This is a genomic window from Brevundimonas sp. (assembly GCF_029946145.1).
Taxonomy (GTDB): domain Bacteria; phylum Pseudomonadota; class Alphaproteobacteria; order Caulobacterales; family Caulobacteraceae; genus Brevundimonas.
Map to the genome: position 1 here is coordinate 1 of NZ_JAQSDY010000028.1, position 55,908 is coordinate 55,908.

General features: G+C 68.4%; 54 protein-coding genes (1 of these 54 only partly in view). 36 read left to right on the forward strand and 18 right to left on the reverse strand.

The genetic code is table 11. The annotated features are described in order from the left end of the window. Positions 1-162: 162 nt before the first annotated feature. Together fixJ and PSV23_RS14970 are read right to left on the reverse strand one after the other, a co-directional pair. A complete protein-coding gene (gene fixJ, locus PSV23_RS14965; RefSeq protein WP_300470496.1) occupies positions 163-768 on the reverse strand; it encodes a response regulator FixJ in 606 nt (201 codons plus the stop codon). Beyond that, on the reverse strand, positions 758-2,278 hold the full coding sequence (locus PSV23_RS14970) for a PAS domain S-box protein (protein WP_300470498.1): 1,521 nt from the start codon (positions 2,276-2,278) through the stop codon (positions 758-760). Before PSV23_RS14970 ends, fixJ begins: the two co-directional genes overlap by 11 nt. Positions 2,279-2,392: 114 nt before the next feature. Here PSV23_RS14970 and PSV23_RS14975 point away from each other — a divergent pair, with 114 nt between their 5' ends. The 7 genes from PSV23_RS14975 (at position 2,393) to nirK (ending at position 11,722) form a co-directional block, all read left to right on the forward strand. After that, positions 2,393-3,082, forward strand: a complete 690-nt coding sequence (locus PSV23_RS14975) for an alternative oxidase (RefSeq protein ID WP_300470500.1) — start codon at positions 2,393-2,395, stop codon at positions 3,080-3,082. Between the two features lie 27 nt (positions 3,083-3,109). Continuing rightward, positions 3,110-4,474 (forward strand): oxygen-independent coproporphyrinogen III oxidase, encoded by a 1,365-nt coding sequence (hemN, locus tag PSV23_RS14980; RefSeq protein ID WP_300470502.1) that lies wholly within the window; start codon positions 3,110-3,112, stop codon positions 4,472-4,474. Positions 4,475-4,604: 130 nt separating this feature from the next. Further along, positions 4,605-6,887: a nitric-oxide reductase large subunit gene (locus PSV23_RS14985; RefSeq protein WP_300470505.1), complete on the forward strand. Its 2,283-nt coding sequence runs from the start codon at positions 4,605-4,607 to the stop codon at positions 6,885-6,887. Between the two features lie 74 nt (positions 6,888-6,961). Continuing rightward, positions 6,962-8,143 (forward strand): NnrS family protein, encoded by a 1,182-nt coding sequence (locus PSV23_RS14990; RefSeq protein ID WP_300470507.1) that lies wholly within the window; start codon positions 6,962-6,964, stop codon positions 8,141-8,143. Beyond that, positions 8,140-8,649, forward strand: a complete 510-nt coding sequence (locus tag PSV23_RS14995) for a YbaN family protein (protein WP_300470509.1) — start codon at positions 8,140-8,142, stop codon at positions 8,647-8,649. The genes PSV23_RS14990 and PSV23_RS14995 overlap by 4 nt, the downstream gene beginning before the upstream one ends. Positions 8,650-8,682: 33 nt before the next feature. Then, complete coding sequence (locus PSV23_RS15000) at positions 8,683-10,455, forward strand: pyridoxal-dependent decarboxylase (protein WP_300470532.1); 1,773 nt, start codon at positions 8,683-8,685, stop codon at positions 10,453-10,455. Between the two features lie 229 nt (positions 10,456-10,684). After that, positions 10,685-11,722 (forward strand): copper-containing nitrite reductase, encoded by a 1,038-nt coding sequence (gene nirK / locus PSV23_RS15005; RefSeq protein ID WP_300470534.1) that lies wholly within the window; start codon positions 10,685-10,687, stop codon positions 11,720-11,722. Positions 11,723-11,805: 83 nt separating this feature from the next. On the opposite strand, the gene PSV23_RS15010 is transcribed toward nirK, so the two are convergent. Continuing rightward, on the reverse strand, positions 11,806-14,046 hold the full coding sequence (locus PSV23_RS15010; protein ID WP_300470535.1) for an adenosylcobalamin-dependent ribonucleoside-diphosphate reductase: 2,241 nt from the start codon (positions 14,044-14,046) through the stop codon (positions 11,806-11,808). A 286-nt stretch (positions 14,047-14,332) separates the two neighbouring features. On the opposite strand from PSV23_RS15010, the gene PSV23_RS15015 reads away from it, so the two are divergent. Further along, on the forward strand, positions 14,333-14,779 hold the full coding sequence (locus PSV23_RS15015) for a pseudoazurin (RefSeq protein WP_300470537.1): 447 nt from the start codon (positions 14,333-14,335) through the stop codon (positions 14,777-14,779). Between the two features lie 66 nt (positions 14,780-14,845). Here PSV23_RS15015 and PSV23_RS15020 read toward each other — a convergent pair whose 3' ends face one another. Continuing rightward, positions 14,846-15,547 (reverse strand): Crp/Fnr family transcriptional regulator, encoded by a 702-nt coding sequence (locus PSV23_RS15020; protein WP_300470539.1) that lies wholly within the window; start codon positions 15,545-15,547, stop codon positions 14,846-14,848. A 156-nt stretch (positions 15,548-15,703) separates the two neighbouring features. Between PSV23_RS15020 and PSV23_RS15025 the strand changes: the two genes are divergently transcribed. Together PSV23_RS15025 and PSV23_RS15030 are read left to right on the forward strand one after the other, a co-directional pair. Next, positions 15,704-16,390: a helix-turn-helix domain-containing protein gene (locus PSV23_RS15025; RefSeq protein WP_300470541.1), complete on the forward strand. Its 687-nt coding sequence runs from the start codon at positions 15,704-15,706 to the stop codon at positions 16,388-16,390. Beyond that, positions 16,387-16,779, forward strand: coding sequence for a response regulator transcription factor (locus PSV23_RS15030; RefSeq protein ID WP_300470543.1), 393 nt, complete (start codon positions 16,387-16,389; stop codon positions 16,777-16,779). Before PSV23_RS15025 ends, PSV23_RS15030 begins: the two co-directional genes overlap by 4 nt. A 19-nt stretch (positions 16,780-16,798) precedes the next feature. Here the strand turns inward: PSV23_RS15030 and PSV23_RS15035 are convergent, their stop codons facing one another. Beyond that, positions 16,799-17,095: a hypothetical protein gene (locus PSV23_RS15035; RefSeq protein ID WP_300470545.1), complete on the reverse strand. Its 297-nt coding sequence runs from the start codon at positions 17,093-17,095 to the stop codon at positions 16,799-16,801. A 114-nt stretch (positions 17,096-17,209) separates the two neighbouring features. Between PSV23_RS15035 and ccoN the strand changes: the two genes are divergently transcribed. From ccoN to PSV23_RS15090, 11 genes are all read left to right on the forward strand, one after another. Further along, positions 17,210-18,871, forward strand: a complete 1,662-nt coding sequence (gene ccoN / locus PSV23_RS15040) for a cytochrome-c oxidase, cbb3-type subunit I (RefSeq protein ID WP_370461091.1) — start codon at positions 17,210-17,212, stop codon at positions 18,869-18,871. 10 nt (positions 18,872-18,881) lie between these two features. After that, entirely contained in the window at positions 18,882-19,619 is a 738-nt protein-coding gene (ccoO, locus tag PSV23_RS15045) for a cytochrome-c oxidase, cbb3-type subunit II (protein ID WP_300470547.1), read from the forward strand. Next, the gene (locus PSV23_RS15050) at positions 19,616-19,789 is read left to right on the forward strand and encodes a cbb3-type cytochrome c oxidase subunit 3 (RefSeq protein ID WP_300470549.1); all 174 of its coding nucleotides are present in this window, start codon (positions 19,616-19,618) and stop codon (positions 19,787-19,789) included. The genes ccoO and PSV23_RS15050 overlap by 4 nt, the downstream gene beginning before the upstream one ends. Beyond that, a complete protein-coding gene (ccoP, locus tag PSV23_RS15055; RefSeq protein WP_300470552.1) occupies positions 19,782-20,681 on the forward strand; it encodes a cytochrome-c oxidase, cbb3-type subunit III in 900 nt (299 codons plus the stop codon). Before PSV23_RS15050 ends, ccoP begins: the two co-directional genes overlap by 8 nt. Then, positions 20,678-22,168: a cytochrome c oxidase accessory protein CcoG gene (gene ccoG / locus PSV23_RS15060; protein ID WP_300470554.1), complete on the forward strand. Its 1,491-nt coding sequence runs from the start codon at positions 20,678-20,680 to the stop codon at positions 22,166-22,168. Before ccoP ends, ccoG begins: the two co-directional genes overlap by 4 nt. Further along, positions 22,165-22,653, forward strand: a complete 489-nt coding sequence (locus PSV23_RS15065) for a FixH family protein (RefSeq protein WP_300470557.1) — start codon at positions 22,165-22,167, stop codon at positions 22,651-22,653. The genes ccoG and PSV23_RS15065 overlap by 4 nt, the downstream gene beginning before the upstream one ends. Positions 22,654-22,679: 26 nt before the next feature. Beyond that, a complete protein-coding gene (locus tag PSV23_RS15070; protein ID WP_300470806.1) occupies positions 22,680-24,818 on the forward strand; it encodes a heavy metal translocating P-type ATPase in 2,139 nt (712 codons plus the stop codon). Beyond that, the gene (gene ccoS, locus PSV23_RS15075) at positions 24,815-24,982 is read left to right on the forward strand and encodes a cbb3-type cytochrome oxidase assembly protein CcoS (protein WP_300470559.1); all 168 of its coding nucleotides are present in this window, start codon (positions 24,815-24,817) and stop codon (positions 24,980-24,982) included. Before PSV23_RS15070 ends, ccoS begins: the two co-directional genes overlap by 4 nt. A gap of 85 nt (positions 24,983-25,067) precedes the next feature. Then, positions 25,068-25,721 carry a YdeI family protein gene (locus PSV23_RS15080; protein WP_300470561.1) on the forward strand — a complete coding sequence of 218 codons (654 nt, stop codon included), beginning with the start codon at positions 25,068-25,070 and terminating at the stop codon, positions 25,719-25,721. Between the two features lies 1 nt (position 25,722). Next, positions 25,723-26,313, forward strand: a complete 591-nt coding sequence (locus PSV23_RS15085; RefSeq protein WP_300470563.1) for a 2'-5' RNA ligase family protein — start codon at positions 25,723-25,725, stop codon at positions 26,311-26,313. Between the two features lie 85 nt (positions 26,314-26,398). Further along, a complete protein-coding gene (locus PSV23_RS15090; RefSeq protein WP_300470565.1) occupies positions 26,399-27,799 on the forward strand; it encodes a dicarboxylate/amino acid:cation symporter in 1,401 nt (466 codons plus the stop codon). Here the strand turns inward: PSV23_RS15090 and PSV23_RS15095 are convergent. Next, positions 27,796-28,287, reverse strand: a complete 492-nt coding sequence (locus PSV23_RS15095) for a VOC family protein (RefSeq protein WP_300470567.1) — start codon at positions 28,285-28,287, stop codon at positions 27,796-27,798. The two genes, PSV23_RS15090 and PSV23_RS15095, sit on opposite strands and share 4 nt — an antisense overlap. A 105-nt stretch (positions 28,288-28,392) precedes the next feature. Between PSV23_RS15095 and PSV23_RS15100 the strand changes: the two genes are divergently transcribed. Both PSV23_RS15100 and PSV23_RS15105 read left to right on the forward strand, forming a co-directional pair. After that, positions 28,393-28,743: an arsenate reductase gene (locus tag PSV23_RS15100; RefSeq protein WP_300470808.1), complete on the forward strand. Its 351-nt coding sequence runs from the start codon at positions 28,393-28,395 to the stop codon at positions 28,741-28,743. Positions 28,744-28,951: 208 nt separating this feature from the next. Continuing rightward, positions 28,952-29,428: a DUF2726 domain-containing protein gene (locus PSV23_RS15105; protein WP_300470569.1), complete on the forward strand. Its 477-nt coding sequence runs from the start codon at positions 28,952-28,954 to the stop codon at positions 29,426-29,428. A 20-nt stretch (positions 29,429-29,448) separates the two neighbouring features. Here PSV23_RS15105 and PSV23_RS15110 read toward each other — a convergent pair whose 3' ends face one another. Beyond that, positions 29,449-31,728 carry a glycoside hydrolase family 3 N-terminal domain-containing protein gene (locus PSV23_RS15110; protein ID WP_300470572.1) on the reverse strand — a complete coding sequence of 760 codons (2,280 nt, stop codon included), beginning with the start codon at positions 31,726-31,728 and terminating at the stop codon, positions 29,449-29,451. A gap of 85 nt (positions 31,729-31,813) precedes the next feature. Beyond that, positions 31,814-32,053 (reverse strand): DUF2188 domain-containing protein, encoded by a 240-nt coding sequence (locus PSV23_RS15115; RefSeq protein ID WP_300470574.1) that lies wholly within the window; start codon positions 32,051-32,053, stop codon positions 31,814-31,816. A 372-nt stretch (positions 32,054-32,425) separates the two neighbouring features. Between PSV23_RS15115 and PSV23_RS15120 the strand changes: the two genes are divergently transcribed. The 10 genes from PSV23_RS15120 to der all read left to right on the forward strand — a co-directional run bounded on the left by PSV23_RS15120 (position 32,426) and on the right by der (position 39,910). After that, on the forward strand, positions 32,426-32,647 hold the full coding sequence (locus PSV23_RS15120) for a hypothetical protein (RefSeq protein ID WP_300470576.1): 222 nt from the start codon (positions 32,426-32,428) through the stop codon (positions 32,645-32,647). 21 nt (positions 32,648-32,668) lie between these two features. Then, complete coding sequence (locus tag PSV23_RS15125) at positions 32,669-33,208, forward strand: RNA polymerase sigma factor (protein ID WP_300470579.1); 540 nt, start codon at positions 32,669-32,671, stop codon at positions 33,206-33,208. Further along, complete coding sequence (locus PSV23_RS15130) at positions 33,198-33,494, forward strand: hypothetical protein (RefSeq protein ID WP_300470581.1); 297 nt, start codon at positions 33,198-33,200, stop codon at positions 33,492-33,494. The genes PSV23_RS15125 and PSV23_RS15130 overlap by 11 nt, the downstream gene beginning before the upstream one ends. Before the next feature lie 138 nt (positions 33,495-33,632). Beyond that, positions 33,633-34,040, forward strand: a complete 408-nt coding sequence (locus tag PSV23_RS15135) for a DUF6249 domain-containing protein (RefSeq protein ID WP_300470583.1) — start codon at positions 33,633-33,635, stop codon at positions 34,038-34,040. Between the two features lie 25 nt (positions 34,041-34,065). Then, on the forward strand, positions 34,066-34,626 hold the full coding sequence (locus tag PSV23_RS15140) for a sigma-70 family RNA polymerase sigma factor (RefSeq protein ID WP_300470585.1): 561 nt from the start codon (positions 34,066-34,068) through the stop codon (positions 34,624-34,626). Next, complete coding sequence (locus PSV23_RS15145) at positions 34,616-35,035, forward strand: hypothetical protein (protein ID WP_300470587.1); 420 nt, start codon at positions 34,616-34,618, stop codon at positions 35,033-35,035. Before PSV23_RS15140 ends, PSV23_RS15145 begins: the two co-directional genes overlap by 11 nt. Positions 35,036-35,110: 75 nt before the next feature. Beyond that, complete coding sequence (gene panB / locus PSV23_RS15150; RefSeq protein ID WP_300470590.1) at positions 35,111-35,947, forward strand: 3-methyl-2-oxobutanoate hydroxymethyltransferase; 837 nt, start codon at positions 35,111-35,113, stop codon at positions 35,945-35,947. Between the two features lie 92 nt (positions 35,948-36,039). After that, a complete protein-coding gene (locus PSV23_RS15155; protein ID WP_300470592.1) occupies positions 36,040-36,804 on the forward strand; it encodes a tetratricopeptide repeat protein in 765 nt (254 codons plus the stop codon). A 23-nt stretch (positions 36,805-36,827) separates the two neighbouring features. Next, positions 36,828-38,255 carry a PQQ-like beta-propeller repeat protein gene (locus PSV23_RS15160; protein ID WP_300470594.1) on the forward strand — a complete coding sequence of 476 codons (1,428 nt, stop codon included), beginning with the start codon at positions 36,828-36,830 and terminating at the stop codon, positions 38,253-38,255. 32 nt (positions 38,256-38,287) lie between these two features. Continuing rightward, entirely contained in the window at positions 38,288-39,910 is a 1,623-nt protein-coding gene (gene der / locus PSV23_RS15165) for a ribosome biogenesis GTPase Der (protein WP_300470598.1), read from the forward strand. 5 nt (positions 39,911-39,915) lie between these two features. Here the strand turns inward: der and PSV23_RS15170 are convergent, their stop codons facing one another. The 6 genes from PSV23_RS15170 to radA all read right to left on the reverse strand — a co-directional run bounded on the left by PSV23_RS15170 (position 39,916) and on the right by radA (position 45,396). Next, entirely contained in the window at positions 39,916-40,485 is a 570-nt protein-coding gene (locus PSV23_RS15170) for an ATP-binding protein (protein WP_300470600.1), read from the reverse strand. A 19-nt stretch (positions 40,486-40,504) separates the two neighbouring features. Beyond that, complete coding sequence (locus PSV23_RS15175) at positions 40,505-41,257, reverse strand: SDR family NAD(P)-dependent oxidoreductase (RefSeq protein ID WP_300470603.1); 753 nt, start codon at positions 41,255-41,257, stop codon at positions 40,505-40,507. A gap of 37 nt (positions 41,258-41,294) precedes the next feature. Beyond that, positions 41,295-41,639: a VOC family protein gene (locus PSV23_RS15180; RefSeq protein WP_300470606.1), complete on the reverse strand. Its 345-nt coding sequence runs from the start codon at positions 41,637-41,639 to the stop codon at positions 41,295-41,297. A gap of 30 nt (positions 41,640-41,669) precedes the next feature. After that, positions 41,670-43,184: an amidophosphoribosyltransferase gene (gene purF / locus PSV23_RS15185; protein ID WP_300470609.1), complete on the reverse strand. Its 1,515-nt coding sequence runs from the start codon at positions 43,182-43,184 to the stop codon at positions 41,670-41,672. 27 nt (positions 43,185-43,211) lie between these two features. Then, on the reverse strand, positions 43,212-43,808 hold the full coding sequence (locus tag PSV23_RS15190; RefSeq protein ID WP_300470612.1) for a CvpA family protein: 597 nt from the start codon (positions 43,806-43,808) through the stop codon (positions 43,212-43,214). A 217-nt stretch (positions 43,809-44,025) separates the two neighbouring features. Then, positions 44,026-45,396, reverse strand: coding sequence for a DNA repair protein RadA (gene radA / locus PSV23_RS15195; RefSeq protein ID WP_300470614.1), 1,371 nt, complete (start codon positions 45,394-45,396; stop codon positions 44,026-44,028). A 651-nt stretch (positions 45,397-46,047) separates the two neighbouring features. Between radA and PSV23_RS15200 the strand changes: the two genes are divergently transcribed. Then, positions 46,048-47,328, forward strand: coding sequence for an amidohydrolase family protein (locus tag PSV23_RS15200; protein ID WP_300470615.1), 1,281 nt, complete (start codon positions 46,048-46,050; stop codon positions 47,326-47,328). A 3-nt stretch (positions 47,329-47,331) separates the two neighbouring features. Here the strand turns inward: PSV23_RS15200 and alr are convergent, their stop codons facing one another. The 4 genes from alr to PSV23_RS15220 all read right to left on the reverse strand — a co-directional run bounded on the left by alr (position 47,332) and on the right by PSV23_RS15220 (position 52,539). Then, complete coding sequence (gene alr / locus PSV23_RS15205; protein ID WP_300470617.1) at positions 47,332-48,366, reverse strand: alanine racemase; 1,035 nt, start codon at positions 48,364-48,366, stop codon at positions 47,332-47,334. A 45-nt stretch (positions 48,367-48,411) separates the two neighbouring features. After that, the gene (locus tag PSV23_RS15210) at positions 48,412-49,494 is read right to left on the reverse strand and encodes a sn-glycerol-3-phosphate ABC transporter ATP-binding protein UgpC (protein ID WP_300470619.1); all 1,083 of its coding nucleotides are present in this window, start codon (positions 49,492-49,494) and stop codon (positions 48,412-48,414) included. Positions 49,495-49,595: 101 nt separating this feature from the next. Beyond that, the gene (locus PSV23_RS15215) at positions 49,596-50,090 is read right to left on the reverse strand and encodes a cupin domain-containing protein (RefSeq protein ID WP_300470621.1); all 495 of its coding nucleotides are present in this window, start codon (positions 50,088-50,090) and stop codon (positions 49,596-49,598) included. A gap of 229 nt (positions 50,091-50,319) precedes the next feature. Beyond that, positions 50,320-52,539: a DEAD/DEAH box helicase gene (locus PSV23_RS15220; protein WP_300470624.1), complete on the reverse strand. Its 2,220-nt coding sequence runs from the start codon at positions 52,537-52,539 to the stop codon at positions 50,320-50,322. Between the two features lie 184 nt (positions 52,540-52,723). On the opposite strand from PSV23_RS15220, the gene PSV23_RS15225 reads away from it, so the two are divergent. After that, a complete protein-coding gene (locus tag PSV23_RS15225) occupies positions 52,724-54,748 on the forward strand; it encodes a pre-peptidase C-terminal domain-containing protein (protein ID WP_300470626.1) in 2,025 nt (674 codons plus the stop codon). Positions 54,749-55,009: 261 nt separating this feature from the next. After that, a protein-coding gene (locus tag PSV23_RS15230; protein WP_300470627.1) for a site-specific integrase crosses the window boundary here: on the forward strand, positions 55,010-55,908 show its 5' portion. It continues 628 nt past the right edge of the window; 899 of the gene's 1,527 nt are visible here — the first part of the coding sequence; it begins with the start codon at positions 55,010-55,012; its stop codon lies off the right edge, out of view.

The following is a 55,908-nucleotide window of genomic DNA, read 5'->3' on the forward strand; positions in this document are numbered from 1 at the left end:
CCCTCGCTCTTGACCTGCTCAACGGCGGTCTCGAAGGCAGCCTTGTAGTCGAACATGAGGATGATCCCGCGATGATTGATCCTCCTCCCACTGACGTCCTCGCGAGTCACCTCCGGGAAACCCCTGAGCAACCGCGATACGCCCCCTCCCGGATGGAGCGAACTACTGGGCGAGGATCGTCATCCGGACCAGTTCCGAAAGGCTGCGCGCCTGCATCTTGGTCATGACGTTGGCGCGATAGACCTCGACGGTGCGGGGGCTGATCTCGAGGTCATAGGCGATCACCTTGTTGGCGCGACCGGCGACCAGGCCGTCGAGCACCTGACGCTCCCGCGTGGAGAGGGAGGCGAGGCGAGCCCGCACCTCGGCGTCCTGTCCCTCGCGTTCGACGGCGCCCGCCTGGCCGGCGAGGGCCGAGCGGATCGACGACAGCATGGCCTCGTCGTCGAAGGGCTTTTCGAGGAAGTCCTTGACCCCGGCGCGGACGGCCTCGATGGCCAGCGGCACGTCGGCGTGGCCGGTCATGACGATGACCGGGTGGCGCACTCCCAATTCGGACAGTCGTCGAACCATCTCCAGCCCGTTCATGTCGGGCATGCGAACGTCGGTAATGATGCAGCCCGGCGCCAGGTTTTCCGCCTGGGCGAGCAGGGCTGCAGCCGACTCATAGGTCCTGGACGCCAGGTCCGCGGTGTCCAGCAGGAAAGCCAGCGAATCGCGGACCGCGGGATCATCATCGACGACATGGATGATCGGCTCATTCGCCATCGTAGAGTTCCTCTTCGGCTACAGAACGCAGCGTAAAGCAGAATCGGGTGCCGCCACCCGGATTCGGCTCCACCCATATCCGACCGCCATGCGCCTCGACGATGGTGCGCGAAATAGACAGGCCGACGCCCATGCCCGTCCGCTTGGTGGTGACAAACGGCTGGAACAGCTGATCGGCGATGTCCGGACTGATGCCCGAGCCCGTATCGGCCACGGTGACCTGGGCGTATTCATCCGCCACGGGGTCGAGGCGTATTTCAAGCACCTTGCGCTTTGACTCCTCCATCGCCTCGATCGCATTGCGGATCAGATTCAGCACGACCTGCTGAATCTGGACCTTGTCCGCCAGCACGAGATCGATATGGGGCGCAAAGCGGAACAGCACGCGGATTCCGTGTTCCTTGGCGCCGACCAGGGCCAGGGCGCTGGCTTCCTCGATCAGCTTGGGCAGGCTTTCAACGCGCCGCTCCGCCTCGCCGCGGGCGACGAAGTCGCGCAGGCGGCGGATGATGTCGCCGGCCCGCAGCGCCTGGTCCCCGGCCTTGTGGATGGCGTCGCGCAGCCGGTCCCGGGGGATCGCTTCGGCGTCCAGGAGACGCAGCGAACCCTTGAGATAGTTGGCCATCGCCGAGAGCGGCTGGTTCAGTTCATGCGCCAGGGCCGAGGCCATCTCGCCCATGGCGGTCAGGCGGGAGATGTGCACGAGCTCCGACTGCAGCTCCTGGAGCCGCTGCTCGGTCTGCTGACGTTCGCTGAGGTCCCGGACGAAACCGGTGAAGAAGCGCTGGTCGCCCGAGATCATCTCGCCGACGGACAGCTCCATCGGAAACGTCGAACCATCCTTGCGTTCCCCGACCACGACGCGGCCGACGCCGATGATCCGCCGCTCGCCGGTCGTCAGATAGCGGTCGAGGTAGCCGTCATGCTGTTCGCGATAGGGTTCGGGCATCAGCATCTTCACGTTTCGGCCGATCACCTCTTCGGGAGTCCAGCCAAACAGGCGTTCGGCCGTGGGGCTGAAGGACTGCATGAGGCCGCGCTCGGTGATGACGACCATGGCGTCGGGCACGGTCGCGAGGATGGACTGGAGGTGGGCCTCACGGGCCCGCAGGTCGCGGTTCACCATCACGGCCCGCGACCGCATGTTCTGGAAGGCCTCGCCGCCGGCGGTAATGACCGCCCCCAGCAAGAGGAAGACCACGGCCCCGACAAGGTCGCCGCCATTCAGCGCGCCGGTCGACCAGGTGACGTAGAGGCCGCAGGCGAAGCCGAGCACCGTCGCCACCGCCCCCGGTACGGCGCCGCCGAGCGCCGCGGCCCCGACCACGGCCGGTACGAAGAACAGGAGCGCCAGCCGGTCCTCCAGCCACGGGGTCGCGGCCAGACGAACGGCCATTCCCGCAGCGGCTCCGAGCACCGCCGTCGCCAACCCGTAACCGGTATGTCGGCTCGCCAGCATCCAGCCCCAGGGTGTGCGGGCCTCCAGCGCGTCTGTCGGGGTGGTCGTCATGGTCGCCTCCGCAACACCCCGTAGGTGAAACACCTGAATTTCACCAGACGAGGGCGGCGGCTACTTCACCGCCATCGGGCCGCCGGCCCCCAGTTCACAGTTTCGGAAGCCGCCATGATCGCTCCCCTCGTCGACCTGACCGTCCACCACGCCCCCAAGGGCCCGTCGGACCGTATCGCCTGGGGTTTCGTGAAGGCGCTTCGCTTCTTCGCCGACACCTTCTTCGCCAAACGCTACGGCCACCGCGCCGTGGTGCTGGAAACCGTGGCCGCTGTGCCCGGCATGGTCGGCGCGACGCTGAACCATCTGAAGGCCCTGCGCCGGATGAAGGACGACAACGGCTGGATCCGCACCCTGATGGACGAGGCCGAGAACGAGCGGATGCACCTGATGACCTTCATCGAGGTGGCGCAGCCGACCCTGTTCGAACGCTTCATGGTCATCGCCGTGCAGTGGGTCTTCTATCTGTTCTTCTTCGGCCTCTATCTGGTGTCCGCGAAGACGGCGCACCGGGTGGTCGGCTATTTCGAGGAGGAGGCCGTCCTCAGCTACACCCACTATCTGGCCGAGATCGACGAGGGCCGCAGCCCGAACGTGGCCGCGCCCGCCATCGCCCTGCGCTACTGGAACCTGCCGGCCGACGCGACCCTGCGCGACGTGGTGCTGGTGGTCCGCGCCGACGAGGCTCACCACCGCGACGTCAACCATGGCTTCGCCAACGAACTGTGCGGCGCCGCACCGGTCGCGATCGCTCCCTGCCCGCCGCATGTCGAACTGCAGCCCGCATGGAAAGCGGCGGCGTAACGACACCGACAGACCGAGCCTTTCAGAATGTCGCTCCGCACCCTTCCCCCCGCCTGGCGCTCCCACGCCGAGCGCAACCTGCCCCGCTACACCAGCTATCCGACGGCGGTCGCCTTCGAGACCGCCGCCGGGGAGGCCGAGGCGCGGGGCTGGCTGGCGGCCACCCGCGCGGACCAGACCATCTCCGCCTATGTCCATGTGCCCTTCTGCAAGCGCCTGTGCTGGTATTGCGGGTGCCACACCAGCGTCTTCCACGAGTACGACCGGGTGCGGGCCTTTTTCCAGACCCTGATGCTGGAGGTCGATCTGTGGGCGGACGCCATGGGCCCACACGCCGGCGCCGCCCATCTGCATTTCGGCGGCGGCAGTCCGAACGCCCTGTCGCCCGACGATTTTCGGACCCTGGTCCGGCACATGGCTGATCGCTTCGCCCTGCGCCCGGGCGCGGAAGTCGCGGCGGAACTCGATCCCGGCATGCTGTCAGACGCCTTCATCGACGCGGCGGGGGAGGCGGGGGTGACTCGCGCCAGCCTGGGCGTGCAGACCTTCGATCCGGCCGTCCAGAAAAAGGTCAATCGCATCCAGCCGTTCGAGATGGTCGCCGCCGCCAGCGACCGGCTGCGCAACGCGGGCGTTGCCGCGATCAATTTCGACCTGATGTACGGACTGCCGGGCCAGACGCCGGAGAATGTCGCGGCGTCCACGGAGGCGGCGGTCACCCTTCGGCCCGACCGGGTAGCCGTGTTCGGCTACGCCCATGTGCCCTGGATGAAGAAGCACCAGGTGATGATCCGGGAAGCCGATCTCGCCGATGGCGACGGCCGCTGGGCCCAAGCTGAGGCCGCCGACGAGACCCTGCGCGGGGCGGGTTATGTTCGTATCGGCCTGGACCACTACGCCCTGCCCGACGACCCGTTGGCGATCGCCGCCGAGGCCGGACGGCTGCGCCGCAACTTCCAGGGCTACACCGACGATCCGGCTCCCGTGCTGGTGCCTATCGGCCCGTCTTCGATCGGTCGCTTCGCCGAGGGGTTCGTGCAGAACGCCATCACGACCGACCTGTGGGGCCACGAGGTCGAGGCCGGGCGCCTCCCCGTCGCGCGCCGCCTGGCCGTCGACGCCGGAGACGAGCTGCGCGCCGCCGTGATCGAGCGGCTGATGTGCGACCTCGCGGTCGACGTCGGCGAGGTCTGCCGGGCGCACGGCTTCGCCGACGCAGTGCTGGACAGTTCGATCGTCGCCGCGAGCCGGCTGCAGGCCGACGGCCTGTGCGTTGTCGCCGGCCGGACCATCCGGATCCCCCCCGAGGCCCATCGCGTCATGCGCGTGGTCGCGGCCTGTTTCGACGCCCGTCTGCCGGTCGCCGCGAGCCGGCACGCCCGCGCGGTGTGACCTCGGGGACATCCCGCACTGGGGGAATCCCGGAGTTTGTCGGCGCACAACGTCCCGCCACGCTGATCAACGGAATGCAAGCTCAATTGGCCGGATTCGGGATCTCCCGCGCGGCCGCAAGGATATCGCGATGACAACCAAAAGACTTTGGATCGTCCTCGCCCTGATCATGGCGACGTCGTTCGCCGTGCTGGGGATGATGGGACGGGAGATAAACCGGCAGGCGCCGCCCATACCGGCGCAGGTCGTGGACACGACGGGGGCGGTCCTGCTGACCCGCGAGGACATCCAGACCGGTCAGCTGGCCTGGCAATCGATGGGCGGCCAGCAGGTCGGGTCGGTCTGGGGCCACGGCGGCTACGTCGCGCCCGACTGGTCGGCCGATCAGTTGCACCGCGAAATCACGGCCCTGCTGGAGATGTGGTCACAGCGCGACTTCGGCCAGTCCTGGGTCAGCCTCGACGACGAGCATCAGGCGGCGCTGAAGGCCCGGGTCAAGCGCGAGATGCGCACCAACACCTATGATCCGGCGACCGACACCATCACCGTCTCGGCCGACCGGGCCGCCGCCATGCGTGAGGTCAGGGCCCACTACGTCGCCTTGCTGAGCGACGACCCCGCCCTGGAATCCCTGCGCGAGCAGTACGCCATCGCCAACAACGCCGTGCCGGACATCAGCCGCCGCAACCAGATCGCCTCCTTCTACTGGTGGGCCAGCTGGGGCGCGGGCACCGAACGTCCGAACGACGTCATCACCTACACCTCCAACTGGCCGCACGAGCCGCTGATCGACAACGTCCCGTCCGCGGCCAACATCGTCTGGTCGGTCGCCAGCGTCCTGCTGCTGATCCTCGGCGTCGCCGCCCTGATCTTCTGGCATGCGCGACAGCCGAAGGAAGAGCACCTCGAGCCGCCCACGGCCGACCCGCTGATGGGCATGAAGCCGACGCCCTCCATGAAGGCGGCGGGCAAGTATTTCCTGACCGTGATCGCCCTGTTCCTGCTGCAGGTCGGACTCGGCGCCGTCACCGCCCACTATGCGGTCGAGGGCCATGACTTCTACGGCATTCCGATCTCGGAATGGATTCCCTACGCCATCACCCGCACCTGGCACACCCAGCTGGCGGTGTTCTGGATCGCCACGGCCTGGCTGGGCACGGGCCTCTACATCGCCCCCATCGTCTCGGGCAAGGAGCCCCGGTTCCAGGCCCTGGGCGTCAACGTCCTGTGGGTCGCCCTGGTGGTCGTGGTGCTGGGCTCGATGGCCGGCGAATGGTTCGGGGTGCAGCAGATCTTCGACCTCGACACCAACTGGTGGTTCGGTCACCAGGGCTGGGAGTATATCGACCTCGGCCGCTTCTGGCAGAGCCTGCTGTTCGTGGGCCTGCTGCTGTGGCTGCTGCTGGTGACCCGGGCCCTGTGGCCGGCGCTGCGGGAGAAGTCCCAGGCCAAGCCGGTGCTGGTGATCCTGTTCCTGTCGACGGTGGCCATCGCCCTGTTCTACGCCGCCGGCTTCATGTGGGGAAAACACACCCACATCAGCATGGTCGAATACTGGCGCTGGTGGGTGGTCCACCTGTGGGTCGAGGGCTTCTTCGAAGTGTTCGCCACCGCGGTGATCAGCCTGCTGTTCGTCCGCCTCGGCCTGGTCCGGCCCATGGTCGCCAATGTCGCGGTCGTCTTCGGCACCATCGTCTTCATGACCGGCGGGGTGCTGGGCACGGCGCACCACTGGTATTTCGCCGGCACGCCCACCTCGGTGATGGCCATCGGCTCGGTGTTCTCGGCCCTTGAGGTCGTGCCGCTGGCCCTGGTCGGCTTCGAGGCCTTCGAGAACTGGCGGCACACGAAGGCCGCGCCGTGGGTCAAGGCCTACAAGTGGCCGATCCTGTTCTTCGTCTCGGTCGGCTTCTGGAACCTGCTCGGCGCCGGGGTCTTCGGCTTCATGATCAACCCGCCGCTGGCCCTCTATTACATCCAGGGCCTGAATACGACGGCGACCCATGCCCACGCGGCCCTGTTCGGGGTCTACGGGATGCTGGGCATCGGCCTGCTGCTGTTCTGCTTCCGCAGCCTGGCCCGCCGGGAGGCGTGGAGCGACACGCTGCTGGCCTGGACCTTCTGGCTGCTGAACATCGGCCTGGCGATGATGCTGTTCCTGTCGCTGCTGCCCATCGGGGTGGTGCAGGCCTTCGCCAGCATAGAGCACGGCATGTGGTACGCGCGCTCTCCGGCGGTCCTGCACTCGCCGCTGGTCCAGACCCTCGTCTGGATGCGCGTCCCCGGCGACGTGGTGTTCGGGGCGGGGGCGGTCACCCTGGCGATCTTCGCCGCCAGGCTGGTGATCGGGGGTCTCAAGCTGAAGCCTGCGGTCGACCCCGCGGCCGAGCCTGCGGTTCTGCCGGCCGAGTAACGGGCCGACAGCGTAGAGGGCGGGGAGGGGTTCGCCTCTCCCCGCGCCTTCTTTTTCGAGAGGATATTTCTCCCGTGGCCACGACAGCCCAGTCCATCCGTCAGTACCCCGGCCCGCCCCTGTTCAGTTTCGGTTTCAGGCCCTTCTTCCTGTTCTCCGCCGTGTGGGCGGCGATCGCTGTGCCGATCTGGGTGGCGTCGATGACGCTGGGCGACGGGACAGTCGGGGGTATGGATGGCCGGCTCTGGCATATCCACGAGATGCTGTTCGGCTATCTGGCCGGGGTCATCGCCGGCTTCCTGCTGACGGCCGTGCCCAATTGGACCGGCCGCCTGCCGGTGACCGGCCTGAAGTTGACGGGACTGTTCGCCCTCTGGGTCGCGGGCCGGGCGGCGGGCTTCCTGCCGGCGCCGATGGCCGTTCCCGCCGCCGTGATCGACAGCGCCTTCCTGGTCGTCTTCGCCGCCGTGATCTGGCGCGAGGTGCTGGCGGCGAAGAACCGGCGCAATCTGCCGGTCTGCCTGATGGTGTCGGTGCTGGCGGCCGCCAACATCGCCTTCCATCTCCGCGATCAGATTCCGCTGTTCGGGCCGGGCGGAGAGCGGGCCGCCGTGGCGGTCATCACCGGCCTGATCGCCCTGATCGGCGGCCGGGTCACTCCCAGCTTTACCCAGAACTGGACCCGGGCCCAGGGAATCGCAGGGGGACCGACGGCCTTCAACCGCTTCGACGCCGGGGTGCTGGCCCTGACCGCCGTGGCGCTGGTCTCCTGGGTGGCCGCGCCCTGGTCGTCCCTGACAGGCGGGGTGATGGTTCTCGCCGGCCTGGCCAATCTCGCGAGACTGGCGCGCTGGCGCGGCTGGCTCGCGCGGCGTGAGGCGCTCGTCTGGATCCTCCACCTTGGATATGCCTGGCTCGGTCTGGGGTTGATCCTGCTGGGACTGGCCGCGCTGGTTCCGGACGCTGTACCGTTCACCGCCGGCGTCCACGCCCTGACCACGGGGGCCATGGGAGTCGAGACCCTCGCCATGATGACGCGGGCCACGCGGGGCCATACCGGTCGGCCGCGGGTCGCCGACCGCTCGACGACCGCCGTCTACCTGCTGATCCTGGCGGCGGCGGTTGTGCGGGTCTCGGCCCCGTTCCTGACGGAATGGACCGTCGCGCTGCTGGCGATCTCGGCGACGCTGTGGGCGCTGGCCTTCGCCGGTTTCGTCGCCGCCTATGGGCCGATGCTGTGGCGGAGGCCGCTTTGACATTGCGCCCGCGCAAGGCGGCGGCCGGCGGGGCGTGCGACGAATCCGACATGACCCGCCATGCCCGCGACTGCTTCGATCCGGCGCCGTGTCCGACCGACCTGTGCTGTTTCGGAGAGTGCCAATGCGCGCCCTCCGCCGCCCAGGGTGACCAGCGACGTCTGATCATGCAGGCGTTCGGCCTGGCGGCGGCGGCCCTGGCCGTCGCCGGATTGGTCGTGCCGCTTCTGCCGACGACGCCGTTTGTCCTCGTTTCAGCCTGGGCCTTCGCCCGGTCCTCGCCGCGCCTTGAGGCGTGGCTGCGGAACCATGACCGGCTGGGTCCGCCCCTGAAAGCCTGGGAGCAACGCGGCGCCATCCCGCGTGGGGCCAAGGCCGTGGCGGCGGTGAGCCTCCCCATCAGCGGCGTGCTCGTTCATGCGTCAGGAGCCGGTCTCGCCGTCACCGCCACGGCGGGAGTCGCGTTGGCCTGCGTGGGCGGCTGGATTCTGACCCGACCGTCCTGAGCGGCGCGCCGCGATGCTCTCCAAGGAGACCCCATGAGCCCATCCCCCGCCGCCGTGGTCGCCGGCGCCTTCTTCCCCGGCCCGCGCTCGGAAAACGAGACCTGGGTGCGCGGCGAATTCCAGGCGGTGCTGGATCAGTGGTTCGACTGGCGCAAGAGCCTGTTCGCCGACGATCCCTGTCTCGTCGGACCGGCGGAGCGGTTGTCGCCGGAGCGGCTGGAGCGCCGCGAAATCCTGTCCCGGGAACTGGCGGAGCTGTGCGGGACGCTGACCGCCGAGACCCCCACCTACACCCCCCGCTACATCGGCCACATGAAGGCCGAGGTGTCTCTGCCGGCGCTGCTGGGCTGGCTGGCGGCCATGCTGCACAATCCCAACAACACCTCGCGGGAGGCCAGCAGGGTCGGCACGGTGATCGAGGCCGAAGCCATCGCCATGTTGGCGGCCATGGTCGGCTACGATCCGGCGGCGGCCGAAGGCCATTTCACCTCCGGTGGCACGGTGGCCAATTTCGAGGCGGTCTGGCGGGCCCGCTACCGTCTCGATCACTGGCTCAGCCTCGGCCTCTACATCGCCGAAAAGACCGGCGAGCCTCTGGACGTCTTCGCCTCGGCCCACATGGGCTGGGACCGGTTCCGCGCGCTATGGGCCGAACACCGCCTGACCGACGCCGTGCTGCGCCGCTACAGCGCCGCCGTCGGCGTGCCGGCAAACATCTGGCTCCGGATCGGCCGCGCTTCCGGCCGCGACTACCTGGGTCCCGTGCTTCTGGTCCCGGGCAACAAACACTATTCCTGGTCCAAGGCCGCCAACCTGTTCGGCCTCGGCGAGGAGTCGCTCTGGGCCGTCGATCTGGATTCCGAGGGGCGGCTGGATGTCGATGATCTGGAGCGGCTGATCCTGCGAGCGGAGGCCGCGGGCCGGCCGGTGCTGATGGCGGTCGGCGTGGCCGGCACGACGGAGACGGGCGAGATCGACCCGATCGACGCCCTGCATGACCGGCTGGAGCGCTGGGAAGCCGACCGGGGGCTGCATATCTGGCGGCATGTCGACGCGGCCTATGGCGGGTTTCTGTGCGCCATACTGGGCGGTCCGGACGAGGATGTGCTGTCTCCGGCCAGCGCCTCCGCCCTTCGGGCCATCGGACGGGCGGATTCGGTGACCATCGACCCGCACAAGCTCGGCTATGTGCCCTACGCCTGCGGGGCCTTCCTGACCCGCGACACCGTCCGCTACGCCGTCTCGGCCTTCGACGCCCCCTATCTGGATCGCCCTGAGCTAGGCGACGGCAAATGGTCGTCGACCATGGAGGGCTCACGCTCGGCGGCCGGAGCGGCGGCGACCTGGCTGAGCGGGCGCACGATCGGCTTCGGACCGGTCGGGCTGGGCGCGGTCCTCGCCGAGACGGTCCGGACCCGACAGGCCTTTCAGGCCGCCCTCGGCGGCGCCCTGCCCGAGGTGAGGTTCCTCGAACCCGCCGACGCCAACATCGTCTGCTTCTCCGTGGCCGCTCAGGGCGAGTCGCTGTCCGCCGCCAATGCACGCACCACGGCCCTGTTCGACTTCTTCCACCGCTCTCCTGAGTTCTCGGTCTCCAAAACCACGCTCGGGCCCGATTATGCGGCGGCGGTCGCGCGCCATGTCGAGGGCTTCGGCGGCGTGGTCGATGCGCCCGGAATGGTGTTGGTCCGCTGCGTCTTCATGAATCCCTACTGGGCCGCGCCCGAACTCCGCGCCGTCCTGTTTCCGGCGTTCATCGCGCTCGTCCGCGAGAGTCTGGGGCAGGATTTCGACGCGGCGGCCTGACGCGTGACCTCAGTAAGATCCCTCTACGGGATACCCCGGAGGCGGAGAGTGTGCTTTCGTAAGTTGCTTCAATGTACTGAAAAGAAAGCGAAAAAATAGACGTTCAAGAAGTCTTTTGTGACATGTGGACAGCGTCCCGGAGAACGTTGTGCCCGCGCAATGTCATCCTCCGGGGAGGCTCCTAGACCTCTCCGCATCGGGGCCAAGCAAAGCGCCCATGGGATTGAACATGAAACTGATCGCTCTTCTCACCAGCGCCGCCGTCCTGGCCCTGGCCGCCGCCATCCCCGGCGCCGTCTCGGCCCAGGAGGCCGAAGCCGCCGCACCGGTGGCCGTCAACATCATCCGCAGCGCGAGCGACCTGCCCGCCCCGCTGACCGCCAACAGCCCGCGCCACCATGTGGTCGGCCTCGAGACCACCGAGGTGATTGGCCAGCTGGAGGACGGCACCAGCTACACCTACTGGACCTATAACAATAAGGTCCCCGGGCCCTTCGTCCGCGTTCGCGTCGGCGACACGGTCGAGGTCAATATGACCAACGCCGCCAACAGCGTCATGATGCACAACGTCGACTTCCACGCCGTGACCGGTCCCGGCGGCGGGGCGGCGGCGACCAACGCCAACCCGGGCGAGACCAAATCCTTCACCTTCCGGGCCCTGCAGCCTGGTCTGTACGTCTATCACTGCGCCACGCCGATGGTGGCCCAGCACATCTCCAACGGCATGTACGGCCTGATCCTGGTCGAGCCCGACGGCGGTCTGCCCGAGGTGGATCACGAATTCTATGTGATGCAGGGTGAGATCTACACCGAGGAAGACCAGGGCACGCCGGGCCTGCTGACCGAGAGCGTCGAAAAGCTCCTCAACGAGCAGCCGACCTATTACGTCATGAACGGCGCCTTCAAGGCCCTGACGGGGGACAACGCCCTCAAGGCCGAGGTCGGCGACACGGCCCGCATCTACTTCGGCGTCGGCGGCCCGAACAAGATCTCCAGCTTCCACGTCATCGGCGAGATTTTCGACACGGTGTACCGTGACGCCTCGCTGACCAGCCCGCCGGTCACCAACGTGCAGACGGTGCTGGTGCCTCCGGGCGGGGCGACGGTCGTGGACCTGAAGTTCGAGGTGCCCGGCAGCTACATCATGGTCGACCACGCCCTGAGCCGGGTCGACCGCGGCGCTGCGGGCATCATTGAGGTCACCGGACCGCAGAACCCCGACATCTTCCGGGGCTCGCCGGAAGCCCACAATCACATGGAACACTAGCCGCCAGTCTGGTGTGCGACTTGCGGCCGCCGGGGAGATTTCTCCGGCGGCCGTTTTTTTGTCCGGGGGTCAGGCCGCGGGCCTCACCCGCATTTCGAATAGCCGCACTCGAAACAGGTGTCGCAGCCCTCCTTGCGGACCAGGCCGCCGGCGCCGCAGCGCGGGCAGCAGGCCTTCGGACCGGCGGAGGCCGCCGGCGTGGGCGAAGGGGCGCTGTCGTCGGCGTCATGTTCCATGCAGGCGGCCGCGTCGTGGGCCAGATGGCGCTCGATGACCCCGCCGATCGCCGCCAGAAGCGACGGCACATAGCGGCCGTTCAGCCAGCCGCCGCCGCGGGGATCGAACACCGCCTTCAGCTCCTCGGCGATGAAGGAGACGTCGCCCCCGCGCCGGAACACGGCCGAGATCATCCGCGTCAGGCCCAGGGTCCAGGCGTAGTGCTCCATGTTCTTGGAGTTGACGAAGATCTCGAACGGGCGCGGGCCGTCCGGGCCGTCGACGTCGTTGATGGTGACATAGACGGCGTGCGGGCTGTCGGGCCATTTGATCTTGTAGGTCGAACCGGTCAGGGCCTCGGGCCGCGGGCTCAGGCGAACTTCGGCCGGCGGCGCGGCAACGGGTGCGACGGCCGGCGTGGCCGACAGCACCGAGCCGGTGACGGCGTTGGGCCGATAGGTGGTCAGGCCCTTGCAGCCCAGCCGCCAGCCCTCGACATAGACGTCGGCGAAGTCGTCGAAGGCGATGTCCTCCGGGCAGTTGACGGTCTTGGAGATTGAGCTGTCGACCATCTGCTGCGCCGCCGCCTGCATGCGCAGGTGCTGGGCCGGAGTCAGGGTCTGGGCGGTGACGAAGGAATCCGCCGGCGGCGGAGCTTCGCCGTGCAGCCGCTTCCACACGGTCAGGGCATAGTCCTCGACCGCCTCCTCGCGCTTCGATCCATCGGGCTGCAGCACCTTGCGGGTGTAGGCGAAGGCGAACACCGGTTCGACGCCGGACGAGACGTTGCCGGCCATCAGCGAGGTGGTGCCGGTCGGCGCGATCGAGGTCAGGCAGCCGTTGCGCAGGCCGTGCCGTGCGATCAGGGCACGGGTTTCCTCGTCGAGTTCGAGCAGGTTCGGCCGGTCCAGCACAGCGGGATCGTAAAGCGGGTAGGGGCCCTTCTCGCCCGCCAGTTCGGCCGAGGCGCGATAGGCCTCGCGCTTGATGACACCGAGCCAGCGCCGGGTTAGTTCCGCCGCCTCTTCCTCGCCATAGGGGACGCCGCAGAACACCAGGGCGTCGGCCAGGCCGGTGACGCCGAGACCCAGGCGCCGCTTGGCCCGTGCCTCTTCCGCCTGGGCCTCCAACGGGAAGCGCGAGACGTCGATGACGTTGTCGAGGAAGCGGATGGCGACACGCGTCAGCTCGCCCAGCCGTTCTTCATCGAGGGTCGCCCCGGGCTCGAACGGGTTGTTGACCAGCCGCGCCAGATTGATCGAGCCCAGCAGGCAGGCGCCGTAGGGCGGCAGCATCTGCTCGCCGCAGGGATTGCTGGCCGAAATGGTCTCGACGCCGGCGAGGTTGTTCCGCTCATTGACCCGGTCGATGAAGATCACCCCCGGTTCGGCGACGTCATAGGTGGCCTGCATCAGTCGGGCCCACAGGTCTCGCGCCGGCACGGTCCGGTACGTCTCGCCGCCGAACACCAGCGGCCAGTCCGCCCCCGCCTCAAGGGCGCGCATGAAGGCGTCAGGGACCAGCACCGAAACGTTGAAATTCCGCAGCCGCGCCGGGTCGCGCTTGGCGTCGATGAAGGCCTCGATGTCGGGGTGGTCGATGCGCAGGCAGCCCATCATGGCGCCGCGGCGCTGGCCGGCCGACAGGATGGTGCGGCACATCGAGTCCCACACATCCATGAAGCTGAGGGGGCCCGAGGCGTCGGCGCCGACTCCCTTGACCGGCGCGCCTGACGGCCGAACGGTGGAGAAGTCCATACCCACGCCGCCGCCCTGCTGCATGGTCACGGCCGCCTCGCGGACGGCGTCGAAGATGCCGTTCAGGTCGTCGGGCACCGTTCCCATGACGAAGCAGTTGAACAGGGTCACGGCGCGGCCGGTCCCCGCCCCGGCCATGATCCGGCCGGCGGGCAGGAACTGGAAGTCGGACAGGGTCTCGGCGAATCGCTCGCGCCAGTGACGGCTCAGCTTCGGGGTTTCGGCCTCGGCGATGGCCGCCGCCACCCGGGCCCAGGTCTGTTCGACCGTGTCGTCGCCGGCGCCCTCGGCAGGTGTGAATCGGTATTTGCTGGACCAGATGTCGGCCGCGAGCGAGTTGTCGAACGCCATGGGGAGTCTCCTTCCTCCCGAGGCTGACCGATTCTCTCCGGTGGGGCATTGTTCGGGCGCAACGACGGAACGGTCCCTGTTCTTCATTCCGCCCATGACCTCGGCCGGGCCGTGTTACCGAGGCGGATCAGGCATCCTCGAACAGATGAACGTAGGCTGTTTCTGCGGCACATCCGGGAATCTACGGAGGCCCGTGTTTGTTCGGCCGCAATGTCCAGATGTCTACAAAGACTAGAACAAGGTCATGCCGCGAACATCTCGCGCATCCACCTCAAAGGAACTCGTCATGTTCGTGAAATTCCTCCCCATGATCTGCGCGGCCGCCGCGCTGTTCGCCGCCGCTCCGGCCGTCGCCGGCGAACACACCGTCCAGATGCTGAACCGCGGCCCTGGGGGCGCGATGGTCTTCTCGCCCGCCGTTGTTCAGGCCCGGTCCGGCGACACCATCCGTTTCGTGCCCACCGATCCGGGCCACAACGCAGAAACGATCGCCGGGATGATTCCGGCCGGCGCCACCGTCCAGCGTGGCCCGATGGGACGGGAGTTCGTCCTGCGTGTGACCCAGCCCGGAGTCTACGGCGTGAAGTGCACACCGCATTACAGCATGGGCATGGTCGCTCTGATCCAGGTGGGAACGGCAAGTTCGAATCTGGAAGCTGTCCGGACGACCGTGGCGCGCACGCCGCCGATCGCGCGCCGACGCTTCACCGAGATGCTGACCCGGGTCCGCTGATCTGATCCGGGCGGGGGGCCGGCCTTCAGGGCCGGCCTTCAGCCGTCTCTCTGCAAGACCGACGGATCAACCGACGCCGGTCTGAGCCAATTGGCTGAGGGCGCGGGGGTCCCGCACGATGATCCGGCGACGCGCGCTGCCCGTCACGCCCCGTTGGTCCAGCGCCGCCAGGGTCCGGCTGACCGTATGCAGGGTGGAACCAGCCATCTCGGCGAGATCCTGACGGGTGATCGGAAAGTCGATCTCGATGCCGTCGCCGGTGGGTCGGCCGGCCTTCTCCATCAGACGCAACAGGGTGCGCGCGATCCGTTGCTCCACCCGTTCATTGGTCAGTTCTCCCATCCGGCCCTGGAGGTCCATCAGGCGCGTTCCGGCGGCCGCGGTTGAGCGCAGCCCGATCTCGGGATGGTGTCTGATAAGCTGGCGAAGGGCGGGGATGGTCCACCAGATCTCGACGCTGTCGACCACGGCGACCGCGTCCGCCGGGAATGCCTGATTCATAAGGGCCGCGACGGTGCCGTACATCTCGCCCGGCCCGATGAAGCGAAGCACGGACTGCCCGCCGTCGGCCCGGGTCTGAACGATCTTGACCCGGCCTTCCAGCAGACTGTGGCCGGTTACGCCCGGGTCGCCCTGGGCGAAGACGCGGGTCCCGGCCGACAGCCGCCGGACCGAACCGGCGGCGACAACGCCCTGCAGGATCTCGGCATCCAGGCCGGCGAACATTTCCGAGCGCCTCAGAATTTCGATGTCGAAGGCTATGGGCATGGCGCGTTTCGGCGGGCCGACGAGAGTGACGGCCATCTGACCAGAGCGGTTGCGATGCGGGTCGTCGACTCCGGTAAACCCCCTAGGGGGCGCTCCCGAATATCGCCGGGAACGGGGCCTGCCTAGAGTGCGGCGTCAAGTTCATCGGACCGTCCCATGCCCGCTCTTCGCATCTGTGAAATCACGGACCAACCCATCCCCACGCCGCGTGAGGAAACGCCGGATTGCCATCTGTGCGCCGTCTTCGCGAACGCTTCGGCGGCGCCGCGGTCACCGTTCGCCCCAGGCGAGCAACTGTTCCGGCAAGGTGATCCGGCGCGCCTGGTCTACCGCGTTCTGAAGGGTGCGGTGGTAAGCTACCGGCTTCTCAGCGACGGGCGCCGCCAGGTCACCGGCTTTCACCTGCCCGGGGACTTCGTTGGCCTCGAAGCCGGCGTCGAACACGCCATCGCCGCCGAGGCCCTGAGCATTGTCCACGCCCTGGCGATCGAGCGCGCGGAGCTGGCGGAGCGGGCCGTCACGGATATCGGTCTGGCCCGCGCCCTGTGGCAGATCACCGTCCGCGCCTTCCAGCGCAGTGAGGACCATGCCCTGATCCTGGCCCGGCAGGGTGCGACCGAACGCGTCGCCGCCTTCCTGCTCGATTTCGCGGCGCGCCTGGGAGACCCTGAGGTGATCGACCTGCCGATGACGCGGCAGGACATCGCCGACCATGTCGGCCTGACGATCCACACCGTCTCCAGGACCCTGTCCCAGCTTCAGACCGACGGCCTGATCGAGGCTCGCTCGACCCGGCACGTACGTCTGCTGCAACGCAGCCGCCTGGACGGCATCTGCGCGTGACCGCTCTTTCGCCCAATCCGCCGCGTCCGGCTGTCTTCCTCGTCGACGACGACCCGGCCGTCGCTCACGCTGTGCAGTTCTCGTTCGATCTTGAGGGGCTGAACGTCAGCAGCTTCCGGGACGCCGAAAGCCTGCTGGCGGCAGGGGATTTGCCTGAAAAGGGCTGTCTCGTCCTTGACTACCACCTGCCGGGCCTGGACGGGCTGGAGTTGCTCGACCGGCTCCGGGCGAACGACGTCCGCATGCCGGCGGTTCTGATCACGACCAACCCTCGACCGCATCTGCGGGCGCGCGCCGCCGCGGCGGGCGTCCCGATTATCGAGAAGCCCCTGCTTACGGACGCCTTGTTGACCGCTGTGCGAAGCGCGCTCGCTCACCTCGACCTGTAGCGCAGCGCCTTGCAGGGTGTCAGTCGCCCCGTATCCGGTTTCGGGGGCTGGCAGAGGACCGGGCCTCCTGCGGCGCTGGACGATCTCCAGCCAGCATCATCCCGGCGGCGATGACCCCGGCGGAGGCCAGCAGGCTCCCGGCCGAGGCGATACACAGGACGCAGTGGCGGCCGACCGGTCCGCAAAGGGCCGCGGCGAAAGCCATGTGATCGGCGGCCGCCACGGCGCAGGCCGACGAAACGGCGAACAGTCCCGCGCCGACCATGATCAGGCCGACGCCGAACTTTCCTGAATCCCGGGTGTCGCTGTGTTGCATTTCGAACCTCCCGACTGTTTGAGCCACGATTTTCCACCGGCCGCTTTGCGTTAGCGCAAAGCGGCGGACGGCGAGTCGGGGCACGCAGGGGCCTCTCTCACCGGGGCCAGCCGAATGCCGACAATCGTCTCACAGGATACCGATACGCCAGGCGATGTGATCGCCCTGTACCTGTTCGTGGGCGTTGCGGCGGTGGTTGCCCTGCTGGCGACCGCCTTCACCGACGACGCGGCCTTCCGCTTCCACGGCTATTTCCTGATGGCGGCTTCGGTCCTGGCCCTGGCCGCCATGACGATCGGCGTGGCCAACGGCCGTTTCCACTCGGACCCGAGCCGGTACGAGGACGGCGTCATCCGCGCCGGCGTGATCGCCACCATGTTCTGGGGCGTCATCGGCATGACGGTCGGCGTCTTCATCGCCGCCCAGCTTTCCTGGCCGGACATCTTCTATTTCCCGGAGCACGGCTGGCTCAACTTCGGCCGGCTGCGGCCTCTGCACACCTCGGGCGTGATCTTCGCCTTCGGCGGCAACGCCCTGATCTGCACCTCCTTCTGGGTCGTGCAGCGCACCTGCAAGGCGCGACTGGCCGGCGGAGTCTGGCCGTGGTTCGTGTTCTGGGGCTACCAGCTGTTCATCGTTCTGGCGGCCACGGGCTATGTCTCCGGCATCACCCAGTCGCGCGAATACGCCGAGCCCGAATGGTACGTCGATATCTGGCTGACCATCGTCTGGGTCGCCTATCTGCTGGTCTTCCTGGGCACCATCTGGAAGCGCAAGGAACCCCACATCTACGTGGCCAACTGGTTCTACCTGGCCTTCATCGTCACCGTCGCCCTGCTGCATCTGGTCAACAATGCCGCGGTGCCGGTGGGGCTGCTGGAAGCGCGCAGCTATTCGGCCTTCGGCGGGGTCCAGGACGCCCTCGTGCAGTGGTGGTACGGCCACAACGCCGTCGGCTTCTTCCTGACCGCCGGCTTCCTGGCGATGATGTACTATTTCGTGCCCAAGCGGGTCGAACGGCCGGTCTATTCCTACCGCCTGTCGATCGTCCACTTCTGGTCGCTGATCTTCATCTACATCTGGGCTGGCCCGCACCACCTGCACTACACGGCCCTGCCGCAGTGGGCGCAGACGCTGGGCATGACCTTCTCGATCATGCTGTGGATGCCGTCATGGGGCGGGATGATCAACGGCCTGATGACCCTGTCGGGGGCGTGGGACAAGCTGCGCACCGACCCGGTGGTCCGCATGATGGTCGTGGCCATCGCCTTCTACGGCATGTCGACCTTCGAGGGGCCGCTGATGTCCATCCGCACGGTCAACGCCCTGTCGCACTACACCGACTGGACCATCGGCCACGTCCACTCCGGCGCCCTTGGCTGGGTCGGCTTCATCAGCTTCGGCGCGATCTACTGCATGGTTCCGTGGCTGTGGAAGAAGGACCGGCTGTACTCGAACGCCCTGGTCGAGTGGCATTTCTGGATCGCGACCACCGGCATCGTTCTCTACATCACCGCGATGTGGGTCTCCGGCATCATGGAGGGCCTGATGTGGCGCGAATACACGCCCGACGGCTTCCTCGCGAACAGCTTCATCGAGACCGTGTCGGCCAAGCATATCCAGAACGTCATCCGCACCGTCGGCGGTCTGATGTTCCTGAGCGGTACGCTCATCATGTCCTACAATCTGTGGCGAACGATCCGCATGCCGTCCTCGCGCACCGCCGCGAACGTGCCGGCGACGACGATCGAGCCGCAACTCCTGCCGGCCGAGTGAGGATCGCACCATGTGGAAGAAGCACGCGAAATTTGAACGTCACTCGCTCTGGCTGGTCATCGGCATCACCATCGTCGTCTCGATCGGCGGCATCGTCGAGATCGCCCCGCTGTTCTGGGTCGAGAGCACGATCGAGGAGGTCGAGGGCGTCCGTCCCTACACCCCGCTCGAACTGGCCGGCCGCGACATCTACATCGGCGAGGGCTGCTACAGCTGCCACTCGCAGATGATCCGGCCGCTGCGCGACGAGGTCGAACGCTACGGCCACTACAGCCTCGCGGCCGAGAGCATGTACGATCACCCGTTCCAGTGGGGCTCGAAGCGCACCGGGCCGGATCTGGCGCGGGTGGGCGGCAAGTATTCGAACGAGTGGCACCAGGAGCACCTGACTGACCCGCGCGCCGTGGTGCCGGAGTCCAACATGCCGCCTTACCGGTTCCTGGCCGACCAGGACCTGGACCAGCACGCCATTCGGGCGAAGCTGAGGGCCATGCTGGCCGTCGGCGTTCCCTACACAGCCGACCAGATCGAGAACGCCGAGGCGGACCTGAACGCCCAGGTCGATCCCTTCGCCAGCGAGACATCGGACCTGCGGAGCCGCTACGGGCCCAAGATCATCCAGGGTGATTTTGACGGCAATCCGGCGCGCCTGACCAGGATGGACGCCCTGATCGCCTATCTGCAGCAACTCGGCGCCCAGGTCGATTTCCGGACCTACCAGGCCGAAGATCCGGACAATATGCGATGAGCGGGCTCGACTACGAAACCGTGGCGCGGTTCGCCCAGCAGGGCGGCACCCTCTATTTCGGCGCCGTCTTCATCGCCGGGCTGGTCTACGCCCTGTGGCCGAAGCACGGCGAGACCTTCCGCCGCCTTTCCCACCTGCCGCTCGAGAAGGACGAGGACGACCATGTCTGAACGCGAGCGCGACGAACATTCCGGCGTCGAGACGACCGGGCACGAGTGGGACGGTATCAGGGAGCTGGACAATCCGCTGCCGCGCTGGTGGCTGTGGGTCTTCTACGGCTGCATCGTCGTGGCCATCGTCTACTGGGTGCTGATGCCTGCGTGGCCCGGCCTGAAAGGCTATACGCCCGGCGTGCTGAAACAGTCCGACCGCGCCGACGTGGTCGAGCAGCTGGCCGCCCTTCAGACGCAGCGCGGCCGCGGCGAGACCCTGCTCATGTCGGCGTCGCTGGACCAGATCGAGGCGGATCCGGACCTGCAGGCCCATGCCCTTGCGGTCGGCCAATCGGTCTTCGGCGACAACTGCGCCAGCTGTCACGGCGTGGGCGGAGGCGGCGCCAAGGGCTATCCCAACCTGCGCGACGACGTCTGGCTGTGGGGCGGCTCGCTGGCCGAGATTGAACACACGATCCGCGTCGGCGTCCGGTCGGCTCACCCGGAGACGCGGACATCGCAAATGCCGGCGTTCGGACGCGACGGCATGCTCAACGCCGGTCAGGTCTCCGACCTGACTGAGTATGTCGTGGCGCTGTCCGGCCGCCAGGCGGACGCCACAGCCGTCGGCCGCGCACGGCAGCTTTATGCCGACAACTGCGCGGCCTGCCATACGCCGACGGGCGTGGGCGACCGCTTGCTGGGAGCCCCCAATCTGACCGACCGTGAATGGCTGTTCGGCTCGGATCGAGCCTCCATCCAGGCCCAGATCCACAATGGGCGCAACGGGGTCATGCCAACCTGGGAGGGCCGCTTCTCGCCTGCGGTGATCAAGGCCCTGGCCGTCTATGTCCACGTCAACGCCGGCGGCGGCGAGGCCTCCGGCGCGAGTGAAGTCGCCGCGCCATGACCATCATCATCGACCGGACCCGTGAGCGGCCGGCGACGGCGGGTCCGGTCTCGGTCGCCGAGCGTCAACGCGAGAAGGCGCGGCCCAAGGGTCTGTATCAGGCGCGCGTCCCGATCTATCCCAAGCTGGTTCACGGTCGGTGGCGTTGGCTCAAATGGGCGCTGCTGATCGTCATGCTGGCGATCTACTACATCACGCCCTGGATCCGCTGGGACCGTCCCGGCGCCCTGCCGGACCAGGCGGTGCTGGTCGATTTCGACGGCGGGCGCTTCTACTTCTTCATGATCCAGCTATGGCCGCAGGAGGTGTATTTCATCACCGGGCTGCTGGTGGCCGCGGCCCTGGCCCTGTTTCTCGTCACCGCCCTGTTCGGGCGGCTGTGGTGCGGCTACGCCTGCCCGCAGACGGTCTGGACCGACCTCTACATCTACATCGAGCGGATGTTCGAGGGCGACCGCAACGCCCGCATGCGCCTTGACGCGGCCCCGACGTCCTTCAACAAGCTGTGGCGCAAGGCCGGCAAGCACGCCGTGTGGATCGGCGTCGCCTTCGGCACCGGCGGGGCGTGGATCTTCTATTTCCACGACGCGCCCGACCTGATCCGCACCTTCTGGGTCGGGACCGCGCCAATGACGGCCTATGTCTCGTGCGCCATCCTGACCTTCACCACCTACATTTTCGCCGGCCATATGCGCGAGCAGGTCTGCACCTACATGTGCCCATGGCCGCGCATCCAGGGGGCCATGCTCGACGACCAGTCGTTCCAGGTCACCTACCGCTACGACCGCGGCGAGCCTCGCGGCCCGCACAAGAAGGCCGAGCCCTGGGAGGGTCGTGGCGACTGCATCGACTGCAACCAGTGCGTCGTGGTCTGCCCCATGGGCATCGACATCCGTGACGGAGCGCAGCTGGAGTGCATCAACTGCGGACTGTGCATCGACGCCTGCAACGAGGTCATGGACAAGGTCGGACGGCCTCGTGGCCTGATCGCCTATGATACCGACGCGGCGGTCGCGGCCCGGAGCTGCGGCCAGAAGCCGGAGCATCGTCTGATCCGGCCGCGCACCCTCTACTACGGCGTGGCGCTGATGCTCGTTGGGGGCCTGATGATCTGGGGCTTCAACACCCGCGAGCAGCTGGGCGTCCACGCCCTGCGGGACCGCAACCCGGCCTATGTCCGGCTGCATGACGGCGCGGTCCGCAATGGGTACACGCTGAAGATCGCCAATCACGGCTTCGAAACCACCACGGTGGAGATCAGCTACGCCGGCGTTCCGGGAGCGGCGCTGAGAATTCCGGGCCAACCGGGCGCCGATCCGCTGCGCGTCGATGTGGAGCCGAACCGCGTCACCCCGCTGCGCATCTTCGTCACCGCCCCGGCCGATCAGGTCGGCGAAGGCAGCCGGGACGCCGCCTTCGAGATTCGCTCGGGCGGGAAGACGAAGATCGTCCCCACCGCCTTCGAATACGGGAGCCAGCCGCAATGACCGCTCCGACCCGGTCGCCGAAGCCGCCGTTCGTCGTCAAGGGATGGCACGTCGCCGCGGGCGTCGTGGCCTTCTTCGCCCTGGTGGTCGGCGTCGACGCCGGCTTCCTGGTGATGGCCTACCGCACCCATCCCGGTCAGGTCGCGCCTCGACCCTATGAGGCGGGGCTGATCTACAACGCCGAACTGGAGCGGCTCCGCGTCCAGGAGGCGCTGGGCTGGAGGGCCGGGGCGGAGGCCCGTCCGAACGGCCTGGACGTGCTGATGCGGGACCGCGACGGACGTCCGCTCACCGGCCTCAAGGTGTCCGCCGCGCTCCAGCGCCCCGCGACCGAACAGGGGCGCGCCGAGGTCGTCCTCAGGGAAGAGGCGCCGGGCCAGTATGGCGCCGACCGCGTCCTCTCCGGCGCCTGGGACGCCCGGATCGAGGCGGTGGATGGCGCGGGTCGAACCTTCATCGCCGAGCGGAGGCTGACGTGGCCCTGACCTTCGAGGCGGCGACCGCGCCCGATATGTCGGCCTTCCTGCGCCGGCAGGAGGACGGCCGCGCCCGCCTCGACCTGCTGGTGACGGGCGCGCGTTGCGCCGGGTGCATCTCGAAGATCGAGCGCGAGGTGTCGCGTCTGCCGGGAGTCGACTCGGTCCGTCTGAACCTGTCGACCGGACGTCTCGCCATCGGTCTGGCCAGCGCCAGTGTCGATCCGGGGCGGATCATTTCGGCCCTGGACCGTCTCGGCTATCCGGCCACGCCGTTCGACCCCGGCGCCGCCATGGTCCAGCGCGACCGCGAGGGACGCCGGCTGATCCTCGCCCTGGCCGTGGCGGGCTTCGGCGCGATGAACGCCATGATGTTCTCGGTGCCGATCTGGGCCGGGCTGTTCGACCAGGAGCTGGGCCCCGCCACCCGCTCCATGATGATGTGGATGTCGGCCATCGTCGGAGCACCCTGCGCCATCTTCGCGGGCATGCCCTTCTTCCAGTCGGCCTGGCGGTCGCTGCGCGCAGGCCGGGCCAATATGGACGTGCCGATCTCGGTGGGTGTGATCCTGACCCTGGCGATCAGCTTCTCCGAGACGATCCTGAATGGCCGGGACGCCTATTTCGACGCCGCCGTCTCCCTGCTGTTCCTGCTGCTGATCGGGCGATGGCTCGACCATGTACTGCGGGCCAGGGCGCGCAGCGCCGCCGGGGACCTGCTGGCCCTGCAGGCGCCCACCGCCTGCGTCGTCGATGTGCGCGGCCGCGAGCGGACGGTTCCGCTCGGCGACATCCAGCCGGGCGACGTTCTTCGCGTTCGACCCGGCGACCGCATTCCGGTCGACGCCATCCTCGAAGCGGGCGAGGCGCTCCTCGACAACAGCCTGCTGACGGGCGAGAGCGCCCCCGAGCGGGTCAGGCCGGGGCAACTGTGCCGCGCCGGGGCCGTCAACACCGCCGGCCTGCTGACGGTGCGCGCCAGCGCCCGGTCGGAGGACTCCACGCTCGCGGCCATCGCCCGGCTGGTCGAGGCGGGCGCCCAGTCGCGCTCGCGCTATGTCCGGCTCGCGGACCGCGCCGCCGCCCTCTATGTGCCGGTGGTGCACGCGGCGGCGCTGGCCACCTTCGCCGGCGGCTGGGCCCTGGGTCTGGATCCCCGGGAAGCCCTGATCCGGGCGGTCGCCGTCCTGATCGTGACCTGTCCCTGCGCCCTCGGCCTGGCCGTGCCCGCCGTGCAGGTCGTGGCCTCGGCCCGACTGTTCCGCCGGGGCGTGCTGGTCAAGTCCGGGGCCGCGCTGGAGCGGCTGGCCGAGATCGACCACGTGGTGTTCGACAAGACCGGCGTGCTGACCGAGGGCCGTCCGGCGCTGGTGGGCGCGTCGCAGGCGGTAATCGCCATGGCCGCCCCGCTGGCCCGCGCCTCCAGCCACCCGATGGCCCGCGCCGTCACCCGCGCGGCGGGGGAGGGGCCCGTGGCGACGGATGTCGTCGAACATGCCGGTCTGGGCGTGGAGGGGCTGATCGAAGGGCGACGCGCCCGCCTCGGCCGGGCGGCGTTTGTCGGCGCCTCGACCCTGCGATCCGGCGAGACGGAACTGTGGTTCGGCTTCGAGGGCGAGACAAAGGTCAGGCTGCAGTTCTCGGATGTCGTCAGGCCCGACGCCGCCGCCACGATCAGGGCGCTGAAGACCCGCGGGATCACGGTGGAGATCCTGTCCGGCGATCAGGTCGGGGCGGTCAACGCCGTGGCCGATACGCTCGGCGTGACGGACTGGAAGGCGGGGATGCTGCCGCAGGAGAAGGCCGAGGCGATCGACCGCCTCGCCGCCGCCGGCCGCAAGGTGCTGATGGTCGGGGACGGGCTGAACGACACCGCCGCCCTGGCCCGGGCCCACGCCGCCATCGCGCCCGGCTCGGCGCTCGAGGCCAGCCAGAACGCCGCCGACCTGGTGCTGACCCGGGACGCCCTGATGGCGGTGGTCGACGCGATCGACGTGGCCCGTTCGGCCCGCCGCCGCGCTCTGGAGAATTTCGGCTTCGCGGCCCTCTACAACCTGGTCGCCGCGCCGGCCGCCATGCTCGGCTTCGTCAATCCGTTCGTCGCCGCCCTGGCGATGTCCGGTTCGTCGCTGGTGGTCACACTCAATGCGCTGCGGGTGAGGGGCGGGCGATGAACATCATCTTCCTGCTGGCGCCGTTCTCGGTGCTTCTCGGCCTGGTGGCCGTGGGAGCCTTCGTCTGGACCCTGCGCTCCGGTCAGTACGACGACATCGAAGGGTCGGCGGCCCGCATCCTGATCGACGATGACGCCGGGTCGGAAGGACCCGCGCCGGATTGACGATTGCTTCGAACACCGGCTCAACCGGCTTGCGAAAGCGCAGTCCGGTTCCGGCGACCGGGAGACGCGGGGACTGAGGTCGTCCATGGCGTTCCTCGCCGGGATTCTGGTCGTCGAGGAGAACAATCGCGTGGCGGCAAAAGGCCCGATCACTGTCGACCCCGCCCAGGTCCGCGAGTTCGCGGACGCCGGGGCGTTCTACGCATGGCTCGGCGAACACCACGCCAGCGAGAACGAGCTCTGGATCAAGATCCACAAGGTCGCTTCGGGCCTGCCCTCCATCACGCCGAAGGAGGCGATCGACGTCGTCCTGTGCTGGGGCTGGATCGACGCCGTGCGCAAGAGCTTCGACGAGACCAGCTATCTGCAACGCTACACGCCGCGGACCAGGACCAGCATCTGGAGCCAGATCAACGTCGACAACGTCACCCGCCTGATCGCGGGGGGCCGGATGACGGAGCACGGCCTGAAAGAGGTCCAGGCGGCGAAGGCCGACGGCCGCTGGGCCCGCGCCTATGGCGGCAGCAAGGACATGGCCATCCCGGATGACCTGCAGGCCGCCATTGACGCCGAGCCGAAGGCGAAAGCCATGCTGGCCAAACTCAGCGCCCAGAACCGCTTCTCCCTGGCCTTCCGCACCCACAACATGAAGACCGAGGCCGGGCGGAAGAAGAAGATCGCCGCCTTCGTGGACATGCTGAAGCGTGGCGAGACGATCTATCCCCAGCGGAACAGCTAACGTGCCGGCCTCCTCCGGCGACCTGTTCGGCAATCCAGCCGCGTCCGCGCAGATCGAGCGCCTCTTCTTCGGGATCATGCTGCCGTCCGACGCGGCTGTGGCGGCCTCGGGCGTGCTGGATGACGCCCGTGGCGAAAGCGGATTGAGAGGGGCTCCCATTCGTGTGGATCGGATGCACATCACCCTGATCCACGTCGGCGACTATGCGGGATCGCTTCCTCGAAGCGTCGTCGAGGACGCCGGAGCGGCCGCCGACGGCCTGTCCGAATCCGCTTTCGACGTAGCCTTCGACCGCGCCGCCAGTTTCGCGGGGGCGCCGGGCAAGCATCCCTGCGTTCTGCTCGGCGACACCGGTCTGGAGGCGCTGACGGCTTTCCGCGACCGGCTCTTCAAGGCGCTCCTTCGCGCCGGCGTCCGCACCCTGTCCCGCGAGGCCTTCACGCCGCATGTGACCCTGACCTACGGCGATCGACAACTGCCCGCACGTCCGGTCGACCCCATCAGCTGGCGGGCGTCGGAGTTCCTGCTGATCCACAGCGAGGTCGGGCGTTCGACCTATCACACGCTCGGCCGCTGGTCCCTTCGCGACTGAAGGGCTCCAGCCGGTGGGAAACCGCCGCCCCAGGTCGTAGGCTGCACCCGGGAATCGCGCTGATGCGCGACGATAGGGAACGGGCATGACGCGCAAGCCGACGACTTCCGACACGCCGCGCAAACGCGCGCGCGCCGCCGTCAAGGTCGCCCCCGGCGTCGCCGTCGAGGCCGCGCCGCCCACGCCGGCGAAGAAGAAGCCGCTGTGGGCCCATCTCTACTTCCAGGTTCTGGCGGCCATCGCCCTCGGTGCCCTGATCGGGCATTTCTGGCCGCTCTTCGGCGAGAGCCTGAAGCCGCTGGGCGACGCCTTCATCCGGCTGGTGAAGATGATCATCGCCCCGGTCATCTTCCTGACCGTGGCCACCGGCATCGCCCACCTTCGCGACCTCGGCCGGCTCGGGAAGGTGGTGGGCAAGGCCTTTGCCTATTTCCTGACCTTCTCGACCCTGGCCCTGATCATCGGCCTGGTCGTCGCCAATGTGGTTCGGCCCGGCGCGGGCATGAACGTGGACCCGGCCACCCTCGATCCGGCCGCGGTCGCGCAATATGCCTCGAAGGCCCACGAGACCTCCATCGTCGGCTTCCTGATGAACATCATCCCCGAGACCGTGGTCGGCGCCTTCGCCGGCGGCGAGATCCTGCAGGTGCTGTTCTTCGCCATCCTGTTCGGCATTTCGCTGGCCGTCATCGGCGATCGCGCCCAGCCCGTCCTGACACTGCTGGAAAGCGTGTCCGAGGCCTTCTTCAAACTGGTCGCCATCCTGATGAAGGCGGCGCCCATCGGGGCCTTCGGGGCCTTCGCCTTCACCATCGGCAAATACGGCATCGAGTCGGTGATCAACCTCGCCGCCCTTGTAGGGACCTTCTACCTGACCTCGGCCCTGTTCGTGGTCGTGGTGCTGGGCGCCGTGGCCCGGTTCAACGGCTTCTCGATCTTCAGGCTGATCCGCTACCTGAAGGAGGAACTGCTGCTGGTCCTCGGGACCTCGTCTTCCGAGGCGGCCCTGCCCAGCCTGATCGAGAAGATGGGCCGCGCCGGTTGCGACAGGTCGGTGGTCGGGCTGGTCGTGCCGACCGGCTATTCCTTCAACCTCGACGGCACCAACATCTACATGACCCTGGCGGCCCTGTTCATCGCCCAGGCCTGCGGCGTGGACCTGTCGCTGGGCGACCAGTTGCTGTTGCTGGCCGTGGCCATGCTGAGCTCCAAGGGAGCTGCGGGGGTCACGGGCGCGGGCTTCATCACCCTGGCCGCGACGCTGGCGGTGGTGCCCTCGGTGCCGGTCGCCGGCATGGCCCTGATCCTCGGCGTCGACCGCTTCATGAGCGAGTGCCGCGCCCTGACCAACTTCATCGGCAACGCGGTCGCCACCATCGTCGTGGCGAAATGGGAGAAGGGCCTGGACCGGGAAGCCCTGAACCGGGCGCTGTCGGGAACGCCCGGTCCGGTCGTGGCCGGCGCCGTGCAGGCGGACGCGGACTAGCCCCGCGCGGCGCGTTCCAGCTCGGCGATGTTCAGCCGTTTCATGTCCATCATGGCCGCGAAAACGCGCGTCCTGACGCCCTCGTCGGGATCCGCCAGAAAGCGGTTCATCGCATAGGGCACGATCTGCCACGACAGGCCGTAGCGATCCTTGACCCAGCCGCACTGTTCGGCCTCGGGCACGGCGGACAGGGCCTCGGTCAGCCGATCGACCTCGGCCTGGTCCTCGCAGTCGATCTGCAGTGAAATGGCTTCGGTGAAGGTGAAATAGGGGCCGCCGTTCAGCGCGGTGTAGCGGGCGCCGGCGAGGGTGAACTCCACCAGCAGGACATCCCCGGCCTTGCCGTTGGGATAATCGCCGAGCGAGCGGATGACGGCGTCGATGCGCGAATCCGGAAGCAGCGACACATAGAAGTTCACGGCTTCTTCGGCCTGCTTGTCGAACCACAGGCAGGGCATGACCTTCTGGCGAGGAGGGAGGGCTGTCATCGGGCGTCTCCTTTGCTGACCGGCGGTGTATATTAAACTCAACGGTTAAATGCAAGCGACGACGACGGCTTGCGGTTCCGGCGCGTCGTCGCCACACAGGCCGCCATGACCCCGACTCTCTACGGCATCTCCAACTGCGACACGGTCAGGAAGGCCCGCGTCTGGCTGACCGGGCACGGCGTGACCCATGACTTCCACGACTACAGGAAGGGCGGGATCGACCGTGCGCGGCTCGAGGGCTGGGTGGCCTCGCATGGCTGGGAGACGGTGCTGAACCGCGCCGGCACGACGTTCAAGGCCTTGCCGGATGCGGACAAGATCGGCCTCGACGCGGCGAAGGCCATCGACCTGATGCTGGCCCGGCCGTCGATGATCAAACGCCCGGTGCTGGATCTGGGAGACCGGACTCTGGTCGGCTTCAAACCTGACATCTACGCTGCGGCCATCGCCCCGTGACCGCTGTTAGCCTTGTCGTTTAAGCGCGCGGCAACTCCGCGCGCGCACGCTGAAGGTGCGGAGCTCGCGCGAGGGGTGTGATCCCATGTCGGATCAACAGACTATCCTGGTCGTCCTGATTGTCCTGGCGGCATTCCTGGCGGGACTGGGAATGTCTCGCCCGTCGGTGCGTCGCGGTCGTCCGATCTGGCGGAGCCGGCCGGCGACGGTGCGGCCGACAAAGGCCCGCGCGGATCGTGCAATCCCCGATGCGGCGGAGCAGCTCCGAACCGTGATGTCCGCGACGTTCAAGCGCCAGCGCCTCATGTCGCCCGATGAGGCGCGGGTCTTCCGGACCGCTGAGGCCGTCGTCCAGAGACTGGACCTGAAATGGCGTGTCATGGCGCAGGTCAGCCTCGGCGAGGTTCTGTCGTCCGCCGACCCGGCCGCTTATGCGACCATCAACAGCAAGCGCGTCGATATCCTGCTGATCTCGGCCTCAGGACACCCCTTGGCGGCCATCGAATATCAAGGCAGCGGCCATTACCTCGGTACGGCCGCCGCGAGGGACGCTGTCAAGAAAGAGGCGCTGCGGCGGGCCGGGGTCGCTTACATCGAGATCACGCCTGATCATGACGTAGCTGATCATCTGGCGCGTGAATTCACGCGCGTTTCGGCCAGCGTGAACCTGGGCGTCGCGGCCTGATCCGGGCCCGGATCTGCTGATCAGCGCGTCAGGGCGAAAGACGCCGGTTCCCCGCTCTGGGCGTCGGCGCTGAGCCAGACGTCAAACAGCCCCGGCTCCACGGTCGGTCGCAGGTCCGGGCCGAGGAAGCTCAGCTCGGCGAACGTCAGCGGCATGGCTGCCTCCACCGATCCGCCCGCCGGCACGGTCACCCGGCGGAACGTCTTCAGCAGCCGCACCGGCTGGGTGATCGAGGCGGTCTTGTCGCGGATGTACAGCTGGACCACCTCGGACGCAGCGCGGGACCCGGTGTTGGTCAGGGTGACGGAGGCGGTGATCTCGCCGTTCCACGCCATGGTCGGCGCCGACAGACGAACCGGCGAATACTGCACCGCCCCATAGGTCAGGCCGTGCCCGAACGGGTAGAGCGCCAGATGCGGCGTCTCGCGGAATTTCGAGGTGAACTCCCGGTCCGTCGGCCGCGACGGCCGCCCGGTCGCCTTGTGCGCATAATAGAAGGGCGACTGCCCCGACCGGTGCGGGAAGCTGACCGGCAGTCGACCGGTCGGCGCATGGTCTCCGAATAGCACGTCGGCCACCGCATTCCCCGTCTCCGAACCCAGGAACCAGGTGACCAGAATGGCCGGCGCATCCTTGACCGCCCCCACCAGCTCCATGCCCCGGCCGTTGCGCAGCAGGACGACGACGGGCTTGCCGGTCGCCGCCACGGCCTCGGCAAGCGCCAGTTGCGGCGCGGGAATGCCGATGTCGACGCGGGACTTGGATTCGGCCGACATCTCTGTGGACTCGCCGATCGCCAGCAGCACCACGTCCGCCTGACCCGCCGCCATCACCGCCGCCTCGATCCCGCCGGCCAGCGGCGCCTCGACGTCCGAGCCCTTGACCACGGTCAGGCTGGAGCCTTCGCCCAGCGCCGACCGCAGGCCCTGTTCAAGCGACACCGCCAGCTTCGGATCCTTGAAGATCGACCATGGGCCGAACAGGTCCGTCGCATCCGCCCCGAACGGCCCGATCAGGGCGTACCGCTTGCCCGCCTTTGGCAAGGGCAGCAGTCCGCCGTCGTTCTTCAGCATCACGATCGACTTGCGCCCGGCCTCGCGCGCCAGGGCCAGATGCTCGCGGCTGCCGTGCACCCGGCGCTCCATGCGCACGTCCGAGCCGCGGTAGGGATTGTCGAACAGGCCCAGCGCCGCCTTGGTCATCAGCACCCGTCGAACGGCCTCTTCCACCCGCGCGATCGGCACGTCGCCGGATTGAACCAGCTCCGGGATGTGTTTGAGGTAAAGCCCGCTCTTCATCGACATGTCGACGCCGGCCATCAGGGCCAGCCGCGCCGCGTCGCGCCCGTCGGCGGCGTAGCCGTGGGCGATCAGTTCCTGTTCCGATGTATAGTCCGACACCACGAAGCCGGCGAAGCCCCATTCGCCGCGCAGGATGTCAGTCATCAGCCATCTGTTGCCGCTGGCGGGCACGCCATTCAGGTCGTTGAAGGCGCTCATCGTCGACAGGGCGCCCGCGTCGAAGGCGGCCTTGAACGGCGGCAGATAGACCGAGCGCAGCTCCAGCTCGCTCATGTCGGTGGAATTGTAGTCCATACCCGCCTCGGCGGCGCCGTAGGCGGCGAAATGCTTGGGACAGGCCAGCAGCGACGACCAGGCCTTCAGGTCATCGCCCTGGAAGCCCCGCGTCCGCGCCGCCGCGAACAGATTGCCCAGCAACACGTCCTCGCCCGCGCCTTCAACCACCCGGCCCCAGCGCTGGTCGCGTCCGACGTCGACCATGGGAGCATAGGTCTGGTGCACGCCCGAGGCTCCGCCCTCGACGGCGGCGGCGCGCGCCGTGCGCATGGCCAGGTCCGTGTCCCAGCTGGCGGCCTCGCCCAGCGGCACTGGGAAGGTCGTGCGCAGGCCATGCACGATGTCGGCGGCGAACAGCAGGGGAATCCCCAGCCGGCTGTTCCTGACCGCCATCTCCTGCACCATCCGCGTGCCCTGGGCCCCCACGCCGTTGAACAGGGCGCCGATCCGGCCCGCGCGGATGTCGGCGGCCACGGCGGCCTGATCCGGGTTCAGGTCGCCGGGATTCACCCCCTCCGGCCGCCAGCGGAAGGGGTCATTCAGCAGGTTCAGCTGGCCGGCCTTCTCCTCGATCGTCATGCGCGCGATCAGTCCGTTGACCCGGTCCAGATCCGCCGCGGCCTGCGCCGCCGCGATCCGCGGCGCCATGACCAGGCCGGCGGTCATCGCGCCTCCGGCCAGAAGCGCGCGGCGGGTGGGGGCGGGGGAGGACGCGTGACGCATGTAACCGGTTTCCGCTGACAGGGCGGCCAGACCTAACGGCCGGGTTCGCCCGCGCCTAGCCTCGGCCGATCACAAGCGGTTGCGATCAGCCTTCGACCTCGACCTCGGGCCGGTCGTGACCGTCGGCGCGTTCGGTGATCCAGCGGCCCGAGGCGTCGGCGTATTCGATCAGGGCGTCCTCGTCCGGCACCTTCTGCTCCCGGGCCACGGCGACGGCCGCCGCTCGCGCCGAATCGTGGGTCGGATAGGTCTCGGAATAGGTGCCGCCCGACTGATAGGCCCAGCCTCCGTCATGCTCGACGATGCGATAGGTGATCTGGACCATGCGGGGCTCCTGTGCGGATCAAGTGTCCGCCAGCGAACGCGAGGCCGCAAGATGGGTTGCGACCGCCGCCCGGGGCAAGGCTCCGGAAAATTCCACGGGACCGCATCCGCTGGCGCGTGCGGCGCCGACTACCCTATGAAAGCGCGGGCATGGCGTCCGGCGTCTGAGGGATGAAGATCATGGAAGACCTGTTCCGTTCTTACTGGTGGCTGCTGTTCCCGCTGGCCTGGTTCGTGTTCGGCGGCTTCTCGAGCTTCCTCAACTATCGGCGCCAGAAGGATACGCTGAAGCTGATCCAGACCTATGCCGAGCGCGGTCAGGAGCCGCCCGCGGCCCTGCTCAAGGTGCTGGAGCGCCCGATCGATTCGAACGATGACGCCTGGCAGATGCGCAGCGCGCGGCAGGGCCGGCGACGGGTCCTGGTTCTCCGTGGTGCTGTTCGGGGTCATGGCGGCAGGCTTCGCCTATGCCAGCTGGTCCGACATCTACGGCGCCGGCGAGGCCTTCCTGATCGTCAGCTTCGTGCTCGGGGCCCTTTGCCTCGCCTCGCTGGTCTCGGCCCTGCGCAGCGGCGGACGCGGTCCGCGGAACTGATGCCGCCCGGGAACGCGCGCCATGGGGGGATTTCACAGCGACGCCGAGCTGGTGAGCCGCGCGCTCGCCGGCTCGGACGCCGCGTTTTCGCGGCTGGTCGAGCGACATCAGGCGGCCGTTCGCGGCTTTCTGCGCCGCGCGCTGCGCGGGGGCTGGGCCGAGGCGGACGACGTGGCTCAGGATGCTTTCCTCGCCGCATGGCGGTCGCTGAGGTCGCTCAGAGACCCGGCCGGGGTCCGCGCCTGGCTGTGCGGCATCGCCTGGCGCAAGGCCCAGGACCGGATCCGTGCGTCGCGCCGGGGCGCGGCCCGCGACGGCGCCTGGCTGGAAGCGGTCGCACCGCCCGCGGGCGTGTCTCACGAGGACCGGCTGTCCATGGCCGCCGCCATGACCGACCTGCCGCCGGACGTCCGCGCCTGTGTCGCCCTGTGCCTGGCGGACGGCTGGTCGCACGGCGAGGCGTCGGTCGCCCTGGGCTTGCCTCTGGGCACGGTGAAGTCGCATGTTGCCCGCGGTCGGACGCGGCTGCTGAAAGCGCTCGGAGGAACCGATGACGCCTGAACAGAAACTCCAGGCCCTGTTCGCCGCCGAAACGCCCCCGGCGCGCGACTACGCCTTCCAGGCGCGGATCGCCCAGCGGATCGCCCTGCGCCGGGCATGGATGACCGTCGCGGCCCTTGTCCCCTGGGGGGTGGCCGCCATCGCCATCCTGTGGGCCCTGAGTCCGGTCGTTGGTCCGCTGACCGAGGATATCGCCGCCCTGATCCCCGCCGCCGCCATGCTGGCGGGGGTGGCGGTCAGCGCCATGGCCGCCCTGGCCCTGGCGCGCCGGTTCAGCGCAGCCTGACGGTCGCCGCCACGCCGGACGCCCTCGCCTTACGAAAGTTTCACCTCGCCGTCCGCATCCATGGAGCCTCTTCACAGCCTCTTGTCGTCAGAAGCCCGAAGCATCACGCTCCGGTCTGACGAAAGAGGGGATACCCACATGGAAGACTTCATCCCGCTGGTGGCCATTCTGTCGGTCTTCGGCTCGATCACCGCCATTATCTTCGGCCCCACCTATCTGAAGTTCCGCGAACGCCGCGAAACCCAGGAGACGGTCCGTCGCGCCATCGACAAGGGGCAGGACCTGCCGCCTGAAGTTCTCGACGCCCTGACCAAGGACGTCACCAAGAACCTGCCCTCGCGGACCCGCGACATCCGCCGCGGCATCATCTGGCTGGCGGTCGGCATCGGCATCGCCGCCTTCGGCCTGATCAACGATATGGGCTTTAACGGCGAACACGACTGGGGCGGTAACGTCGGCGACGGCCTGCTGGGCGTCGCGGCCATCCCGGTCACCGTCGGACTGGCCTATCTGGTCCTGAGCTTCTTCAACAAGAACAAGGACTGAGCCGGGTCGGACAGGGGGACTGATCATGACCCAACCTCTGATCGACCGGCACGATGTCGAGCTCGCCGCCCTCGCGGCGGCGGGCGGACGGCGGGAGTTCGGCGAGCTGGTGCGCCGCCACGGTTCGGCGGTGCGCGGCCTGCTGCGGCGGATGGGGGCTCAGCCCTCCCTCGCCGACGACATCGCCCAGGACGCCTTCATCCAGGCGTTCGAGCGGTGCGCGGAGTTCCGCGGCGAGGGCACTTTCGCCGCCTGGGTCAAGCGGATCGCGGCGCGCCTGTACATCAAGCGTGTTGCAAAGGAAGCCCGTTACATCGCTGAAGTCGAACAGGAAGATGTCGCGCCCGCCGCCGATCAGGCGGGCCTGATGGATCTCGACGAAGCCCTCAAGGGTCTCAGCGAGCCCGAACGACTGTGTGTCTCCCTTTGTCACGGGGCCGGCATGGCGCATCCAGAGATCGCCGCCGCCCTGAATTTGCCACTCGGCACGGTGAAGTCTCATGTCAAACGTGGTCTGGATAAACTCCGCGCGCGGCTACAACCGCAATCCGCGCAGTCCGTGGGAGGAACGCAGCATGTCGGCTGACGAGTTCGATCCCGAAATCGAGCGCCTTTTCGCGCGCACCCCGCATCTGGCCGATGCGGCCCTGTTCAACGCCCGGGTCGAGCAACGCCTGCAGAAGGGCTCCCGCGTCCGCTTCTTCGCCCTGGGCCTCGCCGGGGCCGTCGGCGGCGTCGTGGCGGTTCGCGAGACCATGAGCGTGAACCTGGGTCTGGGCGAAGGCGACGGTGTGGTCGCGGGTGACGCCCTCGGTCAGGGCATCCGCTCCACCTCGCTCAGCGTCCAGAGCACGGTCCAGAGTGGTCTGGACCAGTTCGGTCTGGGCAATCTGGAACTGGGCTCCATGGGCGGCATGCAGCTGTTCTGGATCGCCGCCGGCGCCCTGATCGCCCTGGCCGCGGCCGGGGTGATGAAGCTGTCGCAGGAGATGTGATCCCGCCCCGTCGTCCCCCAGGGATGACGGGGAGCGGCCGCGTCGCTATCTAGGTCCCCGAACAGGAGGACCGCCATGTCCAGCCAGAAGCAGGAAACCGTCCGCCGCCTCGCCGCGCCCGACATCCGCAACCGCAAGGGCGGCGAGCCGATCGTCTGCCTGACGGCCTATGACGCCCCCACGGCGGCCCTGCTGGACGACCATTGCGACCTGCTGCTGGTCGGCGACAGCGTCGGCATGGTGGTGCACGGCATGCCAAACACCGTTGGCGTCACCCTGGAGATGATGATTCTCCACGGCCAGGCCGTCATGCGCGGCTCGAGGAAGGCCATGGTCGTCATCGACATGCCGTTCGGCAGCTATGAGGGCGGCAAGGAGCTGGCCTACGAAAACTGCGCCCGCGTCATGAAGGAGACGGGCGCCCAGGGCGTGAAGCTGGAAAGCGGCCCGACCGTCGCGGAAACCATCGCCTATCTGGTCCAGCGCGGCATTCCGGTCATGGGCCACGTCGGCCTGCGGCCCCAGGCCGTGCTGACGGACGGCGCCTTCAAGGCCAAGGGCCGGACCGACGAAGAGCGGCTTCGCGTCATGTCGGAAGCCGAGGCCACCGCTGACGCCGGGGCCTTTTCCATCGTCATCGAGGGCGTGGCCGAGGGCCTGGCCCGCGACATCACCGCGGCCGTCGACAAGCCGACGATCGGCATCGGCGCCTCGTCCGCCTGCGACGGTCAGATACTCGTCACGCCCGACATGCTGGGCCTGTTCGACTGGACGCCGAAATTCGTCCGCCGCTACGCCGATATGCGCGGCGAGATCGACCGGGCCGTCGCCGCCTACGCCGCCGACGTGAAAGCCCGCCGTTTTCCTGCCGAAGTCGAGACCTACTTCTCGAAAAAGCCCGTCACGCCCTAAGGGCTGCGTTGCGGCGGGCAGGCTGACCCTCTAGGGTCCGGCCGGATTGAAATTCGACGGCCTGAGCGCCGTTTTCCGGGGGCGACGTATCCGTGGTTGATGTTTTCGAGCAGGTCGAGGAGGAGCTCCGCTCCGACCGCTACAAGCGGCTCGCCCGCACCTGGCTGCCGGTCGCCGGCGGCGTGCTTCTGGTCGCCCTGATCGCCGCCCTGGCCTTCTGGGGCTGGGACAGTCTGCAGACGTCGAAGGCCGACAAGGCTTCGGTCGCCTACGACCGCGGCATGGAATCGATGCAGGCCAACAACCCGGTCGGCGCCGACGCCGCCTTCACCCAGGCGGCCAGGGACGGCAACGGCGCCTACAAGGCCATGGCCCTGATGGCGCGCGCCGGCATCGCCGTCGACGCCAACCGCATCCCCGACGCCATCGCCCGCTTCGACGAGGCGGCCAGGGCTTCCAGCGATCCGCTGCTGCATGACGCCGCCGTGCTCAAGGCCGCCTGGCTGGCCATGGACACCGAAACCCTCGCCCGGATCGAGGCCCGCCTCGAGCCGATCGCGAAGGATGGCCGCCCGTTCAGCGCCTTCGCGCTCGAGGCCCTGGCCATGGCGCGGCTCCAGAACGGTCAGGTCGCGCCGGCGCGTGAAGCGCTGGTGCTGCTCAAGAACGGTCTCGACACTCCCGAGATCGTCAGCCAGCGCGCTGATCTGACCATCGCCGCCATCGATTCCGGGGCCGCGGCGAACCTGAAGAAGATCGTCGACGCCCAACGCAGCCTTCCCGTGGCTCCTCCGGCCAGTCCCGCCGCCGCTTCGCCGGCCGGGCCTGCGCCCGCCGCCGCTCCGGCCCGCCCGTGATCCCCGCTTCCAGGACGTCCGCCATGAATCGCGTGCTCAAAGTCGCCCTTCTGAGCGGTGTCGCCGCCGCCGTCGCCTCGTGCAGTACGGTGCGTGACGCCCTGCCGTTCGGTCTGGGCGGCGCCAAGGAACCCCAGGCCACGGCCTCCGCGGGTCAGCGGATCTCGGTTCTGGAGTTCGAACAGCAGCTGGCGCCGTCGGCCGCCCTGTCCGGCCGCGACTTCTTCATTCCCGGCCCCCAGGCCGCGACGGCCTGGACCCAGCCCGGCGGCAACGCCGAGAATTCGGTCGAGCATGTCATCGCCGCCCCCGAGTTCGTCGTCGCCTGGCGGCGCGGAGTCGGCGCGGGCTCGTCGCGTACGCGTCAGGTCATGGCTCCTGTCGTGGCCGACAATGGCCGTGTCTTCGTGCTGGACGGCGAGTCCACGGTGTCGGCGCTCGACGCCGGCACGGGCGCCCAGGCCTGGAAGGTCGACATCAAGCCGGATGAGCGCGAAGGCGGCGGCCGCGGGTGGCTGGGCTTCGGCGGCGGCGGCACGACCGGCGGCGGCTTCGGCGGCGGCGTCGCCGTGGGCGGCGGCAAGGTCTTCGTCTCGTCCGGCTATCGCACCATGACGGCCCTCGACCAGACCACGGGCGCGGTCGTCTGGACCACGCCGGTGGACGTGCCGATCCACGGCGCCCCGACCGTGGCGGGCGGCCGGGTGTTCGTGGTCGACGTCGAAAATCAGATCCAGGCCTTCGACACCACCACCGGCGCCCAGGTCTGGTCGTATCGCGGCATCCCCGAGCCGGCCCGCATCATGCGCGCCTCCAGCCCGGCCGTGACCGGCGACACCGTGATCGCGCCCTTCTCGTCGGGCGAGGTCGTGGCCCTGCGCGCCTCGACCGGCCAGGCCGTCTGGCAGCAGGTCCTGTCGCGCACCAGCCGCACCAGCGCCCTGTCCGAGATCCGCGACATCGCCGGTCGTCCCGTGATCAGCCGCGGCACGGTCTACGCCGTCAGCCACTCGGGCGTGCTGCAGGCCATGGACATCCGTTCCGGCCAGCCCAAATGGGCGCCCCTGCCGATCGCGGGCGTCAACGCGCCCCTGCCGGTCGGCGACGTCATCTATGTCGTGTCCAAGGACGGCGAACTGACCGTCATCAACCGCGACAGCGGCCAGATCTACTGGAGCCGCGACCTCAACGAGGGCCGCGTGCGTCAGGAAGGCGGCTATTTCGGCTTCTGGGATCGGACCGTTCGGCCGGAATGGTCGGGGCCGCTGCTGGCCTCCAACCGTCTGGTCCTGACCAATTCGGACGGTGAACTGGTCGCCTTCGATCCCAAGACCGGCGCGCAGACGGCCTCGCTCAAACTGGGCGCCGGAGCCGTCTATCTGGCCCCGGCCGCCTACAACGGCGCGCTGTACGTCCTCTCCGACAACGGCGACCTCGTCAGCATTCGCTGACGCCGGACCACAAACTGCGTTAGAAGGCCGACATGGCTCTCAAAGTCGCCATCGTCGGCCGCCCCAATGTGGGCAAGTCGACACTGTTCAATCGTCTCGTCGGCAAGCGCCTCGCGCTGGTCGATGACCGCCCGGGCGTGACCCGCGACCGTCGCTACGCCGACGGCAACATCGGCGACATGGACCTGACCCTGATCGACACCGCCGGCTATGAGGACGTCACCGACGACAGCCTCGAATCGCGGATGCGTGAACAGACCGAGGCGGCGCTGGAAGACGGCGACCTGATCCTGTTCATGATGGACGCCCGCGAGGGCGTGACCTCGCTGGACCAGATCTTCGCCGAACGGCTGCGCAAACAGCACAAGCCCGTCATCCTGCTGGCCAACAAGTCCGAGAGTCGCGAGAGCGGCGGCGGCATCGGCGAGTCCTGGTCGCTGGGCTTCGGCGAACCCGTCGCCATCTCCGCCGAGCACGGCGAGGGCATGGCCGACCTCTATGCCGCCATCGTCGCCGCCAGCGCCGACATCTTCATTGAAGAGGTCGACGAGCCCGACAAGCCGATCCGCATCGCCATTATCGGCCGTCCCAACGCCGGCAAATCGACCCTGATCAACCGCCTGATCGGCGAGGATCGCATGCTGACCGGCCCCGAGGCCGGCATCACCCGCGACTCCATCTCGGTCGACTGGGAATACGAAGGCCAGAATATCCGTCTGGTCGACACCGCCGGCATGCGCCGCAAGGCCCGGGTGCAGGAGAAGCTGGAGAAGCTGTCGGTCGCCGACACCATCCGCGCCATCACCTTCGCCGAGGTGGTCGTACTGGTCATGGACAAGGACGACGCCTTCGACACCCAGGACCTGCAGCTGGCCGACCTGGTCGAGCGCGAGGGCAGGGCCCTGGTCTATGTCGCCGCCAAATGGGACCTCGAGACCGAGCCCCAGGCCAAACTGGCCAAACTGACCCAGATGGCCGAGGACAAGCTGCCCCAGCTGAAGGGCTCGCCCTTCGTCGCCCTGTCCTCGCACAGCGGCCGCGGCGTCGAACGGCTGATGCCCGCCGTGCTCCAGGCCCACGCCACCTGGTCGGTCAAGGTCAAGACCAAGGACCTCAACACCTGGCTGGCCCTGGCGACCCAGAGACATCCGCCCCCCGCCGTCGACGGCAAGCGGATCAAGCCCAAATACATGGCCCAGACCAAGGCCCGCCCGCCGACCTTCGTGCTGATGGCCAGCCGCGCCGAGTCCATGCCCGAGCAGTACAAGCGCTATCTGGTCAACAATCTGCGCGAATCCTTCGACCTGCCGGGCACCCCGATCCGCCTGCTGGTCAAGTCGGGCAGCGAGAACCCCTATGCGCCGGGCGGCTCCAAGTCGGGCCCCGAACGCTACAAGGGCGACGCCAAGACCGCGCCGCGCAAGGTCATCAAGAAAGCCGAACGCGCCGAGATGCTGTCCAACCTGCCCGGCAAGGCGCTGGAGCAGAAGAAGGCCGGTAAGACGAAGCTCAAGCCGCTGGCGGGGCTGAAAGCCAGCGCCAACAAGAAGGCCGGCTCGTCCGTCGCCGTCCAGAAGGGCGCGCGCGGCGGGGCGAGGCAGGTTTCGCGGTCGGGCCGGGTGCGGACGGGGCAGAAGCACCTGCCGAAGAAGTAGGGCGATCAGGAGAGCAAATCGCGACGAAGTCTTTCGAGCAGCGTCTCATAGTTCATTGTCGCAAGTTCCCCCTGTCCGAAGATGGCTGCTGCCGTATGTCGGTTCGGGTGGGTAGCAGTGAGATCTTTTTTGATGTCGCTGATCTTGTCCGTAACGCTCCACCCAAGAATTTTCTCGAGAACTTGGTGAGGTTCAGCGGGATGGGAAATCGTACCGACACGAATGTAGGGAACGCGATCGAAATAGTACAATGGGGATGAGCCACGCTCGACCGCGATACACAGGACTGCCAATCCGTCGATTTCAAGCCACTCTAGGTCGATGAGCGGGAGGGGCGAAACATGATGGCGAACCCAAGATTCAAGCCGCTCGCCGAGCGTTGAACGTTCCGCAGTCGTCATACCAACCACTACGCCGTCGTCCGAAACACCCAAGAAGACATGACCTCCGTCTGTCGAGGCCAAGGCGGCAATCTCTTTGCAGATTGCTACCTGTCTGGTCGGAAGCGCTGCCTTGAGCTCCACGCGGAGGCCTTCCCCGCTGGTGATGAGACGAACGGCGTCATCAATGTTCATCAGCGCTCTCCTCGACGTTTTAGATCAGCGCCGCCACGCCCGGCCCGCCGCTCCACTCCCTGAACTTCACCTCCAGCGCGGGTTCCAGATCGCCGCGCGCCAGCTCGACCATCAGCGGCCCGATGGCCGACGGATGGGTGACGTCCTCCGGATCCTCGCCCGGATAGGCCTGGGCCCGCATGGCGGTGCGCATCCGGCCCGGATCCACGATCGCGACGCGCACCGGCGTGGATTCGATCTCGTCGGCCCAGCATTTGACCAGCGCCTCGGCCCCCGCCTTGGTCGCCGCATAGGCCCCCCAGAAGGCCTTGGGCGCGCTCGCCACGCTGGTGGTCACATAGACCGCCCGACCGGCGTCCGACGCCTTCAGCAGCGGCTCCAGCGACCGGATCAGGCGATAGACGGCGGTGAAATTGGTCTTCTCGACCTTGGCCCAGACGCGCGGGTCGGCGTGGCTGACCGGCGTCAGGCCCGCGGCCCCCATGGTCGCCGCCGCCTGCACCCAGACGTCCAGCCGCCCGAACCGCTCGAAGATGGCGCCGCCCAGCCGGTCGATCGCCCCGCCGTCCACCAGATCGAACGGGATCAGGGTCGCGTGCTTGCCGGTCGCTGCGAAAATGGCGTCGTCCAGCTCTTCCAGCCCGCCCTGGGTCCGCGCCGTGGCGATGACGTGCGCGCCGGCCCTGGCCAGCGCCAGGGCGGTCTCATAGCCGATGCCGCGCGAGGCCCCCACGACGAGGGCGATGCGGTCTTTGAGAGGAAGGTCGGTCATGCCGGGCCTGATAGCCCGCCCGTCGGCCCGGCGAAAGTCAGAACCCCGGCGCGGGTTGCCACAGGCTGAGGCTGACGCCCTGGTCGTCGCTTATCACGACCGAGCGCCCCGTCGAGCCGTCCGCCGGAACCGCCGCCTTGCCGCCCAGTTCGACCACCCGCTCGCACAGGGCGTCGAGGTCATCGACGCGGAAATACATATGGGGAAACTGGCCAGGCCGCTCGGCCTTGGTGAAGCCGAACGCCGGCTTGCTGCCGGCGACATGGGCGTAGGTCGGGCCCGATTCGGCCTCGTTGAACGTCCAGCCGAACAGAGCCGAATAGAAGGCGCGCGCCTTGGCGACATCGTGAGTGTCGATGGTGAAATAGCCGAGCTGGACCATGCGACGCCTCTGAAACGGACCGTAAGATCCCTAAGCGCTGACCAGCAGCGAAAGTTGCCGCGCCGCCACCTCGCGCCCGCCTTCCTCGATCTCGCGATCCAGCAGACGGGTCGGGTATTCGCCGGTGAAATAGTGATCGGTGAACTGCGGATTGTGCGGATCGCGCGGCCCGGCCTCCATGGCGTCGTACAGGCCGTCGACCGACAGGAAGCCCAGCGAGTCGACCTCGAGATAGGCCTTCATCTCCTCCAGCGTCTTGTTGGCGGCGATCAGCTGGTCTCGTTCGGGCATGTCGATGCCGTAGAAATCCGGCCACAGGATCGGCGGACTGGCCGAACGCAGATGCACCTCCGTCGCCCCGGCCGCGCGAACCGCGCGCACCAGCTTCACCGACGTCGTGCCCCGCACGATCGAATCGTCGATCAGCACCACCCGCTTGCCCTTCAGCACCGAGCCGTTGGGGCTGTGCTTCATCCGCACCCCCTTCTGCCGGGCGCCCTGGCTGGGCTGGATGAAGGTGCGGCCCAGATAGTGGCTGCGGATGATCCCCATCTCATAGGGGATGCCGCTTTCCTGGGCGTAACCCAGCGCCGCCGGCACGCCGGAGTCCGGCACCGGCACCACCACATCGGCCTCGACCGCGTGCTCGCGCGCCAGCTTCATGCCCATCCGCTTGCGGACGCCATAGACCGAGCGGCCGTTCACGACGCTGTCGGGGCGCGAGAAATAGACGTATTCGAACAGGCAGGGCCGGGCCCCGCGGGTGGGGAACGGCTTCAGCGACTTCAGCCCCTCGTGGTCGATCACGACCACCTCGCCATGCTCGACGTCGCGCTCGAAGGTGGCGCCGATGGTGTCCAGGGCGCAGGTCTCCGACGCCAGCACCCAGGCGTCGCCCAGACGGCCCAGCACCAGCGGGCGGATGCCCAGGGGGTCGCGGGCGCCGATCAGCTTCGAGCGGGTGGCGCAGACCAGGGCGTAGCCGCCCTCGATCCGGCCGATGGCGTCGATGAAGCGGTCGACGATCTTGGCCTTCCGCGACCGCGCGATCAGGTGGAGGATGACTTCCGAGTCCGACGTCGACTGGAAGATGGCGCCTTCGCCGACCAGCTGGTTCCGCAGATACAGGAAATTGGTCAGATTGCCGTTGTGGGCGATGGCGATGCCGCCCTGGTCCAGATCGGCGAACATCGGCTGGATGTTGCGCAGGAAGCTGCCGCCCGCCGTCGAATAGCGGGTGTGTCCGACGGCCGCCGTGCCCGGCAGGCGCTCGGGCAGGTCGGCCCCGCCGAAGGCCTCGCCGACCAGTCCCATGTGGCGCTCGGTGTGGAAGCGGGTGTCATGCACGCTGGCGATGCCGCAGGCTTCCTGGCCGCGATGCTGCAGGGCGTGCAGGCCCAGGGCGACAATGGCCGAGGCCGCGTCCTTGTCCGCCCCCCACACGCCGCAGACGCCGCATTCCAGGCGCGGACGGTCGTCGTCCGCGTCGCGATGGTGCGTCCGGTGAACGACCGGGGCGGCGATGGAATGCTCAAGGCGGCTCATCGTGGGGCTCCGATGAAGCGGGGAACGCTAGCGTGTGGCGGACGGGCGCGAAGTATTGTCTCTTTGGGGCGGGGGCAAGGCCTTGTCTTCGGAAAACCCTTTGCTCACGGACGAAGTCACGACCGGGGTCAGGGCATCGGCGCCCCGTCCGATGCCCGGCAGCACGATCTGGATGACCCGCGCCGCGCCTGCCGTCACCGGCCGCAGGGCCGCCTCGCTCAGCCACCGCGGCGTTTTCTCGCCCGGCATGGCGGCGACGATGACCAGATGGATGGCCCCCAGCAGCACCAGCGACCGCGCCGCGCCGACGAAGATGCCGACGATGCGGTCGACTCCGCCCAGCTGCGGATGCGCCTGCGCCCGCTTCGACAGGATGGAGCCGAACAGGCGGATGCCGAAATAGATCAGAAGGAAGGAAAACACGGCCGCCGCGATGGTCCCCATCCAGTCCGGATTGACCAGGGCGCGTCCCAGCGGCGCCGTCAGCGGCAGGGCGACCAGGGCGATGAACGCCGCCAGCACGAAGCTTAGCAGGGTTATGATCTCGCGCGTACCCCCGCGCACCCAGCCGGCCGCGGCGGAGGCGAGGATGACCAGAATGGCGATAACGTCGAAACCGGTCATGCGGGCGCGGGGCTCTCGCTATCGCGGGCCGATATCCCCCACGCCGTCACCCTCGGGCTTGACCCGAGGGTCGGATTGTCCGTCCGCTCGTTCAAGGCCCGGTGGCCCCGCCATCCCGGCAAACCCGGCCGCGACTGGAGACGCCCAACGTCCGACCCTCGGGTCAAGCCCGAGGGTGACGGTCGAGAAAAACGCGGGAGGGAACGGATCACGACCCTCAATAGCGGTTTTGCGAGATTCGTTCGACCGCTTCGGTCAATCGCGTCACCGACGTCACCTTGACCCCCTTGTCCTTGACGGTCAGCGGCGGCGTCAGGGCCTGATTGAAGCCCAGCTTCTGCGCCTCGCGCAGCCGCGCCTCGGCCCGGCCCACGGCCCGGACCTCGCCCGACAGGCTGATCTCCCCGAACACGACGCAGCCCTGGGGCAGGGGGGTGTCGGTCGCCGAACTGATCAGCGCCGCCGCCGCCGCCAGATCCGCCGCCGGCTCATTGATTCGCAGGCCGCCCGCCACGTTCAGATAGACGTCCTGATCCCCGAACCCGAAGCCACACCGGGCCTCCAGCACCGCCAGCACCATGGCCAGTCGCCCGGTGTCCCAGCCGACCACGGCCCGGCGCGGCGTGCCATAGGCCGACTTCGACACCAGCGCCTGCATCTCGACCAGCACCGGCCGCGACCCCTCGATGCCCGCGAACACCGCGGCGCCCGGCGCCCGGTCCCGGCCCTCGCCGAGGAACAGGGCCGACGGATTGGCCACCTCGCGCAGACCCGCGTCGCCCATTTCGAACACGCCGATCTCGTCGGTGGCGCCGAAGCGGTTCTTGCCCGCCCTCAGGATGCGGAACGGATAGCCGCGCTCGCCCTCGAAGCTCAGCACCGCGTCGACCATGTGCTCGACCACGCGCGGCCCCGCGACCTGGCCGTCCTTGGTGACATGGCCGACCAGCACAACCGCCACCCCCTGCGACTTGGCCAGCCGCACCATCTCGCCCGCGCAGGCCCGCACCTGGGTCACCGAGCCGGGTCCCGCCTCATGAGCATCGGACCACAGGGTCTGGATCGAATCGACGATGACGATGTCGAATTTCTCGCGCTTCAGCGTCCCCAGGATGTCCCGCAACGCCGTCGCCGAAGCCAGCTCCACGGGGGCCTTCTCAAGCCCCATCCGCTTCGCCCGCGCCCGGATCTGCTCGACCGCCTCCTCGCCCGAGATATAGGCCACCCGCCGCCCCGACAGGGCCGCGCGGCCGGCCACGTCCAGCAGCAGGGTCGACTTGCCCACGCCCGGATCGCCGCTCAGCAGGATCGCCGAACCCGGCACCACCCCGCCGCCGCAGACCCGGTCGAACTCGGCCACGCCGGTGATGATGCGCGGCGGCTCGGGCGTCTCGGACTGCAGCCCCTCGAACTGCACCCCCCGTCCGCGCCCGGCCGCGCTCGTGGCCGGCTTCATCGCCCCCGGCGGCGCCGCGCGGCTCTCCTCGACGATCGAGTTCCACTGCCCGCACGCCCCGCACTGCCCGGCCCACTTGCCGTGCACCGCCCCGCAGGACTGACAAACATGGATCGCACCGTCTCTGGCCATGCGTCCGGCTTACAGGAGTCGCACGCGGTCGGGCAGGGGGCTCCCGCTGGGGTACGTCCGAAACTGACGTAGGAGCCGCCCTTCCGTCTCCTCCCCACGCAGTGGGGAGGGGGACCGCCCGCGCGACTCAGCGCGGGTGGTGGAGGGGGCGACTCGGTGTGAAGGGATCAGCGATCCACGGACCCCCGCCGGCGGCGTCCCCTCCGTCTCGTCGGCTCCGCCTCCGATCCACCTTCCATCTGCGATGGGGAGGAGACAGCGCCGCCGACGATGAGGACTCTCGCCCCCTCCAACCCGAGACTCTCGAGACATTTTTCTCGCCCATCCCGCCCCTTCATCCCGGTTCCAATCAACCCCGAAACCGCCTGCGTCCGCTTCTGACGCACGGCCATGCATAATGGTTCAAATCCCCACGGGGACGGATCTTTGACAGCACCCAGCCTCGCCCGGAGCCGCCTCAGGCCCCGGCGTCCGCTTCCCCGGCGACCCGGTCGTCCAGCCCTTTTGTCACGACGATTTTTTCTTGTGACGATCGGGACTCCCGCCCCCGGATTCGCCCGCCCGGCGGCGAACTTGCGCTCGCGTACACACGCCTGTTGCTCCCGCCGCCCCCGCCATGCCAGCTTCACGCCCACAGGGGAGACCATCACCATGCTGCACCGTCTGGCCGCCGCCGCCATCGCACTCACGCTCGGCCTCGCCGCGCCCGCACAGGCGGACACGCTTGTCGTGACCGCCGCCCGCATGGTCGATGTCGAGCGCGGCCGTTATGTCGACAATCCCGTCGTCGTCGTCACCGACGGCCGGATCACCGCCGTCGGAACCGCCGTCCCCGCCGGCCTGCCCGCCGACGTCCGCCGCCTCGACCTGCCGGGCCTGACCCTGCTGCCTGGCCTGATCGACATGCACGTCCACCTGGCCGGCACCCCCTATGTCTCGGGCTTCAAGGTGCTGGAGTACGCCGACGATTTCGAGACGGTGCTCCAGGTCCCCAACGCCCGCGCCAATCTGATGGCCGGCTTCACCACGGTGCGGAATCTGGGCGGCCCCGACTTCGCCGACGTCGCCCTGCGTCAGGCCATCGACGCCGGCTTCATAGAGGGGCCGCGGGTCATCCCCACCGGCGTCTCGTTCGGCGCCACCGGCGGCCACTGCGACCACACCGGCCTGCCGCGCTCCATGGCCCAGGCCAATGACTACAACGCAGACAGCGTCGACGCGGCCCGTCACAGCGTCCGCGAGGTGCGCAAATACGGCGCCCAGGTGATCAAGGTCTGCGCCACCGGCGGCGTCTTCTCGCGCAACACCGAGCCGGGCCAGCAGCAGATGACCCTGGCCGAACTGACCGCTGTCGCCGACGAGGCGCATATGTGGGGCCTCAAGGTCGCGGCCCACGCCCACGGCGCCTCGGGCATCGCCGACGCCATCCGCGCCGGTATCGACACCATCGAACACGCCTCGCTGATCGACGCCGAGGGCATCCGTCTGGCGGTCCAGCGCGGGACCTGGCTGTCGATGGACATCTACAACACCGACTTCACCCAGGCCACCGGCACCGAGTTCGGCGTCACCGAGGACAACCTCCGCAAGGACCGCGAGATCGGTCAGCTGCAGCGCGACAATTTCCGCGCCGCCCACCGCGCCGGGGCCCGGATGGTGTTCGGCAGCGACGCCGCCATCTATCCCCACGGCCAGAACGCGCGCCAGTTCGCCGTCATGGTCGAATATGGCATGACCCCGGCCGAGGCGATCCGCGCCGCCACCTGGAACGCCGCCCAGGCCCTCGGCCGTGAAGCCGACGTCGGCGCCATCGCCGCCGGCCGCTACGGCGATCTGATCGCCGTCTCGGGCGATCCGCTGGCCGATGTGCGGATGCTGGAAACCGTTCCCGTGGTCATCAAGGGCGGGGCGGTGGTCCGGGACGCGCGCTGACCCTCAAACGTGGACGCGCGGAACCCGCGCGGTGACCGAGGTCAGCAGCTCATAGGCGATCGTCCTCGCCGCGCCCGCCGCGTCGTCCAGCATCCGGCTCGCGCCGAACAGCTCGACCCGGTCGCCGACGGCGACATCCAGCCCGGTGACGTCGACGGCGCAGACATCCATCGACACCCGCCCCACGATCGGCCGCAGCTGACCCGCGACGGAAACCAGTCCCTTCGGACTGTAGGCCCGCAGCACGCCGTCGGCGTAACCCGCGGCGCAGGTCGCGATCCGCGTCGGCCGGCTCGCGACGAAGCCGCGCGAATAGCCGACGCTCTCGCCCGCCGGGACCTCGCGCACCTGCAACACCTCGGCGGACAGGGTCGCCACGGGCCGGATGCGATCGTCGGGCCGTCCCTCCGGCCCGCCGCCGTACAGGCAGATGCCAGGCCGCAAGGCGTCGAAGGCATAGTCCGGCCCCAGAAAGGCCCCGCCGGAATTCGCGAACGATCGCACCGTCGCCGGATACCGGGTCGCCGCCGCCGCGAAGGCGTCCCGCTGCCGCGCGTTCATGGGCTCGGCCGGATCGTCGGCGCAGGCCAGATGGCTCAGCACCAGATCCAGCCCCTCGAAAGGCTCCGGCGCATCCTCGACGCGGAACCCCAGCCGGTTCATCCCGGTGTCGATCTGCAGGCCGCAGGGCCCGCCTCCAGCGTCCCGCCATTCGGCCAGTTGCGCCCCGGTGTTCAGCACCGGCTTCAGCTCCGCAGCCCGCAACCGCGGCGCCCGTCCGGTCAGGCATCCATCCAGCACATAGATCGCGACGTCGGCGCCCAGCGCCGCGCGCAGCCGCTCGCCCTCGCCGGTGCGGGCCACGAAGAAGGTCCGCGCGCCCTCGGCCATCAGCCGCTTTGCGCACGCGGCGGCGCCCAGTCCATAGCTGTCGGCCTTGACCACCGGATGCACGGGCGCGCCGCCGGCCGCTTCCAGCGTGTGGAAGTTCGCGGCGAGCGCGTTCAGGTCGATGGTCAGCGTGGCCGGTGCGGGCATTCCGCCATCTATGGCGACCCGCTTGTGCGATGCAACACGCGCAGCCTACCGCCGCGCGAAAGCCTCGCCGCCCGCGTCGAACAGATGCGCCTGATCGGCCGGGACTTTCAGGCTCAGCGTCTCGCCCGCCGCGGGCCGCGCGTCGCCGGGCGCCAGCACCGTCACCGGCGTCTCCCCGGCGGTCAGATAGGCGTAGGTCGCATGGCCCAGCGTCTCGACGAAGGTCACGTCGGCGCGGATCGCATCGCCCTTGCCCGCCGTGGTCAGATGTTCGGGCCGCACGCCCAGAGTGACCTTGTCACCCGCCTTCGCCCGCGCCGCATTGACCGCGACCGTCAGGATTTCGCCCGCCGCCGTCCGCACCGTCGCGCCGGTCGCGCCTGCGGTGACGATCTCGGCCGGCAGCAGGTTCATCTTCGGACTGCCGATGAACTCGGCCACGAACAGGTTGCGGGGCCGCTCGTACAGCTCCATCGGCTTGCCGACCTGCTCGATGCGACCGGCGTTCAGCACCACGATCCGGTCCGCCAGGGTCATGGCCTCGACCTGGTCGTGGGTGACATAGACCATGGTCGTCTTCAGCCGCTCATGCAGGCTGGCGAACTCATAGCGCATCCGCACCCGCAGGGCGGCGTCCAGGTTGGACAGTGGCTCATCGAACAGGAAGACCTGCGGCTCGCGCACGATGGCCCGGCCGATGGCGACGCGCTGGCGCTGGCCGCCCGACAGGGCCTTCGGCTTGCGGTCCAGATAGTCGGTTATGTTCAGCGTTCCGGCCGCGCCGCGCACCCGCCGGTCGATTTCGGCCTTGTCGGCCTTCGCCAGCTTCAGCCCGAACGCCATGTTCTCGTAGACGCTCATGTGCGGATAGAGGGCGTAGGACTGGAACACCATGGCGATGCCGCGGTCGGACGGGCCGAGGTCGTTCACGACCTTGCCGCCGATGGCGATGTCGCCGCCGGTCGCCTCTTCCAGGCCGGCGATAGTCCTGAGCAGGGTGGACTTGCCGCACCCCGACGGTCCGACGAAGACCACGAACTCGCCGTCCGCGATCTCCAGATCGATGCCCTTGAGCACCTCGGTGGTCCCGAAGCTCTTGGTCACGCCGGTCAGCCGGACGTCCGCCATATGTTTCCTGCCCGCAGCTTCTTGCTTTGCGGTCACCGTAAACGGTTACAGGCAACGCGCAATCTTCCCGAACGACCGCGTAAGCCGGCCAATCGCTCAGATCATCTCGCGCGAACGGTGTGCCAGCTGTGTCGGGACTGGATGGCGGCCCGCTCCTCAGGGCTTATCGGCGTGACCGGTTCTCCCTCCAGCACCGAGTTCTCCCGCATCAATTCCTCGAAGCCCGGCTTCGAGAAGATGAAGGCGATTCCCAGCGGCTCGGACCCGGTATTCATCAGGCCGATCCTTACGTTGCGCGGGATATAGACGGTGCCGCCCGCGCTGACCGTCGCCTCGCGATCACCCAGCGTCACCCGGCCGCTTCCCTTGTGAACGAAGATGATCTCGTCGGCGATCAGGTGGCTGTGGGCGGGGATTTCCTGGCCCGGCCCGAGTTCCTCGTATCCCATCACGAGGTCGGAGGATTCGCCATTGCGGCGGTCGACCTTGATGATGAACGGATCGGGCAATCCCGGCTCCCCCGCGGCCTTGGGTCGTCGCACCCGCCGCTCGCCTTCACCGGCCTGGAGGATCAGCCCCTGGAGCGGGGCGCCCACGGCCTCGGCCGGGGGACGCGGAACCATTCCCGATGGAGAACACGACCAAACCGCCAGCATCGCCAGGCAGGCGACCCCGATCCTTGCGCCACGGCGATGCATCTGGAACCCCCCAGGGAGGCGACGAGCCGGTTCGGCGCGGCGCCCTCCCGAACCGGGACCATATGCCGGTCCGACGTCCTGGCAACCCCGATGGGCCGATTCAAGCCGAGGCGGGCGACCGTTGTCGCTAGCGGGGCGTCTTGCCCTTGTACGGCGCCCTGGCCTCAGCGGGCTTGCCGCGCGCGTCCTTGGCCGCCCACGGACGGTCGCCGCCCTTGGGCTTGCCCTTCCACGGCTTGTCGCCGGCGGCGGCCGGAGCGGCCTCGGCGTCGGAGCGCGGGGTCCAGGGCGTCTTGCCCTCGACCGGGGGCTTCTTCACCCACGGCTTCTTGCCCTCGGGCGTCGGATCGTTCGGGGTGCGCTTGACCCAGGGCTTCTTGCCTTCGGCGGCGGGCGCGGCGGCGTCCTCGCGCTTCACCCACGGCTTCTTCTCAGCCTGCGGACGGTCCTCGCGGGCCTTCCAGGCGGGCTTTTCGCCGGTCTCCTCGCGCTTGACCCAGGGCTTCTTGCCTTCAGCCGCCGGCGCTGTGTCGTCGCGTTTGACCCAAGGCTTCTTGGCGCCCTCGGGCCGGTCCTCGCGCGGCTTCCAGGCCGGCTTGTCGCTACCTTCCTCGCGCTTGGTCCACGGCTTGCGCTCGGGACGGTCGCCGGTCGGACGGTCGCCCGCGGGCTTCTTGTCCCAGCGGCTGACGGGCTTCTCCGACGGGCCGGGAGCCACGGCGGGATCGATCTTGACGCCTTCCTCGAGGCCCAGGGCGATGGCGGCCTCGAACTTGGCCTTCATCTCCTGGGTGATCTCGAACTTGGTCTCGCGCTCGAAGATCTTGATCGAACCGATGTCGCGCTTGGTCACATGGCCCAGCCGGCAGATGGTCGGCATCAGCCATTTCGGATCGGCGTTCTTGTCGCGGCCGATGTTGATCCGGTACCAGGTCATGTCGCCGCCGCGGGCGAAGTCCGTGTACGGAACGTCGGGCTGGCCCTTGTCGTTCTTGCCGGTGGCCTGCTGGCGCTTCATCCGTTCGTCGTCGAAGACGTCTTCCGGCGCCGGCAGCTTCTGCTGGTACAGGCGGATCAGGGCGGCCGCGACCTGTTCCGGCGTGCTGGTCTCCAGCAGCTTCCGGCCCAGGGCCAGAACCTCCTCATCCTCGACCGGGGCGGTCAGGACGGGATCGGCCAGCATGCGTTTGCGGTCGTTCTCGAGGATCATCTCGGCCGAGGGCGGGCCCGACCATTCGGCGTTGATCGAGGCCGATTGCAGCATCAGCTCGACCTTGCGGCGGCGCGTATAGCTGACCAGCAGGACCGAGACGCCCTTCTTGCCGGCGCGGCCGGTGCGGCCCGAACGGTGCAGCAGGCCGGCCTTGTTGACCGGGATCTCCGCATGGATGACCAGACCCAGATCGGGCAGGTCCAGACCGCGCGCGGCGACGTCGGTGGCCACGCACACCCGTGCATGGCCATCCCGAAGCGCCTGCAGCGCTTCCGAGCGCTGGCTCTGGGTCAGTTCGCCCGACAGGCCGACCACCGAGAAGCCCCGTTCGCGCAGGCTCGAGGTCAGATGCTTCACTCGCTCGCGGGTGTTGGCGAACACCAGGGCGCCGGGCGCCTCGAAATAGCGAAGCACGTTGACGACGGCCAGTTCGACCTCGTTCGGGGCCACGCGGATGGCCTTGTATTCGATATCGGCGTGCGAGGCGTTGCCGGCGACCGTGTCGATCCGCAGCGCGTTCTTCTGATAGGTCTTGGCCAGTTGCACGATGTCGCGGGCCAGGGTCGCCGAGAACAGCAGGGTCCGACGCTCGGCCGGGGCGGCGTCGAGGATGAAGGTCAGGTCTTCCTGGAAGCCCATGTCCAGCATCTCGTCGGCCTCATCCAGCACCACGGCCTTCAGGGTCGACAGGTCCAGCGAGCCGCGCTCGACGTGATCGCGCAGACGGCCCGGCGTGCCGACGACGATGTGGCAGCCGCGGTTCAGCGCCTGGCGCTCGACCTTGGGGTCCATGCCGCCGACGCAGGAGACGATGCGGGCCCCGGTCTGGGCGTACAGCCACTGCAGTTCGTTCGAGACCTGCAGGGCCAGCTCGCGGGTCGGGGCGATGACCAGAGCCACCGGCGCGCCGAACTCGGCGAATTTCTCGGCCTCGCCCAGCAGGGTGGGAGCCAGGGCCAGACCGAAGGCGACGGTCTTGCCCGAACCGGTCTGGGCCGAGACCAGCAGGTCGCGGCCCGAGCCGTCCTCATTCGGTCCGGCGTCCAGAACGGCGGACTGGACCGGCGTCGGCTCGGCATAGCCGCGTTCGGAAAGGGCGCGATCGAGCGCGGGATGACTGGCGGGGAAAGGCATGGGCAGTCCGTAAGGCGCCAACGCGGCGCGCGCCAGTCTCGCCCCGGGGAAGGGGCGACCGGCGAAGGGCGGGGTGTTTGCGCCCGGAACAAGGCCGAAGGGTGGCCCTGCTGATTTCAGGCCCCGACGAATGACCGCTGACAGACCGTCGTTTCGCGGGCAGAGTGGGGTTTCGGGGGACCACATGCTGAAGACCATACTCGCCGCCACCACCGCGCTGACGCTCGTCTCGATGGCCGGAGCCGCCTGCGCGCAGCAGTTGACCCCGCCGCAGAGGCCGGTCGGGAGCCGGCAGGCCGCGCAACAGACGACGGCTCCGGACGCACAGGGCGCGGGCTCCCTGACCAGCGGGCGGCCCGTTCGCGGTCAATTGGCGCGGGGCGACGACACCCTGCAGAGCGGCGAATACGCCGACGAATTCACATTCCCGGTCCGGCGCGGCCAGACCTATGAGCTGACGCTCTCATCCTCGGCCTTCGATCCCTATCTGCTCGTGCGCGGTCCCGGCGGCCTCAGCGAGGACAATGACGACGATCCGGGCGCGCGCGGTTCGCACGACAGCCGGCTGCGCTTCACCGCCCCGGCCGACGGCGACGTCGAGGTGTCGGCGACCAGCTATGAACCCGGCGAGACGGGAGCCTACACCCTGACCCTGGGCGGAGCGGCTACGAGACCCGGCGGATCCCCGGCCGCGGTGGCCGCTTCGGACGGTGCGATTCGCCTCGGCCAGACCCTGGACGGGCGACTGGGAGCCGGGGACCGTCAGCTGGAGGGCGGCGAGTACATCAACAGCTATGTGTTGCGGGGGCGACGCGGACAGACCCTAGACCTCCGTCTGACCTCAACGGCCTTCGATCCCTATGTCGCCATCAGCGGCCCCGGCGATTTCTCGGCCTTCAACGACGACGATCCGGCGGTGGCCGACGGGCGCAACAGTCGGCTGGTCGTCACCCTGCCGGCCGACGGCGACTACCGCATCACCGCAACCAGCTACGCCTCGGGCGAGCAGGGCGGATACCGTCTGGCGGTGCTGGACGGCACGGGGGCCGCAATCCCCGCTCCGCCGCCGGTGCGTCCGTCCGAGCGCGCTTCGGCCAACGGCGAGATCACCCTCGGCCAAGCGGTCAGCGGTTCGCTGGACGCCGGCGACGACACCCTCGATTCGGGCGAATACGTCGACCATTTCCGCTTCACCGGCCAGCGCGGCCAGCGGGTGGCGGTGGAGCTGACGTCCTCGGCCTTCGACGCCTACACCATCCTGACCACCCCGTCGGGGGACCAGCAGGAGAACGACGACGCCCGCGACGGCGGCCACGACAGTCGGCTCGACACCGTACTGGCCGAGGACGGCGAATACGAGGTCATGGTCACGTCCTACGCCCCCGGCGAGACCGGCTCATATCGCTTCAGCGTCAGCCCCAGCCTCGGCTCGCCGCGGCAGGCCTCGGTGCAGGGCGGGGCGCGAGTGTTCGCGGTCATGGTCGGGGTGTCCGACTACGGCGGGGCTCAAAGTCCCCTCGATTTCACCGACGAGGACGCCCGCAAGCTGGCCGAGACCCTGCGCGCGGATGGCTCGCTGAACGACGCCAGCGTGGTGCTGACCAACGCCGAGGCCACGGTCGCCGGCGTGCGCCGCGCCTTCGCCCGGGTCGCGGCCCAGGCGGGGCCGCAGGACACCTTCATGTTCTTCTTCTCGGGCCACGGCGACCAGTCCGATGCGCAGGTCAGCGGGCTGGAGCCGGATGGCAAGTCCGAGTCCATCGTGCTGCGCGACGGCGAGATCAGCGATGGCGAAATGGCCGGACTGTTCGGCACATTGCGCACGCGACTGTCGCTGCTGGTGATAGACTCCTGCTTCTCGGGCGGCTTCGCGCGCAACGTCGTGGACCGGCCGGGGGTGATGGGACTGTTCAGCTCGGAGGAGGATCTGACCAGCGCCGTGGCCGACAAATTCCAGGCCGGGGGCTATCTGTCCCACTTCCTGCGCGCGGGCATGGGCGGCGAGGCCGACGGAGACGGCGACCGGCTGGTGACCGCCGGTGAGCTGTCAACCTATCTGCGTCGCCAGTTCCGGGATCAGGTCGAGAACGTCGAATCCGAAACCCAGGACGGCCAGCGCAACTATCAGAACCTCGTCGTCGACCGGGGCGGGGTGCAGGTCGACGATGTGATCGTCCGGCTGCCCGCGACGGCGGCGGGCGGGCAGTGACCGGCGTTGAGCCGAGAGGGAGAAATGGTGGATGCGACAGGGATTGAACCTGTGACCCCCTCGGTGTGAACCGCCGCCGGGCCTGTTTCAGGTTGTTTCATCGCTTTTCAGCGGACGCGTAACTCATTGAACAAGAACGATTCGCGGTTTTTCCGCATTTCAGCGGTTTTCAACGAACTTCGCGTCAAAAGGCATCAATGGCGCCCACAAATCCTGAAAATGGGGTAATGTCCCAGTGCATCTGGCACACGTGGGATCGCCATGGATCGCTCAGTACAGCTTACCACCGACCGACAGATTCTCGCTCTGCGGCCGACGAAGACCATCTACGAAAAAAAGATCACCGGCAGTCGCGGACTGAGCCTGCGCGTGCTTCCTTCCTCGACCAAGCAGTTCGAGTTTCGCTACACCAACCGTCAGGGCGCCCGGCGCCGCCTCGCCCTGGGGACCTATCCTGACCTTTCGCTGGCCGAGGCTCGCCTCAAGGCGGCCGGCGTCCGCGTCGCGGTCGCCGACGGCCACGACCCTGTCGCGGAGCGCCAGGCGGCGCGCGCCAAGGCGCTGAAGATCGAAACCCTGGACGCTTTGGCGGAGGACTATTGGGCCGCCGCGGAGGTCGGGCTGCACGGGGGACGTCGAAAGCCCAAGCGGGCGGTCACGATCGGCAATGAACGCAGCGTCTGGCGCAACCACATCACGTCCGTGTTCGGATCGCGTGACTTCTCCGGCATCAAGCGCGCCGAGATCAAGGCGTTCATGCGCACGCTCGTGGTCGACAAGAAGCTGTCGCCCGCCAGCCTGGCCTCGATCGGCGGGGTGCTGCATGCGGTCCTCGGGTTTGCGGTCATGGAGGAACGGCTCGAAGCCAATCCGGCCGTAGGACTCGCACGGCCGTTGGCGCTTACATCCCGGGAGCGGATGTTCGACGACGCACAGCTCAAGGTGCTCTGGGCCGCGGCTGGCGATGCCTCCTTGCCACGGTCGCCCGGCGACAAGACAGCCGGAATTCACGCCCGTCTGGAGCCGGCCATGGGGTTGGCCATCCAGTTGTTGATGCTCACCCTGACGCGACGCAACGAGGTGGCGGGCGCGTTGAAAAGCGAGTTCGATCTTGAGGCGGGGCTCTGGACCATTCCTTCGGCGCGAGCGAAGGCGGCGCA

Excerpts from the sequence above, each read along its gene's own strand:
- fixJ (WP_300470496.1), bottom strand. The coding sequence starts at position 768 with ATGGCGAATGAGCCGATCATCCATGTCGTCGATGATGATCCCGCGGTC.
- PSV23_RS14970 (WP_300470498.1), bottom strand. The coding sequence starts at position 2,278 with ATGACGACCACCCCGACAGACGCGCTGGAGGCCCGCACACCCTGGGGC.
- PSV23_RS14975 (WP_300470500.1), top strand. The coding sequence starts at position 2,393 with ATGATCGCTCCCCTCGTCGACCTGACCGTCCACCACGCCCCCAAGGGC.
- hemN (WP_300470502.1), top strand. The coding sequence starts at position 3,110 with ATGTCGCTCCGCACCCTTCCCCCCGCCTGGCGCTCCCACGCCGAGCGC.
- PSV23_RS14985 (WP_300470505.1), top strand. The coding sequence starts at position 4,605 with ATGACAACCAAAAGACTTTGGATCGTCCTCGCCCTGATCATGGCGACG.
- PSV23_RS15000 (WP_300470532.1), top strand. The coding sequence starts at position 8,683 with ATGAGCCCATCCCCCGCCGCCGTGGTCGCCGGCGCCTTCTTCCCCGGC.
- nirK (WP_300470534.1), top strand. The coding sequence starts at position 10,685 with ATGAAACTGATCGCTCTTCTCACCAGCGCCGCCGTCCTGGCCCTGGCC.
- PSV23_RS15010 (WP_300470535.1), bottom strand. The coding sequence starts at position 14,046 with ATGGCGTTCGACAACTCGCTCGCGGCCGACATCTGGTCCAGCAAATAC.
- PSV23_RS15015 (WP_300470537.1), top strand. The coding sequence starts at position 14,333 with ATGTTCGTGAAATTCCTCCCCATGATCTGCGCGGCCGCCGCGCTGTTC.
- PSV23_RS15020 (WP_300470539.1), bottom strand. The coding sequence starts at position 15,547 with ATGCCCATAGCCTTCGACATCGAAATTCTGAGGCGCTCGGAAATGTTC.
- PSV23_RS15025 (WP_300470541.1), top strand. The coding sequence starts at position 15,704 with ATGCCCGCTCTTCGCATCTGTGAAATCACGGACCAACCCATCCCCACG.
- PSV23_RS15035 (WP_300470545.1), bottom strand. The coding sequence starts at position 17,095 with ATGCAACACAGCGACACCCGGGATTCAGGAAAGTTCGGCGTCGGCCTG.
- ccoN (WP_370461091.1), top strand. The coding sequence starts at position 17,210 with ATGCCGACAATCGTCTCACAGGATACCGATACGCCAGGCGATGTGATC.
- ccoO (WP_300470547.1), top strand. The coding sequence starts at position 18,882 with ATGTGGAAGAAGCACGCGAAATTTGAACGTCACTCGCTCTGGCTGGTC.
- PSV23_RS15050 (WP_300470549.1), top strand. The coding sequence starts at position 19,616 with ATGAGCGGGCTCGACTACGAAACCGTGGCGCGGTTCGCCCAGCAGGGC.
- ccoP (WP_300470552.1), top strand. The coding sequence starts at position 19,782 with ATGTCTGAACGCGAGCGCGACGAACATTCCGGCGTCGAGACGACCGGG.
- ccoG (WP_300470554.1), top strand. The coding sequence starts at position 20,678 with ATGACCATCATCATCGACCGGACCCGTGAGCGGCCGGCGACGGCGGGT.
- PSV23_RS15065 (WP_300470557.1), top strand. The coding sequence starts at position 22,165 with ATGACCGCTCCGACCCGGTCGCCGAAGCCGCCGTTCGTCGTCAAGGGA.
- PSV23_RS15070 (WP_300470806.1), top strand. The coding sequence starts at position 22,680 with ATGTCGGCCTTCCTGCGCCGGCAGGAGGACGGCCGCGCCCGCCTCGAC.
- ccoS (WP_300470559.1), top strand. The coding sequence starts at position 24,815 with ATGAACATCATCTTCCTGCTGGCGCCGTTCTCGGTGCTTCTCGGCCTG.
- PSV23_RS15080 (WP_300470561.1), top strand. The coding sequence starts at position 25,068 with ATGGCGTTCCTCGCCGGGATTCTGGTCGTCGAGGAGAACAATCGCGTG.
- PSV23_RS15090 (WP_300470565.1), top strand. The coding sequence starts at position 26,399 with ATGACGCGCAAGCCGACGACTTCCGACACGCCGCGCAAACGCGCGCGC.
- PSV23_RS15095 (WP_300470567.1), bottom strand. The coding sequence starts at position 28,287 with ATGACAGCCCTCCCTCCTCGCCAGAAGGTCATGCCCTGCCTGTGGTTC.
- PSV23_RS15100 (WP_300470808.1), top strand. The coding sequence starts at position 28,393 with ATGACCCCGACTCTCTACGGCATCTCCAACTGCGACACGGTCAGGAAG.
- PSV23_RS15110 (WP_300470572.1), bottom strand. The coding sequence starts at position 31,728 with ATGCGTCACGCGTCCTCCCCCGCCCCCACCCGCCGCGCGCTTCTGGCC.
- PSV23_RS15115 (WP_300470574.1), bottom strand. The coding sequence starts at position 32,053 with ATGGTCCAGATCACCTATCGCATCGTCGAGCATGACGGAGGCTGGGCC.
- PSV23_RS15120 (WP_300470576.1), top strand. The coding sequence starts at position 32,426 with ATGACGCCTGGCAGATGCGCAGCGCGCGGCAGGGCCGGCGACGGGTCC.
- PSV23_RS15125 (WP_300470579.1), top strand. The coding sequence starts at position 32,669 with ATGGGGGGATTTCACAGCGACGCCGAGCTGGTGAGCCGCGCGCTCGCC.
- PSV23_RS15130 (WP_300470581.1), top strand. The coding sequence starts at position 33,198 with ATGACGCCTGAACAGAAACTCCAGGCCCTGTTCGCCGCCGAAACGCCC.
- PSV23_RS15135 (WP_300470583.1), top strand. The coding sequence starts at position 33,633 with ATGGAAGACTTCATCCCGCTGGTGGCCATTCTGTCGGTCTTCGGCTCG.
- PSV23_RS15140 (WP_300470585.1), top strand. The coding sequence starts at position 34,066 with ATGACCCAACCTCTGATCGACCGGCACGATGTCGAGCTCGCCGCCCTC.
- PSV23_RS15145 (WP_300470587.1), top strand. The coding sequence starts at position 34,616 with ATGTCGGCTGACGAGTTCGATCCCGAAATCGAGCGCCTTTTCGCGCGC.
- panB (WP_300470590.1), top strand. The coding sequence starts at position 35,111 with ATGTCCAGCCAGAAGCAGGAAACCGTCCGCCGCCTCGCCGCGCCCGAC.
- PSV23_RS15160 (WP_300470594.1), top strand. The coding sequence starts at position 36,828 with ATGAATCGCGTGCTCAAAGTCGCCCTTCTGAGCGGTGTCGCCGCCGCC.
- der (WP_300470598.1), top strand. The coding sequence starts at position 38,288 with ATGGCTCTCAAAGTCGCCATCGTCGGCCGCCCCAATGTGGGCAAGTCG.
- PSV23_RS15170 (WP_300470600.1), bottom strand. The coding sequence starts at position 40,485 with ATGAACATTGATGACGCCGTTCGTCTCATCACCAGCGGGGAAGGCCTC.
- PSV23_RS15175 (WP_300470603.1), bottom strand. The coding sequence starts at position 41,257 with ATGACCGACCTTCCTCTCAAAGACCGCATCGCCCTCGTCGTGGGGGCC.
- PSV23_RS15180 (WP_300470606.1), bottom strand. The coding sequence starts at position 41,639 with ATGGTCCAGCTCGGCTATTTCACCATCGACACTCACGATGTCGCCAAG.
- purF (WP_300470609.1), bottom strand. The coding sequence starts at position 43,184 with ATGAGCCGCCTTGAGCATTCCATCGCCGCCCCGGTCGTTCACCGGACG.
- PSV23_RS15190 (WP_300470612.1), bottom strand. The coding sequence starts at position 43,808 with ATGACCGGTTTCGACGTTATCGCCATTCTGGTCATCCTCGCCTCCGCC.
- radA (WP_300470614.1), bottom strand. The coding sequence starts at position 45,396 with ATGGCCAGAGACGGTGCGATCCATGTTTGTCAGTCCTGCGGGGCGGTG.
- PSV23_RS15200 (WP_300470615.1), top strand. The coding sequence starts at position 46,048 with ATGCTGCACCGTCTGGCCGCCGCCGCCATCGCACTCACGCTCGGCCTC.
- alr (WP_300470617.1), bottom strand. The coding sequence starts at position 48,366 with ATGCCCGCACCGGCCACGCTGACCATCGACCTGAACGCGCTCGCCGCG.
- PSV23_RS15210 (WP_300470619.1), bottom strand. The coding sequence starts at position 49,494 with ATGGCGGACGTCCGGCTGACCGGCGTGACCAAGAGCTTCGGGACCACC.
- PSV23_RS15220 (WP_300470624.1), bottom strand. The coding sequence starts at position 52,539 with ATGCCTTTCCCCGCCAGTCATCCCGCGCTCGATCGCGCCCTTTCCGAA.
- PSV23_RS15225 (WP_300470626.1), top strand. The coding sequence starts at position 52,724 with ATGCTGAAGACCATACTCGCCGCCACCACCGCGCTGACGCTCGTCTCG.